54 protein-coding genes and 1 tRNA gene (1 of these 55 only partly in view) are annotated in these 55,665 nt (G+C 63.1%); 21 read left to right on the top strand and 34 right to left on the bottom strand.

The genetic code is table 11. The features are described 5' to 3' along the window. Positions 1-660 carry the 5' portion of a glycolate oxidase subunit GlcE gene (gene glcE, locus ATC00_RS04395; protein WP_064252096.1) on the bottom strand. The gene continues 552 nt to the left of window position 1, outside the view, so 660 of the gene's 1,212 nt are visible here — the first part of the coding sequence; it begins with the start codon at positions 658-660; the stop codon falls past the left edge of the window. Beyond that, a complete protein-coding gene (locus ATC00_RS04390) occupies positions 657-2,096 on the bottom strand; it encodes an FAD-binding oxidoreductase (RefSeq protein WP_064252095.1) in 1,440 nt (479 codons plus the stop codon). The genes glcE and ATC00_RS04390 overlap by 4 nt, the downstream gene beginning before the upstream one ends. A 234-nt stretch (positions 2,097-2,330) precedes the next feature. On the opposite strand from ATC00_RS04390, the gene ATC00_RS04385 reads away from it, so the two are divergent. Next, the gene (locus ATC00_RS04385) at positions 2,331-3,227 is read left to right on the top strand and encodes a LysR family transcriptional regulator (protein WP_064252094.1); all 897 of its coding nucleotides are present in this window, start codon (positions 2,331-2,333) and stop codon (positions 3,225-3,227) included. 16 nt (positions 3,228-3,243) lie between these two features. Here ATC00_RS04385 and ATC00_RS04380 read toward each other — a convergent pair whose 3' ends face one another. Continuing rightward, positions 3,244-4,518, bottom strand: coding sequence for a DUF3422 family protein (locus ATC00_RS04380; RefSeq protein WP_037379163.1), 1,275 nt, complete (start codon positions 4,516-4,518; stop codon positions 3,244-3,246). Between the two features lie 195 nt (positions 4,519-4,713). Between ATC00_RS04380 and ATC00_RS04375 the strand changes: the two genes are divergently transcribed. From ATC00_RS04375 to ATC00_RS04350, 6 genes are all read left to right on the top strand, one after another. After that, on the top strand, positions 4,714-5,505 hold the full coding sequence (locus tag ATC00_RS04375) for a FadR/GntR family transcriptional regulator (RefSeq protein ID WP_082912011.1): 792 nt from the start codon (positions 4,714-4,716) through the stop codon (positions 5,503-5,505). 267 nt (positions 5,506-5,772) lie between these two features. Then, complete coding sequence (locus tag ATC00_RS04370; RefSeq protein ID WP_037378995.1) at positions 5,773-6,279, top strand: NUDIX hydrolase; 507 nt, start codon at positions 5,773-5,775, stop codon at positions 6,277-6,279. A 208-nt stretch (positions 6,280-6,487) separates the two neighbouring features. After that, the gene (locus ATC00_RS04365) at positions 6,488-7,996 is read left to right on the top strand and encodes an inorganic phosphate transporter (RefSeq protein WP_064252092.1); all 1,509 of its coding nucleotides are present in this window, start codon (positions 6,488-6,490) and stop codon (positions 7,994-7,996) included. A 10-nt stretch (positions 7,997-8,006) separates the two neighbouring features. Next, positions 8,007-8,744 (top strand): 16S rRNA (uracil(1498)-N(3))-methyltransferase, encoded by a 738-nt coding sequence (locus ATC00_RS04360; protein WP_064252091.1) that lies wholly within the window; start codon positions 8,007-8,009, stop codon positions 8,742-8,744. 146 nt (positions 8,745-8,890) lie between these two features. After that, complete coding sequence (locus ATC00_RS04355) at positions 8,891-10,264, top strand: glutamate--cysteine ligase (protein ID WP_064252090.1); 1,374 nt, start codon at positions 8,891-8,893, stop codon at positions 10,262-10,264. A gap of 101 nt (positions 10,265-10,365) precedes the next feature. Next, complete coding sequence (locus ATC00_RS04350; RefSeq protein WP_064252089.1) at positions 10,366-11,184, top strand: DUF937 domain-containing protein; 819 nt, start codon at positions 10,366-10,368, stop codon at positions 11,182-11,184. Between the two features lie 272 nt (positions 11,185-11,456). On the opposite strand, the gene ATC00_RS04345 is transcribed toward ATC00_RS04350, so the two are convergent. Next, positions 11,457-11,753, bottom strand: a complete 297-nt coding sequence (locus tag ATC00_RS04345) for a DUF1127 domain-containing protein (protein WP_037378985.1) — start codon at positions 11,751-11,753, stop codon at positions 11,457-11,459. A gap of 208 nt (positions 11,754-11,961) precedes the next feature. Here ATC00_RS04345 and ATC00_RS04340 point away from each other — a divergent pair, with 208 nt between their 5' ends. After that, complete coding sequence (locus ATC00_RS04340) at positions 11,962-12,912, top strand: LysR substrate-binding domain-containing protein (RefSeq protein WP_037378983.1); 951 nt, start codon at positions 11,962-11,964, stop codon at positions 12,910-12,912. A 152-nt stretch (positions 12,913-13,064) separates the two neighbouring features. Beyond that, positions 13,065-13,976, top strand: coding sequence for a hydrogen peroxide-inducible genes activator OxyR (oxyR, locus tag ATC00_RS04335; RefSeq protein WP_037378980.1), 912 nt, complete (start codon positions 13,065-13,067; stop codon positions 13,974-13,976). A gap of 37 nt (positions 13,977-14,013) precedes the next feature. On the opposite strand, the gene ATC00_RS04330 is transcribed toward oxyR, so the two are convergent. From ATC00_RS04330 to ATC00_RS04310, 5 genes are all read right to left on the bottom strand, one after another. Then, positions 14,014-14,889: a dienelactone hydrolase family protein gene (locus tag ATC00_RS04330; RefSeq protein WP_064252125.1), complete on the bottom strand. Its 876-nt coding sequence runs from the start codon at positions 14,887-14,889 to the stop codon at positions 14,014-14,016. Positions 14,890-15,010: 121 nt separating this feature from the next. After that, positions 15,011-16,036, bottom strand: a complete 1,026-nt coding sequence (adhP, locus tag ATC00_RS04325) for an alcohol dehydrogenase AdhP (protein WP_064252088.1) — start codon at positions 16,034-16,036, stop codon at positions 15,011-15,013. A 197-nt stretch (positions 16,037-16,233) separates the two neighbouring features. Then, a complete protein-coding gene (locus tag ATC00_RS04320; RefSeq protein ID WP_037378977.1) occupies positions 16,234-16,650 on the bottom strand; it encodes an MAPEG family protein in 417 nt (138 codons plus the stop codon). A gap of 79 nt (positions 16,651-16,729) precedes the next feature. Then, entirely contained in the window at positions 16,730-18,232 is a 1,503-nt protein-coding gene (gene guaB / locus ATC00_RS04315) for an IMP dehydrogenase (protein WP_064252124.1), read from the bottom strand. A gap of 190 nt (positions 18,233-18,422) precedes the next feature. Next, on the bottom strand, positions 18,423-19,406 hold the full coding sequence (locus ATC00_RS04310) for an MBL fold metallo-hydrolase (protein ID WP_064252087.1): 984 nt from the start codon (positions 19,404-19,406) through the stop codon (positions 18,423-18,425). A gap of 170 nt (positions 19,407-19,576) precedes the next feature. Here ATC00_RS04310 and ATC00_RS04305 point away from each other — a divergent pair, with 170 nt between their 5' ends. Beyond that, complete coding sequence (locus ATC00_RS04305) at positions 19,577-20,986, top strand: DHA2 family efflux MFS transporter permease subunit (protein ID WP_064252086.1); 1,410 nt, start codon at positions 19,577-19,579, stop codon at positions 20,984-20,986. A gap of 103 nt (positions 20,987-21,089) precedes the next feature. Here the strand turns inward: ATC00_RS04305 and ATC00_RS04300 are convergent, their stop codons facing one another. From ATC00_RS04300 to ATC00_RS04290, 3 genes are read right to left on the bottom strand one after another with little or no spacing between them, the layout of a single operon-like run. Then, positions 21,090-21,473, bottom strand: a complete 384-nt coding sequence (locus tag ATC00_RS04300) for a VOC family protein (RefSeq protein WP_064252085.1) — start codon at positions 21,471-21,473, stop codon at positions 21,090-21,092. A gap of 4 nt (positions 21,474-21,477) precedes the next feature. Next, positions 21,478-22,215: an RlmE family RNA methyltransferase gene (locus ATC00_RS04295; RefSeq protein WP_064252084.1), complete on the bottom strand. Its 738-nt coding sequence runs from the start codon at positions 22,213-22,215 to the stop codon at positions 21,478-21,480. After that, positions 22,212-23,774, bottom strand: a complete 1,563-nt coding sequence (locus ATC00_RS04290) for a Ppx/GppA phosphatase family protein (RefSeq protein WP_064252083.1) — start codon at positions 23,772-23,774, stop codon at positions 22,212-22,214. Before ATC00_RS04290 ends, ATC00_RS04295 begins: the two co-directional genes overlap by 4 nt. 298 nt (positions 23,775-24,072) lie before the next feature. Between ATC00_RS04290 and ATC00_RS04285 the strand changes: the two genes are divergently transcribed. Next, positions 24,073-24,146: transfer RNA gene (locus tag ATC00_RS04285), tRNA-Gln, on the top strand. Between the two features lie 72 nt (positions 24,147-24,218). Here the strand turns inward: ATC00_RS04285 and greA are convergent. Further along, positions 24,219-24,701, bottom strand: a complete 483-nt coding sequence (gene greA, locus ATC00_RS04280) for a transcription elongation factor GreA (RefSeq protein ID WP_064252082.1) — start codon at positions 24,699-24,701, stop codon at positions 24,219-24,221. Between the two features lie 271 nt (positions 24,702-24,972). On the opposite strand from greA, the gene ATC00_RS04275 reads away from it, so the two are divergent. Beyond that, positions 24,973-26,736, top strand: coding sequence for an adenylate/guanylate cyclase domain-containing protein (locus ATC00_RS04275; RefSeq protein WP_037378965.1), 1,764 nt, complete (start codon positions 24,973-24,975; stop codon positions 26,734-26,736). Between the two features lie 43 nt (positions 26,737-26,779). Here the strand turns inward: ATC00_RS04275 and ATC00_RS04270 are convergent, their stop codons facing one another. Beyond that, positions 26,780-27,412 carry a Vgb family protein gene (locus ATC00_RS04270; RefSeq protein ID WP_037378962.1) on the bottom strand — a complete coding sequence of 211 codons (633 nt, stop codon included), beginning with the start codon at positions 27,410-27,412 and terminating at the stop codon, positions 26,780-26,782. A gap of 45 nt (positions 27,413-27,457) precedes the next feature. Then, the gene (locus ATC00_RS04265; protein ID WP_064252081.1) at positions 27,458-28,675 is read right to left on the bottom strand and encodes a hypothetical protein; all 1,218 of its coding nucleotides are present in this window, start codon (positions 28,673-28,675) and stop codon (positions 27,458-27,460) included. A 91-nt stretch (positions 28,676-28,766) separates the two neighbouring features. Between ATC00_RS04265 and ATC00_RS04260 the strand changes: the two genes are divergently transcribed. Both ATC00_RS04260 and ATC00_RS04255 read left to right on the top strand, forming a co-directional pair. Further along, positions 28,767-29,564 carry a DUF899 domain-containing protein gene (locus ATC00_RS04260; RefSeq protein WP_064252080.1) on the top strand — a complete coding sequence of 266 codons (798 nt, stop codon included), beginning with the start codon at positions 28,767-28,769 and terminating at the stop codon, positions 29,562-29,564. Between the two features lie 6 nt (positions 29,565-29,570). Next, the gene (locus tag ATC00_RS04255; RefSeq protein ID WP_064252079.1) at positions 29,571-29,876 is read left to right on the top strand and encodes a hypothetical protein; all 306 of its coding nucleotides are present in this window, start codon (positions 29,571-29,573) and stop codon (positions 29,874-29,876) included. 109 nt (positions 29,877-29,985) lie between these two features. Here ATC00_RS04255 and ATC00_RS04250 read toward each other — a convergent pair whose 3' ends face one another. The 3 genes from ATC00_RS04250 to ATC00_RS04240 all read right to left on the bottom strand — a co-directional run bounded on the left by ATC00_RS04250 (position 29,986) and on the right by ATC00_RS04240 (position 34,709). Then, a complete protein-coding gene (locus tag ATC00_RS04250) occupies positions 29,986-32,946 on the bottom strand; it encodes a calcium-binding protein (RefSeq protein ID WP_064252078.1) in 2,961 nt (986 codons plus the stop codon). Positions 32,947-33,111: 165 nt separating this feature from the next. After that, the gene (locus ATC00_RS04245) at positions 33,112-33,477 is read right to left on the bottom strand and encodes a hypothetical protein (RefSeq protein ID WP_064252077.1); all 366 of its coding nucleotides are present in this window, start codon (positions 33,475-33,477) and stop codon (positions 33,112-33,114) included. Between the two features lie 92 nt (positions 33,478-33,569). Further along, on the bottom strand, positions 33,570-34,709 hold the full coding sequence (locus ATC00_RS04240; protein ID WP_082912008.1) for a fumarylacetoacetate hydrolase family protein: 1,140 nt from the start codon (positions 34,707-34,709) through the stop codon (positions 33,570-33,572). 292 nt (positions 34,710-35,001) lie between these two features. On the opposite strand from ATC00_RS04240, the gene ATC00_RS04235 reads away from it, so the two are divergent. Both ATC00_RS04235 and ATC00_RS04230 read left to right on the top strand, forming a co-directional pair. Further along, positions 35,002-35,388 (top strand): hypothetical protein, encoded by a 387-nt coding sequence (locus tag ATC00_RS04235; protein WP_037378950.1) that lies wholly within the window; start codon positions 35,002-35,004, stop codon positions 35,386-35,388. Between the two features lie 118 nt (positions 35,389-35,506). Next, entirely contained in the window at positions 35,507-36,070 is a 564-nt protein-coding gene (locus ATC00_RS04230) for an MgtC/SapB family protein (RefSeq protein WP_037378948.1), read from the top strand. Between the two features lie 43 nt (positions 36,071-36,113). Here the strand turns inward: ATC00_RS04230 and ATC00_RS04225 are convergent, their stop codons facing one another. From ATC00_RS04225 to ATC00_RS30570, 3 genes are all read right to left on the bottom strand, one after another. After that, positions 36,114-36,359, bottom strand: coding sequence for a hypothetical protein (locus ATC00_RS04225; RefSeq protein WP_037378946.1), 246 nt, complete (start codon positions 36,357-36,359; stop codon positions 36,114-36,116). A gap of 152 nt (positions 36,360-36,511) precedes the next feature. Continuing rightward, on the bottom strand, positions 36,512-37,765 hold the full coding sequence (locus tag ATC00_RS04220; protein ID WP_064252076.1) for an NAD(P)/FAD-dependent oxidoreductase: 1,254 nt from the start codon (positions 37,763-37,765) through the stop codon (positions 36,512-36,514). A gap of 306 nt (positions 37,766-38,071) precedes the next feature. After that, complete coding sequence (locus ATC00_RS30570) at positions 38,072-38,236, bottom strand: DUF1328 domain-containing protein (protein WP_012706940.1); 165 nt, start codon at positions 38,234-38,236, stop codon at positions 38,072-38,074. Between the two features lie 753 nt (positions 38,237-38,989). Between ATC00_RS30570 and ATC00_RS04210 the strand changes: the two genes are divergently transcribed. Further along, positions 38,990-39,241, top strand: coding sequence for a YMGG-like glycine zipper-containing protein (locus tag ATC00_RS04210; RefSeq protein WP_037378934.1), 252 nt, complete (start codon positions 38,990-38,992; stop codon positions 39,239-39,241). 102 nt (positions 39,242-39,343) lie between these two features. Here the strand turns inward: ATC00_RS04210 and ATC00_RS30770 are convergent, their stop codons facing one another. Beyond that, positions 39,344-39,499 (bottom strand): NepR family anti-sigma factor, encoded by a 156-nt coding sequence (locus ATC00_RS30770; protein WP_268801595.1) that lies wholly within the window; start codon positions 39,497-39,499, stop codon positions 39,344-39,346. A 203-nt stretch (positions 39,500-39,702) separates the two neighbouring features. Between ATC00_RS30770 and ATC00_RS04205 the strand changes: the two genes are divergently transcribed. Next, the gene (locus ATC00_RS04205; RefSeq protein WP_064252075.1) at positions 39,703-40,500 is read left to right on the top strand and encodes a response regulator; all 798 of its coding nucleotides are present in this window, start codon (positions 39,703-39,705) and stop codon (positions 40,498-40,500) included. A gap of 3 nt (positions 40,501-40,503) precedes the next feature. Here ATC00_RS04205 and ATC00_RS04200 read toward each other — a convergent pair whose 3' ends face one another. The 9 genes from ATC00_RS04200 to rirA all read right to left on the bottom strand — a co-directional run bounded on the left by ATC00_RS04200 (position 40,504) and on the right by rirA (position 48,653). Next, positions 40,504-41,628, bottom strand: coding sequence for an AI-2E family transporter (locus tag ATC00_RS04200; protein WP_064252074.1), 1,125 nt, complete (start codon positions 41,626-41,628; stop codon positions 40,504-40,506). Between the two features lie 106 nt (positions 41,629-41,734). After that, a complete protein-coding gene (locus ATC00_RS32870) occupies positions 41,735-41,905 on the bottom strand; it encodes a hypothetical protein (RefSeq protein ID WP_082912007.1) in 171 nt (56 codons plus the stop codon). Positions 41,906-42,058: 153 nt separating this feature from the next. Beyond that, positions 42,059-42,403, bottom strand: coding sequence for a RidA family protein (locus ATC00_RS04195; protein WP_037378923.1), 345 nt, complete (start codon positions 42,401-42,403; stop codon positions 42,059-42,061). A gap of 170 nt (positions 42,404-42,573) precedes the next feature. Then, positions 42,574-43,401 carry an ABC transporter ATP-binding protein gene (locus ATC00_RS04190; protein WP_064252073.1) on the bottom strand — a complete coding sequence of 276 codons (828 nt, stop codon included), beginning with the start codon at positions 43,399-43,401 and terminating at the stop codon, positions 42,574-42,576. Continuing rightward, the gene (locus ATC00_RS04185) at positions 43,398-44,252 is read right to left on the bottom strand and encodes an ABC transporter ATP-binding protein (RefSeq protein WP_072642798.1); all 855 of its coding nucleotides are present in this window, start codon (positions 44,250-44,252) and stop codon (positions 43,398-43,400) included. Before ATC00_RS04185 ends, ATC00_RS04190 begins: the two co-directional genes overlap by 4 nt. Position 44,253: 1 nt before the next feature. Then, the gene (locus ATC00_RS04180) at positions 44,254-45,162 is read right to left on the bottom strand and encodes an ABC transporter permease subunit (protein ID WP_037378916.1); all 909 of its coding nucleotides are present in this window, start codon (positions 45,160-45,162) and stop codon (positions 44,254-44,256) included. A gap of 10 nt (positions 45,163-45,172) precedes the next feature. Beyond that, positions 45,173-46,177, bottom strand: coding sequence for an ABC transporter permease subunit (locus ATC00_RS04175; protein ID WP_037378907.1), 1,005 nt, complete (start codon positions 46,175-46,177; stop codon positions 45,173-45,175). A 109-nt stretch (positions 46,178-46,286) separates the two neighbouring features. Then, on the bottom strand, positions 46,287-47,882 hold the full coding sequence (locus ATC00_RS04170; RefSeq protein WP_064252072.1) for an ABC transporter substrate-binding protein: 1,596 nt from the start codon (positions 47,880-47,882) through the stop codon (positions 46,287-46,289). Positions 47,883-48,188: 306 nt separating this feature from the next. After that, positions 48,189-48,653: an iron-responsive transcriptional regulator RirA gene (gene rirA, locus ATC00_RS04165; RefSeq protein WP_037379151.1), complete on the bottom strand. Its 465-nt coding sequence runs from the start codon at positions 48,651-48,653 to the stop codon at positions 48,189-48,191. 184 nt (positions 48,654-48,837) lie between these two features. Between rirA and ATC00_RS04160 the strand changes: the two genes are divergently transcribed. Then, on the top strand, positions 48,838-49,881 hold the full coding sequence (locus ATC00_RS04160) for a Fe(3+) ABC transporter substrate-binding protein (RefSeq protein WP_064252071.1): 1,044 nt from the start codon (positions 48,838-48,840) through the stop codon (positions 49,879-49,881). Positions 49,882-50,101: 220 nt separating this feature from the next. Further along, the gene (locus ATC00_RS04155; RefSeq protein ID WP_052035358.1) at positions 50,102-50,572 is read left to right on the top strand and encodes an acyl-CoA thioesterase; all 471 of its coding nucleotides are present in this window, start codon (positions 50,102-50,104) and stop codon (positions 50,570-50,572) included. On the opposite strand, the gene ATC00_RS04150 is transcribed toward ATC00_RS04155, so the two are convergent. From ATC00_RS04150 to ATC00_RS04140, 3 genes are all read right to left on the bottom strand, one after another. Beyond that, complete coding sequence (locus tag ATC00_RS04150) at positions 50,569-51,624, bottom strand: M48 family metallopeptidase (protein WP_064252070.1); 1,056 nt, start codon at positions 51,622-51,624, stop codon at positions 50,569-50,571. The two genes, ATC00_RS04155 and ATC00_RS04150, sit on opposite strands and share 4 nt — an antisense overlap. Then, positions 51,614-52,732, bottom strand: a complete 1,119-nt coding sequence (locus ATC00_RS04145; RefSeq protein ID WP_064252122.1) for a YjgN family protein — start codon at positions 52,730-52,732, stop codon at positions 51,614-51,616. The genes ATC00_RS04150 and ATC00_RS04145 overlap by 11 nt, the downstream gene beginning before the upstream one ends. Positions 52,733-52,933: 201 nt before the next feature. Then, positions 52,934-54,430, bottom strand: coding sequence for a CoA-acylating methylmalonate-semialdehyde dehydrogenase (locus tag ATC00_RS04140; protein ID WP_037378890.1), 1,497 nt, complete (start codon positions 54,428-54,430; stop codon positions 52,934-52,936). Between the two features lie 127 nt (positions 54,431-54,557). Here ATC00_RS04140 and ATC00_RS04135 point away from each other — a divergent pair, with 127 nt between their 5' ends. Then, positions 54,558-55,439, top strand: a complete 882-nt coding sequence (locus ATC00_RS04135; RefSeq protein WP_064252069.1) for a LysR family transcriptional regulator — start codon at positions 54,558-54,560, stop codon at positions 55,437-55,439. Positions 55,440-55,665: the final 226 nt, after the last annotated feature.

Genomic DNA, 55,665 nt, shown 5'->3' with positions numbered 1-55,665 from the left:
GGGCAGATGCGCCGCGCCCGACACCTCCACCGGCTGTGCCATCGCCTCGGCCATGACGGCGGCTGCCTGCGCATCGTTGAGACCCTCGACGACGACGGTTGCGGCCGCCGGCGGCACCGGCAGTACCTTGAAGGTGACCTCCGTCAGAATTCCGAGCGTTCCGTAGGAGCCCGCCATCAGCTTGACCAGATCGAGCCCGGTGACGTTCTTCATCACGCGGCCGCCGGCCTTGATTAGTTCGCCGCGGCCGTTGACGAAACGCACGCCCAGCAGGCTGTCGCGGGCAGCCCCGGCGACATAGCGGCGGGGACCGGAGACGTTGGCGGCGAAGGTGCCGCCGATCGTCGGCTCGCCCGTCGTTCCGAGAATGCCGCGATGGTCCATTGGTTCGAAAGACAGCATCTGGCCCTTGGCTGCGAGCGCCGCCTCCACTTCGGCAAGCGGCGTCCCGGCGAGCGCGCTCATGGTCATCTCCGCCGGATTGTAAGTGACGATACCGGAGAGACGCCGCGTCGAAAGCGTCCGGTCGGCACGGACAGGATTGCCGAGCCCGGATCGCGTGCCGCCGCCGACAATGGCAAGCGTGACGCGCTCGGCCGCTGCGGAGCGCACCACGGAGGCGATCCCCTCTTCGCTTGCCGGTTCGAAATGGACGATCATGCCTGAGGCCGTCCTTCGAGCGGAAATACCTTCGAGGGATTGAGGAGCCATTGCGGATCGAAGGCGGCGCGCACCGCCATCTGCTGATCGAGATCGGCCTTGTTGTACTGATGGTGCATCAGGTCGCGCTTTTCGATCCCCACCCCATGCTCGCCCGTCAGGCAGCCACCCGCGTCGACGCAGAGCTTCAGGATGTCGTTGCCGGCCGCCTCGGCGCGGGCCGCATCCGCCGGATCGTTGATGTTGTAGAGGATCAGCGGATGCATGTTGCCGTCGCCGGCATGGAAGACATTGGCGACACGCAGCCCGTAGCTGGCGACGATCTCGCCGGTCCTGCGCAACACATGCGACAGCTGGCTCAGCGGAACCGTGCCGTCCATACAGATATAGTCGGCGACCCGGCCGGTGGCACCGAAGGCGGATTTTCGGCCCTTCCAGATCAGCGCCGCCTCGAGCGCCGATTGCGATTCCTTGATCGTCACGACACCGTGACGCCGGGCGATCTCGATGATGCCCTGGAGCATCGCCTCCATCTCCGCCTCCGACCCCTCGACCTCGACGATCAGCAGGGCCTCGACGTCGAGTGGATAGCCGGCATGGGCAAAGGCCTCGCAAATCTCGATTGCCGGCTTGTCCATGAACTCGATCGCGACCGGGATGATGCCCGAGCCGATGATGTCGGCGACGCAGGAGCCGGCCGCCTCGGACGCGGCGAAGCCGAAGAGCACGGGGCGCGCGCCCTCGGGTTTGGCGATCAGCCGCACCGTCGCCTCGGTGACGATGCCGAGCTGGCCCTCGGAGCCGCAGACAAGGCCGAGCAGATCATAGCCGGGTGCATCGAGCGCCTTGCCGCCGAGCTCGATCACCGTGCCGTCGAAGAGCACCATCTTCACGCCAAGCAGGTTGTTGGTGGTCACGCCATATTTCAGGCAATGGGCGCCGCCGGAATTCATGCCGATATTGCCGCCGATGGTGCAGGCGAGCTGCGAGCTCGGATCGGGCGCATAGAAGAAGCCGTCCGCACCCACCGCCTCGGAAATGTAGAGGTTGGTGACGCCCGCCTGCACCGTCGCCGTGCGGTTGAACAGGTCGACATCGAGAATCCGCGACATCTTCGAGAGACCGACGACAATGGCGTCCTCCTGCGGGATGGCGCCGCCGGAAAGCGAGGTGCCGGCGCCGCGCGGCACGACCGGAATGCCATAGCGGCTGCAATATTTGAGGACGGCGGCGACCTGCTCCGTCGTCTCCGGCAGGACGACGGCCAGCGGCAAGCGGCGATAGGCAAGAAACGCATCCGTCTCGAAGGGCTTCAGCCCGCGTTCGTCACTGATCAGGCAGCCTTCGGGCAACAGGTCGGCGAGGTCGGCGATGATCTCCCCACGGCGATCGAGGACGGCCTGCCTGGGCTTCAGGAACCCGATCGTTTCCGGCATGAACTCCTCCAGCCAACGCGCAACAAAGTGGTAAACTTTCCTTACCACCAGAGTGAAGACAGGGAAAGCACGGTCGCTTCTCGTCGCTCCCGTGTCCCAACATCTTAGAATCGATCACGTTTGTGCTCTGAATCTTAGAGCATCTTGTCCAGTTTGTGAAAGCGGAATGCACTATGACCGGCATTTGGCAACTGCTAAGCATTCTTTCGTTCTTGGAGAAAATGGCCGCAATTCATGACGAATCTTGGGGATCTCGAAGTCTTCGCCCGCGTGGTTTCGACCGGCAGCATGTCGGCGGCCGCCCGCGCGCTCGGCCTCTCCGCGGCGGTGATCTCAAAGCGCGTCAAGCGGCTCGAGGAGAGGCTCGGCACGCGTCTTCTGCAACGCACGACGCGGCAGGTCTCCTTGACCGAAGCCGGACAGGGCTTCTATGACCGCGTCCTCGGTGTCCTCGCAGGCATCGAGGAGGCGGAGGCCTATGCATCGGGGCGTTCGTCGCAGGCTCAGGGGACCTTGCGCATAACGGCACCCACCTCTTTTGGACGCATGCATATCGCGCCGCACCTGACCGGTTTCATGAAGGATCATCCCGACCTGAAGCTTCATATTGTGCTCAGCGACGAATTCAGCGACATCGTCGCCGACGGCTTCGATCTCGCGATCCGGATCGGCGAACTCACCGATTCGAGCCTCGTTGCCCGCAAGCTCGCGCCGGTCCGGCGGCTACTCTGCGCGGCACCAAGCTACATCGCCCGGCACGGCGCACCCAAGGAGATCGGCGATCTCACCGAGCACATCTGCCTGCCGGCCCATAACAACGAGAACTGGAAGCTGGAGGGCCCGGGCGGTTCCCTCGCCTACCGTCCGGAAGGGCCGCTTGTCACCAATTCGTCAGAGATCATCCGCGCCGCGGTCATCGCCGGAGCGGGAATCGCGCTCCGCTCCACCTGGGACGTCAGCGCGGAACTGCGCGACGGGCGCCTAGTGCCAGTGCTGCCGGAATGGGAAGGGTCACACGGCCTGACGCTCTCGGCCGTCTATCCGAGCCGCCAGTTTCTGCCGGCCAAGGTTCGGCTCTTCGTCGACTATCTCGCCGCCCTCTATGGCCCCGTTCCTTACTGGGAGCAGTAATCCGACAAGGGCGCCGTCACTTGTGCGCACTCTCCTCGTGATGGCGGCGGATCCGGCGGACGATCAACCAGACGCCGAGAACCGCGAAGGGCACCGCAAGGCCCGTCAGCACGCCCGGATCGATCGGGATCTCGTGGCTAACGGCCTTGGCGAGATAGCCGAACAGCCCGACGACGTAATAGGAGATCGCGGCGACGGAGAGGCCTTCGACGGTCTGCTGCAGGCGCAATTGAAGCTTTGCTCGCCGGTCCATCGAATTGAGCAGCGCGCTGTTCTGCCGTTCGAGTTCGACATCGATCCAGCTTCTGAGCAATGCCGTCGCACGGGCGAGCTTGCGCGACAGGTTCGCCTGACGCTCCTCGACCGACTGGCAGGTGCGCATCGCCGGCGCCAGCCGGCGCTCGAGGAAGGTGCCGATCGTCTCGTAGCCGGGCACCGGCATTTCGGAGAGCGTCCGGATACGTTCCTGGACAATGCCGTAATAGGCGCGGCTCGCTCCGAAGCGATAGAGGCTGAGCGCTGCCCCGGCTTCGAGATCGGCGGCAAGCCGGGTGATTTCAGCGAGCATCTCGTCGGCTTCCTCGCGGACATTCTCCTTCATCCGTTGGGTGACGGCGGTCAGGCCATCCTCGGTCCGGCGGATTTCCGGCGACAGCGATTGCGCCAGCGGCAGGCCAAGCATGGCCAGCGTGCGGTAGGTCTCGATGTCGAGCAGGCGCTGGATGAGGGCCCCCGTGCCCGCCTCCGTCAAGCCCCGGTCGAGGATGAGGATCTGCGTAAGACCGTCGCCGTTCTGCCGGAAGTCGGTCAGCAGCACCGCCTGGCCGTTCTTTGTCTCGCTGTAACAGAGACTTGTCGGGTCGAAGGCCTTGATCGCCTCTTGGGCTTCCGGCGTATCCGGGCGGATTTCCAGGCGGATACCGGAAATCAGCAGGCCCGGCGGGGAGAAACCGTCGCCGAAAGGATGGATCGGCACCTCGCCGCCGAAGCGCTCCGGCGCCGGCGCGTCCCAGAAATAGGTGGAGAACTCGGTATGACGCTCCCAACGCAATGTCCCCTGACCCCAGGGCATGGCGTGGTGGTTTGCATCGCGGCCGGGCGGCGCGATGCCGCGCGAGCGCGACAGTTCCGACAGCACGGCATGGTCGACGACGGAGCCGCCTTCAGTGATGAAGGCCAGCTGAAAGATGACGCGTGGCGTCGTTACCAGCGCATAGGGTCGAGAATGAACTTCGCCGAGCACCTGGGCGCGCAAGGCCGCCGCTGGAAATCCAAAACTTGCCTTCACCATGAAGCGCTTCATCCCCCTCACGCATTCATCACCTTTTACTTATCAACCGGGGGAGCAAAAAGAACAGGACGCATTGACGCAGTTTGACTTTTATCAGCCGCGGCCGAGCAAGTGGACAATCGATTTGACCACTTCATGGGTCCTGCTAGATTGCCGCGCCAGGCGGGAGAGCATTCCGTCCCCAGGAGAGTTGCGGTGACCGAAGACCAGAGCGACCTGTATGCGCGTATCAGCCACAGCCGAACGGCGGACGAGGTCGTCCAACAGCTCGAGCTTCTGATCCTGGAAGGCGTGCTGCGCGACGGCGACCGGCTGCCGGGCGAGCGGGAACTTGCGAAAAGGCTCGACGTGTCGCGGCCGATCCTGCGCGAGGCGCTCAAGGAACTGGAGGTCCGCGGATTGCTCGAGAGCCGCCACGGAGGCGGAACCTTCGTCGCCGATGTCGTCGGCCAGATCTTCTCAAAACCGCTGATCGAGCTCATCGGCCGTCACCACAAGGCGACGCAGGATTATCTCGAATACCGGCGCGAGCTCGAGGGTCTGACGGCGGAACTCGCCGCAATGCGGGCCACGGATTTCGACCGCGACCTTCTCACCCGCATCATCGAGCGGATGCGCGAGGCGCACGCGAGCGGCAATTTCGACGACGAGCTCGAAGCCGATGTCGAGTTGCACAACGCCATCGGCGAAAGCGCCCACAACATCATCCTGCTGCATACGCTCAGAGCCTGCTACCGGCTCCTGACCCAGGGCATCTTCTTCCATCGCAGCTCGGTCTTCAGCGCGCCGGGCGCGCGCGACCGGCTGCTCGCCCAACACGAGGCGATCTATGCCGCCATCATGGCGCGTGATCCCGCGGCCGCCAAGGCGGCCGCGCAAAGCCACATCGACTTCGTCGCCGCCGCCGCCCGCGATGCGGAGCGCAGCGGCGAGTGGGCCCGCATCGCCCGACTGCGCCTCAAGCAGCGCGACCGCACCGGTTCCTAAAGCGGGAACGTCACCGGGCAGGTATTGCTTATCGCTAGGCACGCGTCGCGAAGTTCCTGAACCGATTTTAAATTGAATGCGACCGAGACTGTCGCCTTCTGGCAGGCGACGCACCCAATGACTATATGTATCCACAACGCTGCCCCGCTCACGGAACCGCAACGCTTCTTATCAGTTATTGATCCGCTGACGTCATTTACACGCAATGCTGGGGCGCCATAATTTGAATGGCTATTTGAACGTGATTCGACAGGAGTATTGAGCCCCTTGACCCTCTTGCACCGGCTGGCATCTGATGTGCACTTGATGCTGCGTCGACCGGCGCGCATGCAATATGCCGCGCTGTGCTACCGCATTCGCAAAAAAACGAAGTCCCCGGAAATTCTCCTGCTCACCAGCCGCGACACGGGCCGTTGGGTCATTCCCAAGGGATGGCCGATGCAGGGAAAGTGGGCGCACGAAGTCGCCGAACGCGAGGCCTATGAAGAGGCTGGCGTGAAAGGGAAGGTGCAGAAGGCCGCCATCGGCTCCTATGTCTACAAGAAGCGCATGGATCATGGCTTGAAGATTCCTTGCAAGGTCCAGGTCCACGCCCTCGAAGTCGACAGTCTCTGCAAGAATTTTCCCGAGAAGGGCGAGCGGAAGCTCGAATGGGTCGATTGCGAGGAGGCGGCCAGGCGCGTCGCCGAACCTTCGCTGAAGGAACTGATCCTTGGCTTCGGCAAGCGGATGGCCGCCGCCCACCCCCCGGAGCCTGCGGCATCCGAGGTCTAAAGCGCGTCTTCAAACGTGTTCGAGCGACGCACTTTAGGTCGCTGATCTTTGCAGTCGTCATCCAAGATCCGGACTCTTTTGGGCAACATGTATTTGGCGGCAGCCCCGGCGCCGCGTGGCGCGCCCTTCTCGTCGCTGCCCTTCCAAACATCGCTTGAATATGCCACCGCGCACCGCTACTGGCGAATGTGACAAGGGAGAAACATTTGTGGCCAAGCCGCGCCTGCACCTCGAGAAGCTGACGATCGACAAGGATCTCGACAAGGTCAGCCGTGCCGAGGAGGCATCGCAACATGTGATGCGCAGGCTTGCCGCCCCCGGCCTCGGCCTGCTCTTCCTGATCCTCAGCATGGTGTTCGCAGCCAGCTATTTCACCGGTGCGTCGGGTCTGGCCATCGTCGTGGCGGGAGCCGCGATCGCCGCCTACATGGCCATGAACATCGGCGCCAACGACGTCACCAACAATGTCGGAGCCGCGGTCGGCGCGAAGGCGATGACGATGGCGACGGCACTCGGCATCGCAGCCGTCTTCGAAATCGCCGGAGCCGTGATCGCCGGGCGGAAGGTGACGCTTACCATCGAGGCCGGCATAGTCGACGGTGCGCGATTGCTCGGCCCCGAGGTCCTGGTCTGGGTGATGATGGCGGCGCTCTTGTCTTCGGCCGTCTGGATAAACATCGCCACTTACGCGCGCGCGCCGGTCTCGACCACCCATTCCATCGTCGGCGGCATCATCGGTGCCGGTCTGGCGGCCGAGGGCTTTGCCAGCGTCAAATGGTGGGCGATCGCCGGGATCACCGCGAGTTGGTCCGTCTCCCCACTGCTTGGCGGCGCCATCGCCGCCCTCTTCCTCGCGTTCCTAAAGGAATTCATCATCTACCGCGACAACAAGATCGAGGCGGCGCGGTACTGGATGCCAATCGTGCTCGGCGTCACGGCAGGTTCTTTCGCCGCCTATGTGGCGGTCTTCGGGCTCGTCCATCTGCAGGTGATTTCGCTCTGGACCGGTCTCCTCTTCGGCACGCTCGCCGGCATTGCCTGCTACGGGCTGTGCAGGCCGTGGATCCATCTCCAGTCCGTGGGGCTCGAGAACCGCAACCAGTCGCTTCGCAAGCTGTTCCGCCTGCCGCTCATCTTCTCCGCCGCACTGCTCTCCTTCGCCCACGGCGCCAATGACGTGTCGAACGCCATCGGGCCGCTCTCGGCGATCGTTTCGGCGGTCAACGGCACGATATCGGCCGCGCGCTCGGAGGCGCCCTTCTGGGTGCTGCTGATCGGCGCCTTCGGCATCTCCCTAGGCCTGCTTCTCTACGGCCCGATCCTGATCCGAGTCGTCGGCGAGGAGATCACCCGCCTCAATCCAATGCGGGCCTTCTGCGTGGCGCTGGCGACGGCGGTCACCGTCCTCCTGGCATCGGCGCTGGGTCTGCCGATCAGTTCCACGCATACGGCGGTCGGCGCCGTGTTCGGCGTCGGCTTCTTCCGCGAATGGTACATACGCCATTCGCGGCGCCGGCTGGAATATATCCGACGGCGGACCGGACAATCCGACTTCATGGGCGAGGCGATCGAAACGAATTTCGCCGAGGTGCGCCGCCGCCGGCTGGTGCGTCGCTCCTACTTTCTGACGATCGTCGCCGCCTGGGTGATCACCCTTCCCGCTTCAGCGCTGCTCTCGGCGCTCGTCTATCGCCTCCTCGCCGGCCTGTTTTTGTGAGGGCAACCGAATGCGCGCCAATTTTCGCATGCAGCGACTGTTCGTCGAAAGCCCGCTTCACAGCGGGGCGAAACACGAGGCCACGAAGGAACAGTTCAACTATCTCGTCAACGTGCTGCGCTTTAGCGAAGGGTCGTCGGTCCTGGTGTTCAACGGACGGGACGGCGAATGGCGTGCGGAATTGTCCCTGCCGTCCCGCAAGCACCTGGTTCTGACGGCAAGCGAGCAGGCACGTGCGCAGCCTGCGCCCGCAGACCTCGTCTATCTGTTTGCTCCGCTCAAAGTGGGGCGGCTCGACTATCTGGTCCAGAAGGCCGTCGAGATGGGCGCCGGCGTGCTGCAGCCGGTGATGACCCAGCATGTGCAAGGCAAGCTCGGCAATCTCGACCGCCTGCGCGCCAATGTGATCGAAGCCGCGGAACAGTGCGGCGTTCTCGGCATCCCCACGGTGGAGCCGCCGCGAAAGCTCGAAGATCTCCTGGCGGACTGGCCGAGCGAGCGGCGCATCATCTTCTGCGACGAGGGCAATGAGAGCCAGAACCCGCTGCCGATCCTCAATAAGATCAGCGAGCGCCGCCTCGCCCTGCTGATCGGTCCGGAAGGCGGCTTCTCGGAAGCCGAGCGGGTGCTGTTGCGCAGCCTCGACTACGTCACCGCCATCCCGCTTGGCCCGCGCATCCTGCGCGCCGATACGGCCGCCGTGGCCGCGCTTGCGGTCATTCAGGCAACGCTTGGCGACTGGCGATGATGCCCTTGACCGGCAGCGGCACGGGCACGGAGTTTTTTTGACTGCATCTTGAAAGAAATTGACTTGCACCGCACTTGATTACGGTTCAAGCACCCTCCATCCAGTCCCGCTGCCGGCGGGATCCCGCACATACGAAGAAGACGAATATGGCCCGAGACACCACCGACCAGACGCCGGTCACTTCCGTCGCCGACCTGACCGACTATCTCGCGTCCGGATCGAAGCCGAAGGAGAGATTTCGGATCGGCACGGAGCACGAGAAATTCGCCTTCTTCAAGGCAGACAACAGCCCAGTGCCCTATTTCGGCGAGGCGAGCATCGAGGCGCTTCTGAAGGGCATGGCTCAAAGGAACGGCTGGGAGCCGATCCTCGACGAGGGCAACATCATCGGTCTTGCCGACCGCGGCGGCAACGGCGCGATCTCGCTGGAGCCCGGCGGTCAGTTCGAGCTTTCCGGTGCGCCGCTCGAGAACCTGCATCAGACCTGCAAGGAATCGAACCAGCACCTCGCCGTGCTTCGCGAACTCGCCGAGCCGCTCGGCATCCGCTTTCTCGGCATCGGCGGCAGCCCGAAATGGAGCTTCGAAGAGACGCCCCGCATGCCGAAGTCGCGCTACGCGATCATGACGCGCTACATGCCGAAGGTCGGCACCAAGGGCCTCGACATGATGTACCGCACCTGCACGATCCAGGTGAATCTCGACTTCTCCTCCGAGGAGGACATGCGGCGCAAGATGCAGGTTTCGATGAAACTGCAAGCGCTCGCCACCGCCCTCTTCGCCAGCTCGCCTTTTACCGACGGCAAGCCGAATGGGCTGCTTTCGTGGCGCGGCGACATTTGGCGCGACACCGACAACCGCCGTGCCGGCCTGTTGCCGGCCAGCTTCCGGCCGGACTTCGGTTTCATCGATTACGTCGAATGGGCGCTCGACGTGCCTATGTATTTCGTCGTGCGCGACGGCCACTATCATGACTGTACGCATGTCACCTTCCGCCAGTTCATGAACGGGGCGCTGAAGGGAGAGATCGCCGAGTGGCAGCCCAATATGGGCGACTGGACCAATCATCTTTCGACCCTCTTCCCCGACGTCCGGCTGAAGCGGTTCCTTGAGATGCGCGGCGCCGACGGCGGACCTTGGCGGCGGATTTGCGCGCTTCCCGCCTTCTGGGTGGGCCTGCTCTATGACGATCAGGCCTTGGCGGACGCCGAGGCCCTTACCCGCGACTGGAGCTACGACGAGGTTCAGGTTCTCAGGGACGCGGTTCCCGCCGAGGGTCTGGCCGCTAGGTTCAGAACGGCGTCGCTCTTCGACATCGCCCGCGAGGTGCTGACGATTTCGCGAGCCGGGCTGAAGCGGCGCAACCGTCTGAACGGCGACGGCATCGACGAGAGCCACTTCCTGGAGCCACTCGATGAGGTGCTGGCGAAGAAGGCGACGCTCGCCGAGGACCTGCTGGCCCTCTACAACGGCCGCTGGAATCGTTCCGTCGATCCGGTATTCACCGAATATCAGTATTGAGGAGCGAAGCGCCTCGCATCCTCGAACAAAAAGCGTTTCCAGCCCCTCGATTCCCGTTATAGTGCAACAACATGCGTCACTCGCCCCGGGAAGGAATCGCCATGGCACCGCTTTTTGACATGTTCGCACAAGCGCAGAACGGCCAGGCGATCGAGCTGATGGCGAAGCAGTTCGGGCTGGCCCAGGAGCAGATGGCGAAGGCGACGGCGGCACTGTTGCCGGCCTTCTCCACGGGCTTCAAGCGCAACACCGCCAATGCCTATGATTTCGGGGCGCTGCTGACGGCCCTTTCGACCGGCAATTATGTCAAGTATTTCGAGGATATGCGGCAGGCCTTCACGCCGGAGGGGGTGTCTGACGGCAACGACGTCCTCGGCCAGCTGTTCGGCTCGAAGGAGATGTCAAGGGCGATCGCGGCGCAGGCGGCGCAAATCACCGGCATCGGCCAGGAAGTCTACAAGCAGATGCTGCCGGTGATGGCGAGCACGCTGATGGGCGGCCTCTTCAAGGAGACCACCAATCAGGTGAACGAAGCGCTCGCCAACAATCCGATGATGACGCTGATGCGGCAATGGATGGAGGCGACCGGCCTCGCCAGGAAGCCCGAGCCTCAGCCAAATCCGTTCGACAACCCCTTCACCCAGGCGATGCAAGGTTTTTTTGGCGTCGGCAAGACGCAAGAGAAGCCCAAAACGCCTGACTTTTTCGTCGGCAACCCCTTCTTCAAGGCCTATCAGGACATGTTGCGCAGCAGCAGCGCCGCAGCCGAAAAGCCACCTCAGGAAAACCCCGCCTTTGCTCAGTTTTCGCAGATGATGAACAGCATATTCGACAGCGGGCTTGAGATGCAGAAGGAATATCAGAAGAACATCGACGCGCTGTTCGAGAGCTATAAGAAGGGCTCCGAAAGTAAGGCATGACTTGTAAGGGGCAAAGGCCCTTTCCGAACTTGCGCCTACAGATAAAAAAGCCCGGTACATGTCTTGGCATGTACCGGGCAAGCGGCAGGGTCTATTGGCTCATACCCTGCGGGGAACGCATCCGGCGATCAGCATCACCGTAACTGGAAATTTGCGGCATGATCCGCGCAATGGCGGCAAGCTTTCGCCGGATCATGCCGCAAATGACGCATCCTGCAGCGCCGCGCCTCTGTTCAGACGCGCAACGCGGGGCGGATGCGCCACGGGGAACGTCAATCGTGGCGGACACCCCGGTAGAAGAGGTTCGCCCGATTTCTCGACGCGCGGGTCAGGAAACAACCCGGATTGTCGAAAAAGGACGAGGTCATGGCCTCGTGCAGATCTTCGCGTTTCAGCCCCATGTCGAGCAGTTGCCGGTCGTCGAGATCATGCAGACGCGCAATCTGGCGGCGGTCTTGGTACAGGCGCCAGACACCCGTCAGCACGCCGATGACCGTTGCCGAACGGGACGCAAGCGATGGCTTGCCAGCAGCGAGGTCGAGATCGAGGGCGTGTTGGGTCGTGCGCATGACAAAAACTCCTTTTTCGGGCACGAAGAAGCCTATGCCCCTGCGCGGAGGTCACGCGCAGGGGCAGGCGGGAACGATGTGGTTGATCGGCGGTGAAGTCGCCGGGAGGATCGACGTGATTTGCACGCTATAAATCGCAAATCCTTATTGATCAGTCCAACGAATGTTTCTAATGATATTCATCAAACAATTTTATGGGTAACCGGCCATGTCCGCACCGCTCGACATCGATCAGTTGCAAACTTTCGTCGCCATCGCCGATACGGGCAGCTTCACCAAGGCCGCCGATCGTGTCTTCAAGACTCAGTCGGCGGTGTCGATGCAGATGCGCCGGCTGGAAGAACGCATCGGCAAACCGCTATTCATCAAGGACGGGCGCGGTAACCGGCTGACGGTCGAGGGCGACAGGCTTTTGAATTTTGCCCGGCGGATGCTGCGCCTCAACAACGAGGCGATCGCTTCCTTCGACGACAACAGGCTCGAAGGCACGCTGAGGATCGGCACGCCCGACGACTATGCTGACCGCTACATGCCCGAGATCATTGGTCGCTTTGCGAAGACGCACCCGAATGTCGAACTCTACATCGTCTGCGAGCCCTCGGCCGATCTCGCCGAGAAGATGGCAAAGGGCGACCTCGATATCGCGCTCGTCACCCACAATCCGCGGGTGCGGCCGTCCGACGTGGTCAGGACCGAGCCGCTCTGCTGGGTGAGCTCGATCAACCATCCGCTTCCGGAAAACGCACCCATCCCGCTTGCCGTCGGACGGCGCGACTGTATTTGGCGGCAGGCGGCCTGCGCCGCGCTCGATGCGACCGGCCGCGAGTATCAGATCCTGTTCACAAGCTGGTCCTCGACGGTCGTCGCTGCCGCGGTGCTCGCCGGGATGGCCGTCTCGGTGCTGCCGGAATCGGCGCTCCGCCCCGGCATGAAGGTCTTGACGCTCGCGGACGGCTTCCCGGCCCTCGCACCGGTACAGATCGGCATCATGAAGCGGCCCGGACTTTCGCCGTCGCTGTCGAACGCCATCACCAATCACATCACCGCCTGCCTCGACAATATCACGCCTATTGCAGTCAACGATGATCTCGACAACGACATCAAGGGCTATCCGCGCTATCCGCGCCTTAGGCAAAGCCATATGCTGCCCGGCTGGTAAGCCGCCTCGCGAACACAAAGACACGCCTCTTGCGAGGCGTGCCCTTCGCAGAGGCCGGCCCGCGGATCATTTCAGGCCCGCGCCGTATCGGCCAGCTAATCCGATAATCTGCGATTGTCCTTCGGCCGACTTTTCAATAAGCATATCCTATCATGCTGACGCTTCGACAGATGCGCTATTTCGATGCGCTCGCCACTGCCCGCCATTTCGGCCGAGCGGCCGAGCTCGCCCATGTCAGCCAGCCGGCCCTTTCGGCGCAGATCATGGAAATGGAAGAGCATCTCGGTGTCAAACTCGTCGAAAGAAGCCGCGGCGGCGTGTTTCTGACCGGAAAGGGCGAGGACGTGCTGGTGCGGGTCCGGGCAATCCTGGCCGATGTCGACCGGCTGGAGGAGAGCGCCCGGGCAAATTCGGGAACGCTCGAAGGGCGCACCCGCCTTGGCGTCATCCCGACGCTGGCGCCCTATCTGGTGCCGCGGCTCATTCCCTATCTGCGGGCGCGATATGCAGATATCGAAATCGAGCTCAAGGAGTCGCTGACCGACAGGCTGATCGCCGACCTTGGCGACGGCCGCCTCGACGCTGTCGTCGCCGCGCTGCCGATCGATGCCGACGGCATCGCCACGCGCCCGCTGTTTTCGGACCGGTTCTTCATGGCGGTGGCGGGCAACGACCGGAACGTGCTGATGTCGCCGATGACGGAGGAGCAGGTCGACATCTCGCAGCTGCTGCTGCTCGAGGAGGGCCATTGCCTGCGCGACCAGGCATTGGCCGTCTGCAACACCGCCGGCAAGCGGCAGTTGACGAGCTTCGGCGCCACATCCATGGCGACGCTCTTACAGATGGTGGCGAACGGCATGGGCATGACGCTCATTCCGGAAATCGCCATCCCGAGCGAGGCGGCCCGCAATGCCATCCGCATCGTACCCTTTGCCGACCCCGGGCCGGCGCGCGAGATCGGCCTCATCTGGCGCCGCAGCAATCCGCGCCGGCGCGACATGGACGCGCTGGCAGAAGCGATCGTCGACTGTGCCCGCTCGATATCCAAGGAAGCCCGGGGCTAGGAGAGCACCCGTCGCCCTGCCCCGAAGTCGGTACAGGTCAGGCGAGCTTCGTCTTCAGAAACTCGATCGTTCGCCCCCAGGCGAGATCGGCCGCAGCCTTGTCGTAGCGGGCGGCCGAGGTATCGTTGTTGAAGGCATGGTTGACGCCGTCGTAGATATGGATCGTGGCGTCCTTGCCGTTTTCCTTTAGCGCGTTGCGGTAAGCCTCGATGCCGGCATTGATGCGCTCGTCGAGGCCCGCATAATGGAGAAGCATCGCGGCCTTGATCTTCGGCACATCCTCGGCTTTCGGCTGGGAGCCGTAATAGGCGACCCCGGCCTTCAGGTCAGGAGAATTGACAGCCAGGCGATTGACCATGCCGCCCCCCCAGCAGAAGCCGATCGCTCCGACATTGCCGGTGCTTTCCGCATGTCCCTTGAGGAAGGTGACTGTCGCCACCGCATTGGCGTTGGTCTCACCCGCGTCAAGCGCGCCGATCATTTCGCGTGCCTTGTCCTCGTCGCTCGGGGTTCCGCCATCGGGTGACAGGAAATCCGGAGCGAGCGCGACAAATCCGTCGAGGGCGACGCGACGCGCGACGTCCTTGATGTGCGGATTGAGACCGCGATTCTCATGGATGACGATGACCGCCGGAAGCTTTTCGGGTGAATTGGCCGGTCTGACGAGATAGCCCTTCATCTCGCCATCGGCACCGGGATAGGTGATGTTCTCACCCTTCAAGCGCTCATCCGTCGCGGCTACCATTTCGGCCTTGGCGCTGTTGGCGGCGAGCATCGGCGCGATTGTCGCGGCGGCCGCCGCCGAACCGGCAAGCGCCGTCAGCCTCTCCATGAAGCGGCGACGATCCAGGGTCAGATGGGTGTATTCATCATAGGCATCGATCATTGCCTGGGTGATCACAGGCTTGTTCATGACGCTCTCCTCCGGCGTTTTTCCGAAGGCCGCGCAACGATAGCCGCGCCGCCCGCCGACAGGATAGGTCAGCGGGCGGCAGACACGCGTCAAAACTGCGTTACTTGCCGTGATCGATGCCTCAACTCAGGTCGAGAACGATGCGGCCGTCGATCTTGCCTTCTTCCATGCGCTCGAAAATGGCGTTGATGTTCTCGATCTTGTCCCAGGAGAAGTGGGCTCCGACCTTGCCCTCACCGGCAAACTCCAGGGCCTCCTCGAGATCCTGGCGCGTACCGACGATCGAACCGCGCACCGTGATGCGCTTCAGCACCGTATCGAAGACCGGCAGGCAGATCTGGCTTGGCGGCAAACCGACAAGGGCCATGGTGCCCTTCGAGCGCAGCATGCGGTAGCTCTGCTCCATCGCCTTTGGCGAGACCGCCGTGACCAGCGCCCCGTGGACACCGCCCGTCCGCTTCTGCACCTCCTCGATGGCGTCACCCGCCCTTGCATCGACGACGAGGTCGGCGCCCAGCCTCTCGGCAAGCGCGATCTTGTCCGGGTAGATGTCGGCGGCAGCGACATGCATGCCCATGGCCTTGGCATATTGCACGGCCATGTGGCCGAGGCCGCCGATGCCGGAGACGAGAACCCATTCGCCGGGCTTCACCTCGGTCTCCTTCAGGCCCTTGTAGACCGTGACGCCGGCGCAAAGCACCGGCGCGGCCGGTCCGAACTCCAGCTTGGCGGGCAGCTTGCCGACGAAATCCGGATCCGCCAGGCCGTACTGGGCGAAAGTGCCGTCGACCGAGTAGCCGGTGTTCTGCTGGCTGCCGCACAGCGTTTCCCAGCCGGTGCGGCACGGCGTGCAGCAACCGCAGGCGGTGTGCAGCCATGGGACGCCGACCCGGTCGCCCTCCTTCAGCCGCGACACGCCAGCGCCGAGCTTTGCGACGTATCCGACGCCCTCGTGGCCGGGGATAAAGGGCGGATTGGGCCGCACCGGCCAATCGCCCTTGGCGGCGTGCAGGTCGGTATGGCACACGCCCGTGGCCTCGTATTTGATCAGAACCTGCCCCGGTCCCGGCTGCGCTATGGGCAATTCTTCGATCACAAGCGGCTTGCCGAATTCGCGCACCACGGCGGCTTTCATCATTCCGGCCATATCGATCTCCTCCGATGTTCAATGTTGGCATTGGAACTTGCGCCAGCGCCGCATCACCCTCCGCCAAAGCAGCGCGTTGACGGACGCAAGCTTAGCGGCAGGGCCGGCCGTGGTCCCTTGACGCTCATCAAGCGCCGAGGGTTTCGAGGAGGAAATTGTCTCAGAGCTGAGACAGTCGGGCCGACCGACGACGATCGTCAGTTCATCATCATCCAGAAGGCAAGCCAGGCCCACATTGCTGCAAGCGTGACAAAGCCCGCCAGGAAGAGAGGGCCGCGGTGGCGGAGCCGATTGCTGGTCACATGGACGAAGGCGTGCGCGTAGCGGGAGCCGACGAAAACCCAGGCAAGGCCCACCGCCGGAACGCTGTCGGCTTCGGTGATATAGAGAAGCACGCAGCAGGCATGGAAGAGCACCGGCAGTTCGAACTGGTTGGCGATGCTGTTGCGCACGACCAGGCTCTCGCTCGGCTCGCCGCGGTTTTCGCGAAATTGCGACGGCTCAGCCTTGCCCGCACGGACGACCGCAGAGCGGCGCATCGAGAGAAGCGCGTAGAGCATGAAGACCAGCGCGACATGGGCGACGACGGGCCAGAATATCTCGAACCCCGTCATCGGTGCTCCGCTTTAAATTCCCAGATGGGAAGCTTGGGGGGGAAGAAAGTGGGACGCCGGACGGCGTCCCACGGAAAAATCAGGCGGCGCCCGGATAGTTCGGGCTCTCGCGGGTGATCGTCACGTCATGGGCGTGGCTTTCGCGAAGACCGGCACCGGAGATGCGCACGAAGGTGGCGCGTTCCTGGTATTCCCTGATCGTCGCGCCGCCGACATAGCCCATCGACGCCTTGAGGCCGCCGGCGAGCTGGTGCAGCACGCCGCCGACTGCCCCCTTATAGGGAACCTGGCCCTCGATGCCTTCCGGCACGAGCTTCAGCGTGTCACGGACTTCCGCCTGGAAATAGCGGTCGGCCGAGCCGCGCGCCATGGCGCCGACCGAACCCATGCCGCGATAGGCCTTGAAGGACCGGCCCTGATAGAGGAAGACCTCGCCGGGGCTTTCCTCGGTGCCGGCAAGCAGCGATCCGACCATGACGGCGGAGGCCCCGGCAGCGATCGCCTTGGCGAGGTCGCCGGAATATTTGATGCCGCCGTCAGCGATGACCGGGATGCCGGAGGCCTGCGCCGCCTCGACCGCCGCCATGATCGCGGCCAACTGCGGCACGCCGACACCGGCGACGATACGGGTCGTGCAGATGGAGCCCGGACCAATGCCGACCTTGACGGCATCGGCGCCGGCGTCGATCAGGGCCTTGGTGCCGTCAGCGGTCGCGACATTCCCGGCCATGATGCGGACCGAGTTCGACAATTTCTTCACCCGGCTGACCGCATCGAGCACGCGCTGCGAATGGCCGTGAGCGGTGTCGACGACGATCAGGTCGATACCGGCATCGATCAGCCGCTCGGCGCGTTCGAAGCCGTCGTCGCCGACGCTGACCGCCGCGGCGGCGCGAAGCCGTCCCTGGGAGTCCTTGGAGGCGTTCGGGTTCAACTGCGACTTCTCGATGTCCTTGACCGTGATCAGGCCGACGCAGCGTCCTTCCGGATCGACGACCAGCAGCTTCTCGATCCGGTGCTTGTGCAGCAGGCGCTTGGCTTCCTGCTGATCGACGCTTTCCTTGACGGTGACGAGGTTTTCCCGCGTCATCAGTTCATAGATCTTCTGCGCCGGATCGGACGCGAAGCGGACATCGCGGTTGGTGAGGATGCCGACGAGGCGGCCCTGCTTCTGCCCGCCGCTGCCGCCGTTTTCCACGACCGGAATGCCGGAAATGCCGTGCGCCTTCATCAGCCCCAGCGCATCGGCAAGCGTCGCGTCCGGCCCGATCGTCACCGGATTGACGACCATGCCGCTTTCGAACTTCTTGACCTGGCGGACCTCTTCGGCCTGTTCGGCCGGCGTCAGGTTGCGGTGGATGACGCCGATGCCGCCGGCCTGGGCCATGGCGATCGCGAGCCGCGCCTCGGTGACCGTGTCCATGGCGGCCGACAGGATCGGCAGGTTGAGGTCAATATCCTGCGCAATGCGGGTGGCGATGTTCGTCTGGCCCGGCATCACCTCGGAATGTCCCGGCTGAAGCAGGACGTCGTCGAAGGTCAAAGCCTCCAGACCGGTTGCCGTTTCGATGATACGCGCCATGGCCAGTTCCTCTTCGAATATACGAAAATCCCCGGGGACCATCAGCGACTTGTCCACCGGGTGACTTCAAAGCTTGTCTTGGAAGTTGGCGAGGGCTCGTAACACGGATATGTCAGAATGGAAATAGTCGGGGCCCGGAAATCTCCCGGGCCCCGCATATTTGTTGTTGCAGAGCAACAAAGCGCCGGATTCAGATGTCGAACTGGTAGGTTACCGGCACGAAGCGGTAGCCCTGGTCCTGCCGCTCGACGAAGCCGACCGCGGGGAACGGCATGTGATAGCCGATGAAGGGCAGCCGATCGGTTGCGATCATGTCGAAGACCTTGCGCCGTGTCGCGCCGGCGGCGGCCTTGTCCATGTCGAAGCGAACCTCCCAATCGGGCCGCTGCAGCGACAGGACGTAATGGTTGGCAGTGTCCGCGGTTAGAATCAGCGCCTTGCCCTCCGATTCGAGCCTGTAGATCATGTGCCCGGGGGAGTGGCCGAAGGCGGCGAGGGCGCTGATCCCCGGTACGACCTCGGCGCCGTCGGCGATGAAGGTGGTCTTTTCCGCCAGCGGCACGACCTTGGCAAGCACCGCCTTGTGGCCGTTTTCGGCGGGCGTGCCGATACGGGCCTGATCCTTCCAGAAGTCGAACTCCACCTGTCCGGTCACATAACGGGCGTTCGCAAAGGCCGGCTTGCCGCCCTCCGTGAGGCCGCCGATGTGATCGCCGTGCATATGGGTGATGACGACCACCGAGACCTGTTCCGGCGTATAGCCTGCGGCCCGGATGCCGTCGGCAAGTTTTCCGGTCCCTGCCTCCCGGCCGCCTTCGCCGAGCCCTGTATCGAACAAAACGATCTCCGATCCGGTATCGACCAGGACCGGCGAGAAGCCGTTGATGAAGCCGGCGCTCGGCAGGAAATTTTGTTCGAGCAGCGCGGAGACCGCCTCTGCCGACTGATTGGTGCCATAGGTCTCGTGCGGATTTTCCGAGGCGCGCGTGCCGTCGCTGATCACCGTCACCTTGAAGGTGCCGAGCTTGAAGGTCTTGAAAGCCGCATCATCCGTCATGGCGTCCTTTTCTGCACTTTCCTGAGCATTGGCAACTCCAGTCAAGAGGCCCGGCGCCGCCAAGGCAGCCGCCCCTACCCCGAACAGGGTTCGGCGCTTCAAACTATGCGTGATCATGATCGCTCCTGTAGATTGGCGCTGCCTTCGCATGCCAGCAGGCAAGAAGTAGCGGCCTTGACAGAAAAGGTCAGCCGGATCACAGGCATTTGATCCGCAATCGCTGGTTTTGCCCCGACAAAGCCATCGGGACCGTCTACCGGACGCGGACCCCGCATCCAAGGCCTCTCATGAACCGCATCGTCCCGATGATCCTCGCCGTCGCTCTCTTCATGGAGCAGATGGATTCCACCGTCATTTCGACGTCGCTGCCGGCGATCGCGCATGACATCGGCGTAGGGCCGATCACGCTCAAGCTGGCGCTCACCTCCTATATGGTGGCGCTCGCCATCTTCATTCCCTTGAGCGGCTGGATGGCGGACCGATTCGGTGCCAAGCGCATCTTTCGCGCGGCAATGCTCGTGTTCATCGCCGGATCGGTGTTCTGTGCCGTCGCAGACAGCCTTGTCGCTTTTGTCTTGTCGCGCTTCCTGCAGGGCATGGGTGGCGCCATGATGACGCCGGTGGCGCGCCTCGTGCTGGTGCGCGGCACCCCGCGCAGCGAGCTTGTCTCGGCCATGGCGCTGCTCACGATCCCCGCTCTCGTCGGGCCCTTGGCGGGCCCGCCGCTCGGCGGCTTCATCACCACCTATTTCTCCTGGCACTGGATCTTCCTGATCAATGTGCCGGTCGGCATTGCCGGCTATGTGCTCTCGGGCATCTACTTGCCGGAGATGGAGCGGCAAAACCCGCCGCCGGTCGACATTCTCGGATTTCTGCTCGGCGGCATCGCCGCCTCGGGCATCGTCTTTGGCCTTTCGGTCATCAGCCTGCCGGCCCTGCCGCCGGCGATCGGCATCGCTTCCGTCGCGGCGGGCATTGCCGCGACCTTCCTTTACATCTTCCACGCACGCCGCCATCCGGCACCGGTGCTCGACCTCAAGCTGTTTCGCGACAGCGCCTTCCGCGCCGCCTCGATCGGCGGCACGGTCTTCCGCATTTCCGTCGGCGCCGTTCCGTTCCTGATGCCGTTAATGCTGCAGATCGGCTTCGGCCTCAATCCGTTCCAGTCGGGGCTGATCACCTTCATCGGCGCCGTTGGCGCGATCACCACAAAATTCTTCGCCCGCCGCGTTCTCGCCTTTGCCGGCTTCCGCACGACGCTGATCATTGCCGCCGTCATCGCCGCCGGCATGACCTTCATCAACGGCTTCTTCACGCCGGCGACGCCTTACCTCGTCATGCTCACGATCCTGCTCATTGCCGGCTTCGCCCGCTCGTTCTTCTTCACCGGCGTCAACGCCCTTTCCTTCGCCGATATCGAGGACGCGGACGCCAGCAAGGCGACGTCGATGAGCGCGGTGCTGCAGCAGATCAGCCTTGCGCTCGGCGTGGCGGTGGCGGGCGCGATCCTGGAAATCCAAACCGCGATCGGCGGCGGACCGCTGGCACTCGACGACTTCCACATCGCCTTCATGATCATCGCCGTCGCCAACCTGCTGGCGGCGATCCCCTTCCTGACCATGGCGAAGAATGCCGGCGCTTCCGTCTCCGGCCATCGAAAGGCGCTGCGGGAAGCCGAGGCGACAGCGGGTAAGTAGAGCGTCCTACAGGAACATCGCCGGCCGTAGCCCCTCTGCCCTGCCGGGCAGGGGGTGGGTTCCACCTCGATTGTCTTCTCAGGCAGGCCGTACGTATCCTGCCCTATTCCGGCCGTTCGCAGACGGCGGCAATCTTGTTGCCATCGAGATCGCGGACCCAGGCGCCATAAAAATGCGCGTGGAACGGCCGCAACCCCGGCGCGCCCTCGTCCGTGCCGCCACTAGCAAGCGCCACCGCGTGGAAGGCATCGACGGCGCTCCGCGTCTCGGCCACGAGCGCGATGCTCACGCCGTTGCCACAGGTGGCAGGCTCGCGGTTGAACGGGGTGACCACCCAGAAGCGGACGCGCACATCGCCGTCGGCGCCGTAGCCGATCTCGGTTTCGTCCCACCGCTGCCGCCGAAAACCCAGGGTCGCGACAACCGGATCATAGAAGGCGCCGGCGCGTTCGAGATCGTTGGTGCCGACCGTGACGTAAAGCAACATCGTCCTATTCCGCCGCGGCGTCTTCCGCCGTTTCCTCGCTGTCGGCCGCCTGCCGGCCCTTGAAATCCTTGGCGAGCAGGAACATCTCGACCGATTCAGCGCGCGACGAGGCCGGCTTTACATGGATGACCTGGCGGAAATTCTGCTTCAGCATGTTGAGAAGGTCGCGCTCCGTACCGCCCTGGAAGGTTTTTGCCAGGAAGTGCCCGCCCTTGGCGAGCACGTCGACGGCAAAGTGCGCCGCCACCTCGCAGAGATGCATTGTGCGCAGATGGTCGGTCTGGCGGTGGCCGGTGGTCGGCGCCGCCATGTCGGAGATGACGAGGTCGGGCGTGCCGCCGATCGCCTGCTTGAGCATCTCCGGCGCTTCGGGATCGAGGAAATCCATCTGCAGGAAGCGGACCCCCGGGATCGGATCCATCTCGAGAAAGTCGATCGCAGCGACGCGCGGATCCGCATCGGTCGAATTCGTCACCTTGGCGGCGATCTGCGACCAGCTGCCGGGTGCGGCACCGAGATCGATGATGCGCCGGGCGCCGGCCAGAATCTTGTGCTTCTCGTCGATCTCCAAGAGCTTGAAGGCCGCCCGGGCGCGATAGCCCTCGAGCTGGGCGCGCTGCACGTAGGGATCATTGATGTGCCGTTCGATCCAGCGGCGCGAGGAGGCCTTGAGCTTGCCCTTCTTCACCTTCTGACCGAGCTTGCGGCCGCTGCGGTTGCCGCCGATCGGGGATTTCGTCATGCCTTGTTCCCTTCTTGGGACCTTTGCCGCTCTTCGCCGGCCAGGGCCGGGCCGCGCTGCTGATAGCGACGCGGACGCCCGCGCCGCCAGGCCCCGTCATCGGCCATCATGTCGGTCAGCAGACCCTCTCTGAGCCCCCGGTCGGCGACACGCATGCGGTTCGACGGCCAGCGGCGGCGGATCGCCTCGAGGATGGCGCAGCCGGCGAGCACCAGATCGGCCCGGTCCGGACCGATGCAGGGATTGGCGGCACGCGCGGCGAAATCCCAGGAGAGCAGCCGCGCCTGCATCGCCGAGACCTCCTCGTCGGAGAGCCAGAGACCGTCGACGCGGCGCCGGTCGTAGCGCGGCAGATCGAGATGGACGCCGGCCAGCGTCGTCACCGTGCCCGACGTGCCGATCAGGTGGAAGCCGCTGCCGGAGGCGCTTTCCAGCGCTTCGACCGAGGGGCCGTCGAAGCGGTCGAGCATGCCTTCGACCTCGCGCACCATCGTCTCGAAACTATCAGGCGTGACATGCTCGCCGCCGTGGCGTTCGGACAGGGTGACGACGCCGACGGGCAGCGAGGTCCAATGGGTGATGTGGTTGGCAAGCCGGCTCGAGCGGTTGTCGCCGATGCGGATCACCGCGATTTCCGACGAGCCGCCGCCGATGTCGAAGAGCACGACCGACTTGGTCTCGCGATCGACGAGCGAGGAGCAGCCGGAAACGGCAAGCCGCGCCTCGGTTTCGCGATCGATGATTTCGAGGTCGAGGCCGGTTTCCTCGGCGACGCGCTTCATGAAGGCCGCGCCATTTTCGGCGGCGCGCGCCGCCTCGGTGGCGATCAGACGGCGACGGCGGATCGACCGGGCGTTGAGCTTGCCGGCGCAGATTTTCAACGCCTCGACGGAGCGCTCCATCGCATCGTCGGAGAGCCTGCCGCTGGCGCCAAGGCCCTCGCCGAGCCGGACGATGCGGGAAAAGGCGTCAACGACGCGGAACTGCCCCGGCCGGGTCGGCTGGGCGACCAGCAGGCGGCAATTGTTGGTGCCGAGATCGAGCGCCGCATAGAGCGGCGCCGGCGGCTCGCTCGGAGCCAGATAAGGAGCGCGCACCTCATCCTTGCGCGGCTGCTGGGCGAGCGGGACATCGCGCGAACGTTGGGTATCCGCGAGCCGCTCGGAGTCCAGCGGCTTGCCGCTGGAAGCGAGCGGCCGCCCCTGCAGACCACGTCTTTGACGCGCCTTCTTGCCGCGCTTCTGACCCTTCTTGTCGGTGATCGCCGGCTCGTGGGCGGCGCCGGAGACGGCGGCGGGAGCCTGGCCCTGCTGCCTTGCGGCCTTCGAACGGCGGCGCCGCTTGCGCTTGCGCGCCGGCTCCGCTTCGTCCAGTGCTGCGGGACGCCCTGCCTCTCCGGAAAGCCCGGATCGGCTGGCAATTGCAGACGGCGAACCGGACGGCTTGCGCCGCCTCCGTTTCCCCTTGCCGCCGCGCGGCACAAGCTTATGCGCCTCGCCACGACCTGCTGCCGACGCCCCGGTTTCAGACGGCTTTGCGCCGTGTTCGGGGTCTTTCACTTGTCTCAACCATCGCGCCGCGCGAAGCCTTCCGGCCGCTCAAGGCGCTCTCTCGATTTTGCGTTGGCGCGACTGTACCAGCGCCGCCCTTTTTCGCCAAACTTTTTTTAAGCCCCCGGATTCGGCCCAATTCTCTACCCCTTGGGGGCGAAGGCCACGCTCTGCATCGTCCTTACAAACGGATCGCACCTTCACCACAGGCCGGCCGCATTTTTTTGCCAAAAGGTATTTGCATCGGCGGTTCTTTTGTTTATAAGCCCGCCACACCGACGCGGGCGACCACACCGCCTGCAGGCCTTGGGGAATAGGTTAACGGTAGACCAGCGGACTCTGACTCCGTTAGTCCTGGTTCGAATCCAGGTTCCCCAGCCACTTTTTTCTTTGTCATTGAATTCCCCTCTCGCCAGCGCGCGGAATCACACCACATGCGCCGAAGGGAGTACGCTAAGAAATAGCGACAATCTCGAGCTCGTGATCGCCTACGCTGACGACGTCCCCAATCGTTTTGCCCATGAGAACCCTCGCGACCGGAGAAACATACGAAATCGACCCGAGCTTCGGGTCTGCTTCGTCCTCGCCGACGATCCGATAGGTCTGTACCCGCCCATCATCGCGGCTGAAGGTTACCGTGCTGCCGAAGGCCACGGTTTCATCTGAAGTTGGATCCGGCATCAGCTGAGCCGTGCGAACCCTTTCCGCGAAGTAGCGCAGATCACGCATGGGTCCCGCAGCTTGCCGCCGGCGCTCGTTCACGTCTTCTATAGTGCTTGCAGCAGAATAGCCCTCGCGAGCCTGTTGGAGCTGCGCTTCCAGAGCCTTCAATCCCGCTTCCGTCACAAGGTTCGGATGTGACGAAATCGGGCGGTCAGGCAGCAGAGTTTCCGAAGCTGTTTCGGCACTCTCTTCCTTCGTGAAGGCAACGCTCAATTTCGGGACTCCGTTTAGACGGTGTGCACTCTCGAGCATACGACAACAACCGTTCGACCGCCAATATAGAGCGGTCGGTAGTCCGCGGCGATTACACCCTACGATTCCGGTAATGAACTGACATTGTCGGCTTTCGAATTCTGGGCTCGATGCCGCCATACGGTAGATAACCGTGGTCTGGCGCTAGCAGCCGACCAAGGCCTTTGCCGAATAGACAGCGAAGCAAGACGCCAGTAAAATCGACAAAGGTGCTAGGAAGGCGCCATTGCTCATGGCCAATGAAACCATCAGACGCCGGCTTGCCGCCATCTTGGCGGCCGACGTAGTCGGTTATAGCCGGCTCATGGAGAGGGATGAGAAGAGCACGCACACCCTGCTGATGGCGCGTTGGAAAGAGGTGCTGGAGCCGCTGGTCGAAACGCATCAAGGCCGCGTCTTCAAGAGGACCGGCGACGGCATGCTTGTGGAGTTCGGCAGCGCGGTAAACGCTGTTGAATGCGCGGCCGCACTTCAGCAGGCCATGGCGGCTGCGAACAGAGCCACGCCGGACGAGCGGGCGATCCTCCTCCGGGTCGGCGTTAACCTCGGCGATATCATGGTCGAGGACAGCGATCTCTACGGCGATGGCGTGAATGTGGCGGCCCGGATCGAGGCACTTGCGGATCCTGGCGGCGTGGCGATTTCGGATGGTATCCATGAATATGTGCACGGGCGCATCGGACTTGGGTTCGTCGACGGCGGTTATCACGCCGTCAAGAACATCGAGCGCCAGGTCCACATCTGGACCTGGTCACCGGACGACCGTACGAGCGCTCCCGTCGAGATTGCTGGCAAGGCCCCGCCGCAACTTCCAAAGAAGCCCTCCATCGCCGTTCTACCCTTCGACAACATGTCCGGCGACCCGGAGCAGGGCTATTTCGCGGATGGCATAACCGAGGACATCATCACGGATCTCTCGAAGGTCTCCGGCCTATTCGTCATCGCGCGCAATTCCTCTTTCGCCTACAAGGGCACGACGCCGGACATCCGCAAGGTGAGCCGGGACCTCGGCGTCCGCTACGTCCTGGAAGGGAGCGTGCGCAGAGCTGCCGACCGCATCCGCATCAACGCCCAGATGATCGACGGCACCACGGGCGGTCATCTGTGGGCGGAGCGCTACGATCGCGGGCTTGAAGATATCTTCGCGGTTCAGGATGAAGTGACCCGCACAATCGTCAATGCGCTCAGAGTGAAGCTGACAGCCGGGGAAGAGGAGCGCCGCGAGGTCCGCGGCAAGGTGGATCCGGAAGCCTATGACCTGCTCGTTCGTGCCCGTCAGGCCATCGTGCAGTTCAACGCCCAATCCTCCCTGGAAGCACGCGGCATGCTGCAGCGCGCCATTGCGATCGATCCCGCATTGGCAGCTGCTTATGCTTCGCTTGCGATCATCGCCTTGACCGATTTTATCAATCGGTGGAACGACGCGACACCTGAATATCTCACACAGGCGCTCGAGCTGGCCCGGAAGGCAATCGATACGGACGACACCGAGCCGTTAGGCCCTCACGCACTCTCACTTGCTCTTTCCTGGATGCGGCGTCTCGACGAGGCGGAGGACGCCGCACAGCGGGCGATCGAGCTCGATCCCAATTTGGCCAGCGCCCAGACCGCACTCGGCACCATAAGGGATTTCCAGGGTCGGCACGAGGAAGCCCTGGAGCTATACGCACGAGCCCACCGGCTTGATCCGCAATTCGACCTGTCTCTGCATTTCCAGGGTCGGGCTCTCTTAAGCCTCGGGCGTTTTGACGAGGCGGAGATCGCGTTCAAGCGTCGGCTGACGCTTTCGCCACGATCGGACATGACGCGTTTTTATCTCGCCTGCCTTTATGGTCGCATCGGGCGCCACGAGGAAGCGCGGCGCTATTGGCGCGAGGTATTGGAGGTCAACCCCAGCTTTTCCTTCGATCACCTGCGGCGGGCTTTACCCTACCGCGATCCCAATCTGCTCGATCGGCTGGTGGACGGTCTCCGCGAGGCCGGAATCTCCCTCTAGATTAAATAACGGGATCAGCGGAGCCACGATCAGCGACAAAGCCTCACTTCGGCCGCCGCACCGTCCTTACCTTCCCGCTCTTTCCGCCGCCGCAGAAGAACCGATCGCCGCCATCGGATTCGAGACCCGATACGCCCATTCCCGCGGGCATGTCGAGGGTCTCCAACACCTTGCCGGACTCAGGATCGACCCGCCTCACCTCGCTCTCGTCACCCTCCCAGGTGCCGTGCCAAAGCTCGCCATCTATCCAGGTCACACCGGTAACGACGCGGTTGGACTCGATGGTACGAAGAACCGCGCCGGTTTCGGGGTCGATCTGATGTATCTTCCGGCCGCGATGCTGCCCGACCCAGAGCGTTCCCTCGGCCCAGGCGAGCCCCGAGTCTCCGCCGTTGCCTGGCGCCGGGATCGTCGAAATCACGCGGCCGGTCTTGGGGTCGATCTTCTGGATGCGGTCCTCGGCGATTTGAAAGAGGTGCCGGCCGTCGAAGGCGGTGCCGGCGTGGGCAGCGACATCGATCGAGCGCACCGTCTCACCGCTTGCCGGATCGAAGGCATTAAGCTTGTCACCGGAAGCGAACCAGACATGCTCGCCGTCGAAAGTGACGCCATGCACGTTGTCGGCGCCCTCAAAGGGTCCATATTCGCGGAGGATTTCGGCCTGAGCGTGTTTCATGTGTTCATCCCATTCGATCGGTTGCGATATTCTGATGCGCTGATGCTAGTCGCCCGGCAGCGCGCCGGGGAGTAACAAGATTGTCGGGAATGCCGGCACCGGCGGAGTGATCCAGCGGCGCGCCCGGCCGCGGCCGAAGGACTGCACCTTGCCGGCGGCCACAAGCGCTTCCAGGGCCCGCTGCACCGTGCGCGGGCTGCTGCCAAGGGCAATCGCCAGCGCCGAGCTCGACCACGCCTCCCCGTCGGAAAGAAGGGCGAGCACCGCCGCATGCTGCCCTTCAAGGGGCGGCGCCAGCACCACGACCTCGCCTGTGCGCGGCACCAGGGCAAACCCGCGCTTCGTCGCCCTCACCTCCGCCACGGTCCCGAGCTCCGCCCGGAGCCTGCCGATCTCGACGCGTAGGCGTGCGCGATGCGATTCATCGGCATGCTTGGCCCGGAAGGCGCGTGCGACGAGCGCGCCTCTCGGCACGTCACCGGGCCAGGCTTCGCCGAGCGCGCGCGCCAGCGCGAAGAGAACCGGCCGCGTCGCAAGCGACACCGCCGCGCTTCCGCCCCGCACGACATGGCGACAGGCGTCCACCACAAGCGCCTTCGACGCCAGCAATGTTTCGACTTCCTCGAGCAGCAAGGGGCGCGACCCGCCCCGGGCGATCAGCCGTGCCGCCGGGGAGTCAAGGACGAGGGATGCGCTTGCGACCTCCGCCGCCAGTGCGGGAATATCGGCTTCGTGCGCGGCTTGCTCGGCGCGCGCAAGCGCTGCCCGGGCTGCCTTGGTCCTGAGGCGCCGGATTGCGATCCCGGCCACGACCAGCTCGTAGGCGGCCCGCGCGGCGGGCGGAAGCGGGTCGGGGTCGATCTCGGCGAGCGCACGCTCGGCCTCGTCCAGCCGGCCGACCAGGAGCAGGCGCCTCACCTTGAGATTGCGTGCATGCGCGGCATTTACCCAGTCGCGATGCTTTTCGAGCGTCGCCCGTGCCGTGTCGAGCGCCTTCTCGGGCCAGGAGAGATCGCGCGAGACAAGGGCGATTTCGGCCTCGGCGACGACGCATCTCGCGCGGGCCATCGCCTCCCTCGGACCGAAGGCGCGTCCGGCATTCCTGAGGAGGGTCTTTGCCCGCGCAAAGTCGCCGAGCTGGGCCATGGCGATACCCCTCAGCGCCAGCGCGGGCGGATCGTCGCGCAGCGCAACCCGCTTCAAGGCGCCGAGCGGGTCTCCCGTCGCGAGCGCGCGCGCCGCAGCGGTGATCAGCGAGTCCATCGAAATCCCGTCACACTTGTAACTCCCACCGCCTCCACGTCCGGCGCTAACTCTATGCCGTGACCCATCGAGCCGAAAGAGGAGACAGGCGATGACGGAAAACAGGACCGGGACACGCGAAGAATGGCTGGCCGCCCGGCTGGAACTGCTGAAGGCCGAGAAGGAGCTGACCCGCCGGAGCGACGAGCTGGCGCGGCAGCGCCAGGCCTTGCCCTGGGTCAGGATCGACAAGGATTACCGCTTCGAGACCGACGCAGGCAGTGCCTCGCTCAGGGACCTTTTCCGGGGCCGCTCGCAACTGCTCGTCTACCATTTCATGTTCGGGCCGGATTACACCGCCGGATGCCCCTCCTGCTCCGCGATCGCCGACGGATTCAACGGCATCGTCGTCCATCTCGAGAACCACGACGTCGCCTTTTCGGCGATATCCCGCGCGCCGCTCGCAAAGCTGCAGGCCTACAAGCGGCGGATGGGCTGGAGCTTTCCCTGGGCGTCCTCGAACGATGGCGATTTCAATCGCGATTTCAGCGTCTGGTTCACCGCGGATGAACAGCGAGAGGGCCGCATCGAATACAACTTCCGCCGCGAGCCGCCCGCACCCGAGCCGCTTGCAGGAAAGACCGTGCAGGAATGGCAGTTGCGCGGCAGCGAGGGACCGGTCGCCCAGATCGCAGCCATGACCGGAACCGACGTCGCCACCTATACGCGCGACAGGCCGGGGCTCAGCGCCTTCGTGCTCGAGGACGGCGTCGTCTACCATAGCTATTCCAGCTATGCGCGCGGACTGGACGGCATATGGGGCATGTATCAGTGGCTCGACCGTGCGCCGCTGGGGCGCAACGAGACCGGCGTCTGGTGGCGCCGGCACGACGAGTATGGCCAGGGCTGACTGCCAATGTTGCGCCACTCCAATTGCTCGGGGACGACGGCCGCCGGTAGCGGGTCTGCCGATGCCTCCAGCTGCAACGCCAACGCCCTAAGGACAGCTGATTGGCTGTCCTTCGCGGCAGCGCCGACCTTCGCCGTCATGGCAGTGCTGACCGGCCTGCTTGACGGCCCGCAGGACATGCTCTGCGCGGCGGCCGGCGATGCGTCCGGCCTGACCGGCATGGTACCGATGTACGCGCTGATGAGCGCCTTCCATTCGGCGCCCTGGCTAAGGCTGATTTCCAGCTGGCGAAGATCCGCGCACCGGGCTTGATGCGCCGACCTTCTCGACAGCGGCTGCCAGCGGCTCTCGAAGACAGGTGTGAATCGCTGCAGGGGCCGCCATGCATTTTGGCTGCCCCTGCAGCGATTCACGGGATCGGCTATGCCACCAGGAGGAAATCGGTGGCGGCGAGCGACGTGACCTTGTTCAACGTCGCCATCAGCACGGCGTCGGCCTCGTTGCCGGTGCCGTCGGCGTCGTACCAGAGGCGGCCATTGTCCGTCTCGAAGAAGAACTGGGCGGCCGTGCCCGTCGCCTTCTGGTCCGTGCCGGAATAGAGCACCAGGTTGGAGAAGTGGAACGCGCTCTTGTCGATGACGAGCTTGTCCTCGCCGCGCTTGAAGTCGGTGATCTGGTCACCGGAGCCGATCGAGTCACCCGAGGCATAGATGAACTGGTCCGCGCCGGTGCCGCCGGTCAGCAGGTCGCCGTGGGCACCCCCTTCGAGCTTGTCGTTGCCAGCGCGCCCATCGAGCCTGTCGTCCCCCAACCCACCGCTGAGGCTGTTGCCGGCGCTGTTGCCTAGGATTGTATCGTCGTTGTTGTGGCCGACAACGTTTTCTATGCTGACAAGCGTCAGCCCGGTCGCCACCCCGCCGTTCCTGGCACTGTTCTCCAGGTCGACGATCACCGACCGGTCGGACACGATGTCGAATTCGAGCGTGTCGACACCGGAGCCGCCGTCGAAATAGTCGGTGCCCGTCTCATCGTTGTAGCGGTCGAACGTGTCGTTGCCCGCATCGCCATAGAGTTTGTCGTTACCCTTTCCGTCGACCAGATAGTCATTGCCGGCGCCGCCCCTGAGCGTATCGTTTCCGAGGCCGCCGTCGAGATAATCGATTTGCGCGCTACCGGTCACCGTGTCCCTGCCCGAGCCACCCACATATTCGAGCGCCTCCATGCCGGTAAACGACGTGTTGGCGTTCACCTTGACGAGGCCGTTTCCGAAGGCGAAGGACACGTCGAAGGTTTCGTCGCCGAACTCGATAACAAGACTGTCGAAGCCGTCGCCGCCGGAAGCGTAGTCGCCGGCATTGATGTTGAGAACGTCGTTGCCCTTCTCGCCGTAGAGCCAGTCAGCACTGGTGTCCTTGATGCCGCCGCAGGCCCAAAGCACGTCGTTGCCATCGCCACCGTAGAGCCTGTCTGCGCCCGTCCAGCCGGTCAGCTCGTCGTTGCCGGCAAGACCCTTCAGCGTATCGTTGCCGCCCATCCCGTTGAGGTCGTCGTCAAGATTGCCAGCCGTCAGGCTGTCGTGCCCCGCGCCTGAGGTGAAGTTCACCACCTCGACATTTCTCACAGTGATGTCACCGTTGACCACCGTCGCGTTGGCGGAAAGCACAAAGGACAGATTCTTCGTGCTGTCGTTCCGGCTGATCCAGACCGTGTCGGTTCCCGATCCGCCGTCGACGGCGTATCGGCCTGCCGTCGAGCCACCCGCGTAGTTGACGCTCAGGGAGTCGTCGCCTGCGCCACCGAGCATGGTGGTCAGTGCCGTTCCCGTCTCCGTCGCAGCGGAAATGGTGTCGTTGCCGTTGCCGCCATCGAGCCTGTTGGTGCCGCCGCCATAGTCGGCGATGCGGTCGTCACCGTCTCCGCCCAAGACCGTGTCGCTGCCGCTGGTGCTGTAGAAGCTGTCGCCGCCTTTGCCGCCGGTCAGCCTGTTGTTGCCGGCGCCGGCATCGACGTTGATATACGCCGCAGTGCCGGCGGATATGACGTCGCTGCCGTTGCCGGTGTCAATGGTGAAGCTCTCGCCATCGGTGACGACGGTTCCATCGGAAAGCTTGGCGGTCGTGCCGGAAACGGTGAAGGTCATGGCACTGTTGATATCGGAACGATCGATCCAGACCGAATCAGTGCCGCTGCCGGCCCTGATCGTATCCTTGCCGCCGCTGCCGACGATCAACAGGTCGTTGCCGTCGCCGCCGTCGAGGACGTCGCTGCCGAGGCCGCCGTCGAGATGATCGTTGCCGCCAAGGCCGACGAGCGTGTCGTTGCCCGATTTTCCGGAAAGCGTATCGGCGCCGGTCCACCCGGTGAACCGGTCGGTCGCGTCCGAGCCGTAGATGTCGTAGGCTTCAAAATTGACGACGGTGGTGCCGTTGGAAAGTGTCTGCTTGATCGAGGAGGCCTTGGCGGTGAAGGTTCCAGAGAGACCGATCAGTTCGACCTCGTCGTAGCCGACGCCGCCGTCGAGCACGTCCTTGCCGTCGCCTGCCCAGCTTTCCATGTTGTGGCGGATCGTATCGTTGCCCGCCCCGCCGAGGACCGTGTCGTCATCGCCGTCGCCGGCGAGATAATCGTCCTCCGAGCCGCCATCGATGATGTCGCGGCCAGAGCCGCCGGAGATGGTATCGGTGCCGCTCTCACCCTTGATGTTGTCGTTCCCGTAGCTGCCGTAGAGGTAGTCGCCGCCGGCGCCGCCGAGCAGGGTGTCGTTGCCGTCGTCCGCGGAAAGCCAGTCGATTCCGTAACCGCCGGAGAGATAGTCGTCGCCGATGCCCCCCAGCACGGAATCACCCCCGTTGCCGCCATAAATCCTGTCGTTGCCGGCGTCTCCCTCGAGCCAGTCCTCACCAATGCCGCCGCTCAGAACGTCATTCCCGGCGCCGCCTTCGAACCAATCGTCCCAGCGGCCGCCGGTGAAGGTATCGGCGTAGTTGCTGCCCACCAGTTCGAAGCTTTCGACATTGACGATCGTGGCGCCGAAGACGGATTTCGAGACGATCGGGTCAAACGCGGCAAAAGAAACCCCCTTGCCGGATGCGCTGAAATCGACGCGGAGTTCATCGAAGCCGAGAGCGCCGTCGATCCTGTCGCCGGCGAGATCCGCGACGCCGAGGTTGCTGATTTCGTCATCGCCCGTGCCGGCATTGATCGTATCCGCTCCGAGACCGCCGGTTATCGTATCCTCGCCGGAACCGGCGGCGATTGAGTTGCTGCCGCCGTCGCCGTTCACCGTCTGGTTGCCGACACCGGGAATGGTGTAGCCGGCGGCCAACGGGTCAAGCGCGAGCGCCGCCGGAAGCGGCGCCTTGGACTTCACATTTTTGCTCATGGCTTCCTCGAGAGTTGGGGTTGCTGCGCCGATCTGGCGTGAGCAAATTGCTAATCTGCGGAAGAGCCAGGAGTTGTTCCTACGGGAACAGGGATGCAATCATGAGGTTGTAGCGGCAGACAGGCCGGGCATCGGCTGAATGCGCGCCGATCCAAGTGATGGCCCTCAGTCCGCCGAATAGAACTGCAACGTAAACACATTGCCCGCGATTTCGTCGGCGAGTTCCGGGGCAAACTCCAGCGGCATGCAGTTCTCGAGCGCTGTCATCGCAGCCGCGACGAAGGCCTTGCGCTGGTCTGCGTCTCCGGTAACCCGGATCGCCGTCGGCTGGGGCGGGCCCATCAGCGTGCCGTTGCCGCGGAAGCCGAATTTGAGCGTGACGAAGGAATCCTTGATGCCGGCGGGAGGCGTCCAGCACTTGCCGAGCGCATTGCTGACCTCCTCAATGCTGCGCAACGGTTCGGCCCGCAGCGGATACGCCGCGACTGCGACGAACAGGCTGGCCGCGGCCAACCCGAAGGCGACTTTCATTTCGACCCCCCAACCCCTGAAAGAACGATCAATCCAGCCGTCAGAGATTGCGTCGAACGGCGCCCCGATGCAATCGGTCCAATCTCCTCGCTCTAAAGCAAGCCCCGGTCAGCGAGATTGCGCATCAGCGATGCGGCTCCGAACGTCCAGGGCGGGCAGTCGGTGGAAAGGCGAACCGTGTTGACGAGGCTGCCGAGGGCCGGGCTCGAGATCGTCACCACGTCGCCGATCTTGTGCGTGAAACCCTGGCCCGGCTCGCCGCGATCCTCGACCGGAGCGAAGAGCGTTCCCATGAACAGCAAAAGGCCGTCCGGATACTGGTGGTGCGGCCCAATCGTCTGGGCGACGAGATCGAGAGGGTCGCGGCTGATTTCGCGCATCGTGCTGGCGCCCTTAAGGCGAAAGCCGTCCGGGCCTTCGATCAGCAGATCGAGATCGGCGTTGCGCACGTCGTCGATCGCATAGGTCTCGTCGAAGAGGCGGATGAAGGGGCCGACCGAGCAGGAGGCGTTGTTGTCCTTGGCCTTGCCGAGAAGCAGCGCCGAGCGCCCCTCGACGTCGCGAAGATTGACATCGTTGCCGAGCGTCGCGCCCTTGGCACGCCCGTCGTCGGAAACCGCAAGGACGATCTCCGGCTCCGGGTTGTTCCAGCGCGAAATCGGATGCAGGCCGACCGCCGCACCTGAGCCGACCGCCGAGAGCGGCTGGGCCTTGGTGAAGACCTCGGCGTCGGGGCCGATGCCGACTTCGAGATATTGCGACCAGACGCCCTCCTCGATCAGCGCGGACTTGACATCGGCTGCCTCAGGCGATCCGGCCTTCAGGTTTCTCAAGCTGTTGCCGATGATTGCCGTCATCCGCGTGCGGATCGTCTCGGCCCGCGCGGCGTCGCCGGCAGCGCGCTCCTCGATGACGCGCTCGATCATCGAGCGGGCAAAGGTGACGCCGCAGGCCTTGACCGCCTGAAGGTCGCAAGGGGCAAGAAGATGAACCGCGTCCCGGCCGGGCTCCGCCTTTGCAAGGACGGCGTCGACGGAGGCAATGGCCTCTCCGGAGGCCGAACGCACATGGGCGACGGGATCGGGAAGCTCGAGGAGGTCGCGCATCGTCGGCACCGCCTTCGAAGTGATGTCGATCAATTCTCCCGCTCGGACGGTCACGAGGCTCGGCCCGTCGACGTCCGGGCGCCACGCACGTCCGACGAAGGTTCCAATTTCATAGGCCATGGTCATTCGCGTGCCTCCCCTGCTTGCTCGTCCGGCTCAAACCCGTTCAGTTCTTGCAGTCGAACGGTCACTCTGTAAAGGACCTTCTACCAACGCAGGTGTGTTTCAGAAGGACCGCAACGGAACCTTGCAATATTTCGCGCGTTTAATATTGCAGCACCTCTCCATCCACGATGGTGAGGCTCTACGTTATACTTGCGATGGTCGAACGCCCCTCCTTAAGTCCCCGCTGATTTAGGGAATCATGGCCGCCAGATGCTGGCGCCGAAGGACGATGGCCAGAAAGGATGATACTGCCATGGACCCAAACGACCAGTTGAAGGACAGACCTCCGGTCGATCCGGTTACAGGCCAGCCGGCGCCGCGTCCCGAAGTGCATGAGGAGCGCGCCGCCCGCAGCACTTGGCCGTTGCTCGTCATACTGCTTGCCGGTCTGGTGCTTGCGCTCATTGCTTGGCTCCCGGCCGAACTGACCAGAGATGCGGAGGATACTCCCACTTCCTCGACGACGACCACGACGGAGCCCGCGACCGACCAACCCGCCACAAGCGGAGAGGCGACAGCGCCGGCCGCAACGCCAGGGGGCACGACACCGGCTGAAACGCAACCTCAGCCGACGACCCCGGCACCGGCGCCGGCACCTGAAGGAACGGCACCGCAGCCGCAGACGCCTCCGGCCCAGTAACCGGAAAGCGACGATTTCGGGTGGAGAGGAGGCTCTCCGCCCCCTTGATCTGAGCTCCACCGCTCCGGCGTAGTGTCGCCTTGGCTTTGCAATCCACTTCTACGCGATCCGCACATTCATGGACCAGATCCTTGCCGACATCTTCGTTGGGACACGCACGCCCTATCCGGTCATCTTCGCACGGTTGGGGGGAGCAATCCTGCTCGGCGCTCTGATTGGCATAGAACGCGAAAAGCGCCAGCAACCCGCCGGTCTGAGGACGCATATCCTCGTCAGTCTTGCTTCGGCGATCTTCGCCGTGGTCGCGATCGAGAGCGTGCACATGACGAGCCTGTCGGGGCCGGAGGTCCGCATCGACCCGATCCGCGTCGTCGAAGCGGTGACCGCAGGGGTCGCCTTCCTGGCTGCCGGCATGATCGTGTTCTCGAAAGGGGAGGTCAAAGGCCTGACGACAGGCGCCGGCATGTGGCTCGCCGGCGCCGTCGGTCTGTCGATCGGCTTCGGCTTCTGGCTGATTGCCGCCTTCGCTGCGGTGGCCAGCCTCATCGTCCTCTTCATCCTCGGGCGGATGGAGGTGGCGCTGCAATGGAAGGCACCCGAGGGTGAAGAGGACGGCGCCGGCGAACCTCGCCGGAAAGACACTGCCGGGGCAGCTTCCGGATCGGGCGAGCGGAGGGGGTGAGAGAATGGCCTTACGCGCCGAGCGAGGTAAGCGCTTCGACGTATCAAACCGGGCAGGCGCTGACCATCGCTTCGCTGTGACCGGCAGGCGCAGGCCCTGCCCCGACCGGTTCCCTCTGGCGCAAGACATGCAGCGAGGCGACCGCCCGAAGCGCCTCCTCGGAGGTCGCAAAGATCCGGCCATCGAGAGACCACACGCTGTATTTGACCGCCACGAAACGCAATTGCCCATTGTCGGGGATCAGCGCGCCCACGGCCTCGCCGGCGAATTCGATCGTCTGCTTTTTCATTGAAGCGGCCCTCCCTCGCCGCCGGATTGGGGGCGGCTGGCTGCAAGGCAAAGGACGGACGCACTGAACCTTTACTCCAGCCGCGGGAGAAACACGCCTCCGCTGCTTTGGTTCCACATCGAACAAAAAATTGCTCCGGAAGATCGAGCAATTTACGCGAGGAAGCGGTCCGGCCTGTAGGGCGCAAGGTCGATCACCGTCTTCTCGCCCGTGATCGCTTCCGCAAGTGCTCGCCCCGTAACGGGGCCGAGGGTCATACCGTGATGGGCATGCCCGAAAGCGAACCACAGACCTTCGTGTCTGGGAGCCTTGCCGATGATCGGCATCATGTCGGGCGTGCAGGGGCGCGCACCGATCCACGGCTCCTCGTCGCGCCGCTCGGCGAGCGGGAAGAACTCGCGGGCGACGCGCTCCGCGCGGGTCAACTGTACGGGCGTTTTCGGCGCATCGCGAAGCGCGAATTCGGCCCCTGTGGTCAGGCGGATGCCGCGCAGCATTGGCGCCAGGAAATAGCCCATTTCCTCGTCCAGCACCCAATTGTTCAATTGTGCACCGTCCTTGGTGCCGTAGTGCATGTGATAGCCGCGCTTGACCGCAAGCGGGAAATGGTAGCCCAGCTTGCGCGTCACCGTGTCGGCCCAGGGGCCGAGGGCAACCACCACCTGACGGGCTTCGAGCGGGCCTTCCGGCGTTGCGACGCGCCAGCCGGGGCCCTCGAGAATATGTTCGAGCGTTGCGGCATCGCCCGAGACAAGCCGGCCACCGAGCGATTGGAAATAGCCGAGATAGGCCTTGTTCAGGCTGTGCGGGTCGCGGATCGACCAGGGATCGGACCAGCGCAGCCCGCCGGCCAGCTCAACCTGGATCGAGGGCTCAATGGTCTTCAGCTCGCTGGTCGAGAGTTTCTGGTGATTGACTCCGAAACCGGCCGAGAGCTTTTCAGCATCCTTGTAGGCTGCGTCGCGCTCCTTTTCAGTGCGGAACACCTTCATCCAGCCGTCCTTGCGGATGAGGTCGCCGGCGCCGGATGCGTCGATCAGATCGCTGTGCTCGGCGATCGAATTCTCGATCAGCGGTGCGTAGAGATGGGCGATCCGCTGATGCTGGGTGAAGCCCGAGTGCCACCAGTACCGCGCCAGGAAAGGCACTAGGCTCGGCAGCGCGCGGAAGTGATAGCTGGCATCGATCGTGTTGTTCAGCGCGTAGCGGAAGAGCGCGCCGAAATCGTGCGGAAATCCATAGGGAAAAACCCCTTCCCGCTGGATGAGGCCGGCATTGCCGTAGGAGGTCTCCTCTCCCGCGCCGCGACGATCGAGAAGCACCACCGACTTGCCGCGACGCGCCAGGTGAATGGCGGTCGAAATGCCGACGATCCCGGCGCCCAATACCACTACGTCAGTTTTCATAGACGATGCCCCGTTCTTTCGCCCGTTGGATCGATGCGTCACGCCTTCCGCCTTCCCGCCTCGAGAAATTCGGGAACAGAACCCAAACACAGGGCGTTCAGGCGCTCGTCGACAAAGTTCAAGTGATTTTGCCGCCACCCCCGAAGATACACGCATGAATAGCCAAGCGAACCAGGCTGGGCAAGGGACTGCAAAAGCCGCCACGAAAAGGGCGAGGCTTTAAGCCTCGCCCCTGCAAAGGAAGATATGTCTCGGGAATTGCCGCGGAGCAGAGTAATCCTCTCCGCAAGTCGGGGATCGTTCTCGTCAGGTTCGTCGGAAGAGCCCCATGACAAGCGAGACCACCAGGAAGATCAGGAACAGGAAGAACAGGATCTGGGCGATTCCCGCCGAGGTGCCGGCTATGCCGCCGAAGCCGAGAACGCCGGCTATGATGGCGACCACAAGAAAGATGAGGGCATAGTAGAGCATTTGCTATCTCCTTGCCGTGGAACTGAAATCCAAACGCTCTGCCGATCGCCTTTGTTCCGGTTTCGCGCCAGCGCTCGTTAACCAGACGGAAACCATATGTTTAGCCAGTGACAAGAAAAACAATCCTTAATTGCGAGGCGGGCCATTACCGCCGGAACCTTCGCCACGACTTGGCGTTCTCCGGAAAACAGAGTTCCTCAGGCAAGAAATGAAGATACCTTCGCGACATATACTCAAGACGGTGACAGAGATCACCCGGCCCGAGGCGGATATGAGTGTTCATAATCTGCACATCGGCAGGACGCTGCGCGATCTTGAAATGCACACGGAAGAAAAGGGCAACGAGCGTCTTCAAGCGCTGCTTGAAAACCTGGAACAGTGCGAGGGCAGACGCCGGAATTAGGCGCGACCATTCTCCCCGAGAAGCGATGCGACGCAGCTGAGATCACGGCGCCCGTTGGCACGGCGGCAACAACCGGGCGTGGTGTACCGGCCCCGCGCGGAACAAAAGGCGTCAGACGGCGTTCTGACAACGATAACGCGCGCCGCAGCGGCGGCAGTACAAGGGAGTCGCGAATTGCAAGCCTTCGCTGCGCCTGTTCTGACGGTTGCAGAAGCCGACTCCCCCGCCTTAGGGTGGCTGCCGACCATCTCAAATTTATTCCTTGAGATATTCATTCCGGCCCGTTTCGACCCGGCTATTCGCCGTTCTGTGCCCATTTTCGGCCAACCAACCTCGGATAGGAAAGCACCATGAAGAAGATCCTTCTCGTCGCCAGCGTAATTCTTCCCCTTGCTGCTTCGTGCACGCAAACGGAAAGGGGTGCAGCGATTGGCGCCGCTTCCGGCGGCATCATAGGCGGAGCAATCTCGAACGATGTCCGAGGCGCCGCGGTCGGCGCAGCGGTCGGCGGCGTGGCCGGCGCGCTCATCGGGCGCGCCAGCGAGCCTGGCTATTGCGTCTACCGCGACCGCTACGGCCGCCGCTATACCGCGCGTTGCTGATTCCACCGTCGCGAAAGCGGATCGATGTCGCGTCGATAGCTTCGCTAATATTGCCTCCAACGCACAGGCCTTCTCCAAAGGAGGGCCTGTGCGTATCCTTCGTCAATCGTCTGACTGCGCTCTCTCGGCCTCGTCGAGGCGGCGAAGAAGATCGATAAATTGCTGCGGCACAGGCTCGGACTCGACAGCCTCATAGAGTGCTCTCAGGCGGGAAGCGACGATGCCGTTGGCATCGTTGTTCGCAGCGTCGGCCGCCATTTTGCCCCTCGGACGCCCGTTGGATCGATCGTTCATTTTTCAATTCCGAATACCGAAGGCTCAAATCCCCGGCTGTTTTCCATTCGTATCTTGTCGTCTGCAATCTGTTTCCTGAATTCGCAAGACGCGCGCACAACATTGACGTATCCTGCGTCACGCCACCCCGTAAGTGCGACTATGCACAATAGTTTAGGAAGGCCTAAATGTCACTTTCCACCAGGATTGCGCCACATCTTCCTTATCTGAGGCGCTACGCCCGCGCCGCGACCGGTTCGCAAGCGGCAGGCGATGCCTATGTCGCCGCTACCTTGGAGGCATTGATCGAAGACATCAGTCTGTTCCCTTCGGCATCCAACGACCGAATCAGCCTCTATAAGCTTTTCTGCTCGCTGTTCGACAAGCTGGAGGTCGACCGGGCCAATTTGACGTCTCCCTTTGCCTGGGAACAGAGGGCCGCCGCCAATCTGTCGCTGATCGCGCCCGCACCGCGACAGGCATTCCTCCTCGTCTCCGTCGAGGGCTTTTCGAGCGGCGAAGCGGCTGAAATCATGTCCGTCGACCCGGGTGCCTTTGCCAAGCTGCTCGCCAGTGCTTCCGAAGAGATTTCCCGCCAGGTGGCCACGGATATCATGATCATCGAGGACGAGCCGCTCATCGCCATGGACATCGAGGACATGGTGACGAGCCTTGGGCACCGGGTGACGGGCATCGCCCGGACGCATCGGGAGGCGATCGACATCTATCGGCAGACGTCGCCCAAGATGGTTCTCGCGGATATCCAACTCGCCGACGGGAGCTCCGGCATTGACGCGGTCAACGACATCCTGACGCAGGCGGCCGTTCCGGTGATCTTCATTACTGCGTTCCCCGAAAGGCTGCTGACGGGCAACAAGCCGGAGCCCGCCTTTCTCGTGACAAAGCCCTTCAATCCGGAAATGGTCAAGGCGCTGATCAGCCAAGCGCTATTCTTTGACGACCAGGCGCACGCCCGCGGGCGCTGACTTTCACCCCGGCAATTGCGGTTCGGGCGGAACCTCGCGCAACTGCTCGAAAATGGTCATGGCGATCAGCGATAGTGGCATGGCGAGGATCGCCCCGACCGCGCCCCACATCCAGGTCCAAAACAGGATCGCGACGAAGATCAGGAATGGATTGATTTCGAAGCGTCGCCCAAGGATCGCCGGGACGACCAGGTTCTCCATGGCGAGATGGATGAGGAAGAAGGCGGTTGACGGCGCAAGCGCGGCAACCAGGGCATCATGGGTCATCAGGCCGCCCACGAGCAGCGACAGCGTCATGAACGTGACCCCGAGATAGGGTATGAAGCTGGACACGAAGGCGAAGAGCCCCCAGAGCGGCGGCATCGGCAGACCGCCGACCAGCGCGATCACCATCGTGAAGCCGCCCAGCGCCAGGTAGATCAGGCTCGCCGTTGAAAAATACTGCGCCAGCCCGTCTTCGATGGCATTCATGATACGGATCGCGCTCAGGCGTCCCTCGCGGCTCGGAAACGCGAGGATGATCGTGCTGCGCAAGTGGACGCGACCGAGCAGGAACAGCACGAGGGCGGCGAGGAAGATCAGCGTCTGGATCAGTGCCGGCGTGACGCTCGCCGCGGCCGCGCCAAGGATCGGGCCAGCATTCTTGACGATGACGTCGGCGAAGGCGGCGCCGCCGATGCTTCGCTCGAGCGCAATCCGTCCCCACTCGAAGCGCTCGATGAAAGGCAGAATACGTTCCACCAAGCCCTCGGCCAGTCTCGGCGCCTCGCGCGCGACCTCGGTGATCGGCCCCAGGAGCGCGTTGACGAGCGACGAGAGGCCGAGCATGAAGAACAGCGCCAGCAAAAGGCCGCCCATTATCGGGGGAAGACCGAAACGCGCCAGCTCGTCGGCTGCCCTGCCGAGCACGATCCCAACGACGATGGCAAAGGCAATCGGCATCAGGATCGCCGCCATCGTATAAACGGCTGCAGAACAAGCGAGCACGAACAACCCGACGACGCTTCCGGCGACGACGAGGTCCATGCCGTCGCGTTTTCGGGCAGGCTTCGTCGCCTCCGCCAGGGCTATTTCCTTGTCGGAGTTGCGCTTGCGGCTACGGACAGCCGCTACACTTTTGGCGTCCATCGACACGCCTCTTCAAACTGCTCTGCCCCTGTCTCGCTATTTTCCTGATTGCGACAAGAGGAAATCATGGGCAGGTCGCCGCCTCCTGATCTCGACGGCCCCGCGGTCAATGTTTTTCGGGAGGAAAGATGTGGAGCGTCACGGAAAGCAGCCCCAGACCCACAATGATTATCAGCAGCGTGTAGGCGACCTCCTCCGACGTCCGCGGGAAAAGGCCAAAACCCAGAATCACCCCGGCGATCAGCAGCAAACAAAGCCGCGGCAGCCAGTAGACCATGGGCGATTCCTCCACATGCGGTTTGATCCACAAAAACGCTTTGAGGACGAGAATCGTTCCGGCGGTGCCGCATCGGCAGCGCACAGCAAAACGCCGCCGGGCAGTTCAGCCGGCGGCGTTCAAATGCAGACATGAAGTGCTTGACGCAACGCCTCAGAGGGCTGCGGTCACGATGACTTCGACGAGGTATTCCGGCGTTGCGAGCTTGGCTTCCCCGGTGGCGCGGGCGGGCGTGTGGCCCTGCGGTGCCCAGGCATCCCAGACGGAGTTCATCTTGGCGAAATCCGCCATGTCGGCGAGCCAGACGGTGGCCGAGAGGATGCGCGTCTTGTCGCTGCCGGCGAGCGCCAGCAGGCGATCCACTTCGGCGAGCGCCTGCTTGGTCTGGGTGACGACATCGTCTCCAGCGTTGCCAACCTGGCCGGCCAGATAGACCGTGTTGTTGTAGACCACGGCCTGACTCATCCGCGGACCGGTTTCAAAGCGCTTGATTTCCATATTCGTCATCCTGGTGTTGGGCCGAACAAGGGATTGCCGGCCAATTCGGCTGCCCGCCGCCAGGGCCGAAGTTCAAGGAGCGGCGCAGAAGCTCTACACGATCGCAATGAGAACGCCAACAAGCCGCGCTCGGTGTGGAAGACGCGGCTTGCCGGTTTCTACAGTTACGCTCAGGCCGCGTTCTTGCGGGCGAGCCGCGCCTTGATGCTTGCAACATCCGCGCGCGGCGTGGCCGCAAACAGCGTCTTGGTATAGCTGTGCTGCGGATTGGAAAACACCTCGTCCCGGCTGCCGTATTCGACGGCCTCGCCGTAATACATCACCATCACGTCGTCGGCGATGTAGCGCACCACCGAGAGGTCGTGGCTGATGAAGACATAGGTGAGCTTGAACTCGTCCTGCAGATCGGCGAGCAGGTTCAGGACCTGTGCCTGGACGGAAAGGTCGAGCGCCGAAACAGGCTCGTCCAGCACCAAAAGCTTGGGATTGAGCATCAGGGCGCGGGCAATGGCGATGCGCTGCCGCTGACCGCCGGAGAACATGTGCGGATAGCGGTTGTAGTGCTTCTCCTCGAGGCCGACCTTCTTCAGCATCGTCATCGCCCGCTCGCGCCGTTCCGCTGCGGGAACTTTGGTGTTGATCACCAGCGGTTCCGCAAGGATATCGCCGATCTTCTGGCGCGGATTGAGGGATCCGTAGGGATTCTGAAAGACGATCTGTACCTTGCGGCGCATTTCCGTGGTCAGGCCATCCCTGGCGATGTCCACCTTCTTGCCGTCGATCAGCAATTCTCCGGCCGTGGCCGGGTCGATCAGCGTGATGATGCGGCCGAGGGTCGACTTGCCGCAACCGCTTTCGCCGACGATCGCGAGGGTCTTGCCCTCGTCGACGGAAAAGCTGACGCCCTTCAGCGCATGGACGGTGCGCGCCTTGCGGAACAGGCTGCCGGGGATGTGATAGTCGCGCACCAGGTTGCGGGCTTCGAGAACGTGGGTCATCGAGCGGCTCCCTCGAGCGTCTGCTGCTCATTGAAAAGTTCGGAGATCGTCGGCAATCGGTCCCCCGTCGCGTTTTCCGGAAGGGCGGCGAGAAGCGCCCGCGTGTAGTTGCTCTTCGGCGACTCGAACAGCGACAGCACATCCGCCTCCTCGATCTTGCGGCCCTTATACTGGACGACGACGCGATCGGCCGTTTCGGCGACGACACCCATGTTGTGGGTGATCATGATCAGGCCCATGCGGTATTCCTGCTGCAGTTTCATCAGCAGGTCGAGGATCTGCTTCTGGATCGTTACGTCCAATGCCGTTGTCGGCTCGTCAGCGATCAAGAGCTTCGGATTGCAGGCAAGCGCAATCGCGATCATCACGCGCTGGCATTGCCCGCCCGACATCTGATGCGGAAAATGCCCAAGGCGCTCGCCCGGATCGGGAATGCCGACAGCCTCGAAGAGCTCGATGGCGCGCTTGCGCCGCGCCGCCCGATCAAGACCCATATGGATGCGCAACACTTCCTCGATCTGGAAGCCGACCGTGAAGCACGGGTTGAGGCTTGCGATCGGCTCCTGGAAGATCATCGCGATGTCCTTGCCGACGATCTTGCGGCGCTCCGCCGAAGGCATTTTCAAGAGATCCCGTCCGTTGAAGGCGAGCTTGTCGGCCGTCACCCTGGCGGTCCAGGGCAGAAGCCCCATCGCCGCAAGCATCGACACGGACTTGCCCGAACCGGACTCCCCGACGATCGCCAGGACCTCACTCTCATGCACCTTGAGCGATACGCCATCCACGGCTCGGAACGGCCCGGTAGCCGTCTGGAATTCGACGACGAGATTTTCGATTTCGAGAAGCGCCATCTCAGGACCTCTTCAGCTTGGGGTCGAGAGCATCACGCAGTCCATCGCCCATCAGATTGATCGCCAGAACCGTTACGAGAATCGCCAGGCCGGGGAGCGTCACCACCCACCAGGCACGCAGAATGAACTCGCGGGCTTCCGCGAGCATTGTTCCCCATTCCGGCGTCGGCGGCTGCGCGCCCATGCCGAGGAAGCCGAGCGCCGCGGCGTCGAGAATGGCGCTCGAAAAGGAAAGCGTCGCCTGGACGATGAGCGGTGCCATGCAATTCGGCAGGATGGTCCTGAACATCAGCCTCAGATGTCCCGCTCCGGCGACCTTTGCCGCAACGACGTAATCCCGCGTCTTCTCGGTCATCACGGCGGCTCGCGTCAGGCGAACAAAGTGAGGCTGGAAAACAAGGGCGATCGCGATCATCGCATTGGTGAGGCCAGGCCCGAGCACGGCCACCAGGACGAGTGCCAAGAGGAGCGACGGAAAGGCCAGGATGATGTCCATGATCCGCATGATGAAGGTGTCGACCCATCCGCGGAAATAGCCGGCGATGACGCCAACGAGAATGCCGCCGCTCAGCGACAATGTGGTCACGATGACGCCGACGAACAGCGAGAAGCGCGTGCCGTAGATGAGGCGGGAGAGCATGTCGCGACCGACGGCGTCGGTCCCGAGCAGGAATTCGAGGCGACCGCCCTCCTGCCAGAACGGCGGCAGCAACACTGCCTCGCGGAACTGGACGGTCGGATCATGCGGTGCGACGAGCGGCGCGCAGATCGCCAGCAACACCAAAAAAAGGAAGAAGAAGAGGCCGATGACGGCGCCGCGATTCTCGGAAAAATAGTACCAGAATTCGGCAAGCCGCGCCCGGCGGGTCGGATCGGTCGAGATGGGGCTCGTTGCGGTAACTTCGGTCATATCGCCCTCCTCAATGCCGGATGCGCGGGTTGATCAACCCGTAGAGCAGGTCAACGGCAAGGTTCACCAGCATGATGACGGCGGCGATGATCAGCAGTCCGCCCTGGATGACGGCGTAGTCGCGCCGGAACACCGAATCGACCATCCACTTGCCGATGCCCGGCCAGGAGAAGATCGTTTCCGTCAGGATAGCCCCCGCCAGCATCACGCCGATCTGCAGGCCGATGGTGGTCACCACCGGGATCATCGCGTTGCGGAGCGCATGGATGCCCACCACCCGGAAGGTGGGAAGCCCCTTGGCGCGCGCGGTGCGGACATAATCTTCCGAGAGCACTTCGAGCATTGCCGAACGGGTCTGGCGCGCGATGACGGCGAGCGGAATGGTGCCGAGCACGATCGTCGGCAGGATCAGATGACTGAAGGCCGACTGGAACGCCCCCTCCTGCCCCGACAAGAGCGAGTCGATAAGCATGAAGCCCGTGACCGACGGAAAGAAGAACATCAGCGAGATGCGCCCGGACACCGGCGTCCATTGCAACATGCCGGAGACGACGATGATCAGCAGCAGGCCCCACCAGAAGATCGGCATTGAAAAGCCGACCAGCGCCGTTCCCATGATCATTTGATCCAGGATCGAACCGCGCTTGATCGCCGCAATCACACCGGCCGGAATACCGACGACGACGGCAAAGATGATGGCGCAGAGCGACAGCTCGACGGTCGCCGGGAAGAGCTCCAGGAACTGATCGATCACCGGCTTCTTCGTGACGATCGAGGTGCCGAAATCGCCTTGAAGCACGCCCCAGAGATAATCGAGATATTGCACGACGATGGGACGATCAAAGCCCAATTGGTGAGAGATTTCGGCGTGCCGCTCCGGCGACATCACCCTTTCGCCGGAAAGCAGCGCCACGGGATCGCCCGGAAGCAGGCGGATGAAGGAGAAGGCAATGATCGAGACCCCGACAAAGGTCGGGATCAGCACTGCCAAACGCCCCAGCAGGAATCGAAACATAGTCAAACCTCATGCCATCATAGCCGCGGCCTCGTTGCTGCGGCACTGGCAAAAAGGAAGAGGGGCGCTCGCCCAACGGCAAACGCCCCCTTCGGGTCAGTCGGTAAGATTACTCTACAATATCAACGCCGTCGAAAGCAAAGTCGCCGAGCGGGCTCTGTACGAACCCTTCGACATTCTTGCGCATCGGGACGATCGAGAGCGAGTGGTCAAGCGTTGCCCAGGGCGCTTCCTTCTTGAACACGGCCTGCGCCTGCTGGTAGAGCTTGGTGCGCTCCGCGACGTCGGACGCTTCCTTCGCCTTCGTCACCAGATCGTCGAACTCCTTGTTGCACCACTGCGCGCGGTTGTTGCCGCCGACGGCATCGCAGCCGAGCAGCGTGTCAAGGAAGTTATCCGGGTCACCATTGTCACCCGTCCAGCCGAGGATCACCGCACCGTCGCGGTCCTTGGCCTTCGACTTCTCGAGATATTCGGCCCATTCGTAGGAGACGATCTCGACCTTGACGCCGACCTTGGCGAAGTCGGCCTGCATCAGTTCGGCGGCACGACGGGCGTTGAGCATGTAGGGCCGTGCGACAGGCATCGCCCAGACCTTCATCGACAGGTCCTTGACGCCGGCGTCCTCGAGCATCTTCTTCGCCACTTCAGGCTCGTAGGTGTCGTCTGCGACCGTGTCGTCGTAGGACCACATCGTCGGCGGGATCGGGTTCGTCGCCGGCGTCGCCTGCCCCTGGAAGACCGCATCGACGATAGCCTGTTTATTGATCGCCTTGTTCAGCGCCTTGCGGACTTCGACCTTGTCGAAAGGAGCCTGCGTGGTGTTGTAGGCGAGATAGGCGACGTTGAGGCCGGCCTGTTCCATAACCTTGAGGTTCGGATCGGCCTTCATCGCCTCGACGTCAGCCGCGTTCGGATAGGGCATCAGGTGGCACTCGCCGGCCTGTAGCTTCTGGAAGCGGACGGCCGCATCGGTGGTGATCGAAAAGACCAGATCGTCGATCTTCTGCTTTCCGCCCCAGTAGTCCGGATGGGCCTTGTAACGGATGACAGCATCCTGCTGATAGGCGACGAAGGCGAAGGGGCCAGTGCCGAGCGGCATCTGGTTCAGCTGGTTCATCTTGCCTTCGGCCTGCAGCTTGTCGGCATATTCCTTGGACATGATCGACGCGAAGGGCATGGCGAGGTTCGCCAGGAACGGCGCTTCTTTGCGCTTCAGCTTGATCTTGACCGTCATGTCGTCGACCTTCTCGATCGACTCGAGCAGCTCCGGCAGCCCCATGCCGGCAAAATATTCCCAGGATCCACCGGTCACATAGCCATGCCACGCGTTGTCGGACTTCCACTGGCGCTCAAGCGAGAAGATCACGTCGTCGGCGTTCAGCTCGCGGGTCGGCGTGAAGAACTCGGTCGTCTGGAACTTGACGCCAGGACGGAGCTTGAAGGTGTATTCGAGACCGTCGTCGGAAATCGTCCAGCTTTCGGCGAGCCCGGGTTCGGTTTCGGTGGTGCCCTTCTTGAATTCGAGCAGACGGCTGTAGACGGTGTGGGCGGCAGCGTCGAACGTTGTACCGGCCGTATAGAGGCCCGGGTCAAAACCCTCCGGCGAGCCTTCCGAGCAATAAACGAACGTTTTCGACCAGGCAGAACCGGCCACCAGCGTGGCGAGCGCCGTCGCTGCGAAGAGAGTCGTGAGCTTTTTCATGAGCTTGCTTCCCAGATTTGTTTTTTGTTCTCGTATTTTTTCGACCGCGAGATATTTTCCATCCGGTCAAGGATGGATGGAACGACATTTGGCGTCGCAATGCAATAACTCGCTTCAGAAATTTGTCTATGCGAAAAATTCTTCCACAGGTAGAGGCTCGAACTCCACAGCGATTCGGTCTGTGAGCCAGTCCTGTCATAAGCCGACAAGCCCTCCTCCCAGGGATGGGGCCATGGCGAAGGAAGGAGACGATACAAAAAAGCGCGGAGAACGGGCTCCGCGCTACAGCCGTCAAATTGGGAATTTTCAGGCGGCCGAAGGCTGCGGCCGCGGGCCGGTGTCCAACCCCAGAAGGAAGTTGATCTGTGGACGCGCCTTGACGAGATCGTCGATCGTATAGCCCTCGAGCACCTCGAAGAATGCATTCAACGCCTTGCGCAAGGCGGCATTGAGGCCGCAACTGTCGACCAGGGGACAGTCGATCTCACCCGCCTCGAAGCATTCGGCCATGGCGAAGCTGTCCTCGGTCACCTTGACCACGTCGAAGAGGCTGATCTCCGAGGCCGGCTTCGGCAGCCGAACGCCGCCATTGCGGCCGCGCACGGTTTCGACCAGACCCGCCTTGGTCAAGGGTTGCAGGATCTTGAACAGAAACAGCTCGGACACACCGTAGGCTTTGGCGATCTCAGGAATGCGGCTGAGCTTCTCGCCATTCGCAGCACAGTACATCAGCATGCGAACTGCGTAGTTTGTTTGCTTCGTCAGACGCATCATCCACTCCGGATCGAGAAATTCACTGCCCATTCATATAGGACGGAACGTAGTTTGGAACAATTCCAAAACTGGAAAAATTCACGAAGGCTTTACTTCGCCGTTTCGCCGTTGACTGTCGCGCGCGCGCGGTAGAAATATGACCCGCTTGGTTAACTTATAAGCACCACACGGAGAGAACCCCATGCTTGCCTCAAAAACGCTGATCGGCACGCTGTCGGTCGCGGCGGCGTTCCTTGCACTGACGGCGCCTGCCCGCGCCGATGGCGAGGTCAACATCTATTCCTACCGCCAGCCCGATCTCATCAAGCCGCTGCTCGACGCCTTCACCAAGGAGACCGGCATCACCGCCAATGTGCTCTTCCTCGACAAGGGCCTCGTCGAGCGCATCCAGGCGGAGGGCGCGAATTCTCCGGCCGACGTCATCCTGACCGTGGACATCAGCCGCCTGACCGAGGCGAAGGACGCGGGCGTGACCCAGCCGCTCGTCAACGAGACGATCAACAAGGACATCCCGGCGCATTTCCGCGACCCGGACGGCAACTGGTTCGGGCTGACGACCCGCGGCCGCGTCGTCTATGCATCGAAGGAGCGCGTGCCGCAGAACGACATCACCTATGAGGAGCTCGCCGACCCGAAATGGAAGGGCAAGTTCTGCACCCGCGATGGCCAGCATTCCTACAATATCGGCCTGTTCGCCTCGATGATCGCCCACCACGGCGAGGCCGAGACGGAGAAGTGGCTGACGGGGCTCAGGGACAATCTCTCGAAAAAACCCGATGGCGGGGACCGTGACCAGGCCAAGGCGATCTTTGCCGGCGAATGCGATATCGCGCTCGGCAACAGCTACTATGTCGGTCTGATGCTGACGAACGAGAAGGAGCCGCAGCAGAAGGAATGGGCCTCGGCCATCAAGGTCCTCTTCCCGAACGCTAAGGATCGCGGCACGCATGTCAACATCTCCGGCATGGCGCTGGCGAAGAACGCCCCCAACAAGGACAATGCGATCAAGCTGATGGAATTCCTTTCGGCCGGCGAAGCGCAGAAGATCTATGCCGAGCAGGTCTTCGAATATCCGGTGCTTCCGGGCGCCGAGCCGTCGGACGTCGTCAAGTCCTTCGGGACGATCAAGCCGGACAGCTTGCCGCTTGCCGAGATCGCGGCTAACCGGAAGAAGGCGTCGGAACTGGTCGACAAGGTCGGCTATAACGACGGGCCGCAAGACTAAGGCTATCATGCCGGTCAAGAGAACAGCGGGCGTCACGCCCGCTGTTTTCGTTTGAGCTGCTCGACCGATACTTTCCCGCCGCGGCCGCCGCCACAGTGGTAGGCGCCTTGACGGGCCTCTCCAACCGTAGGATTCTTGGGCTCGTGAACCGCGCGCTCGGTTGAAGCGGTCTTAGCCGGAGGGGAAATTGGAAGAGACGAATGACAAGAGCCAGCTCGAGATGGTCGTGCTGATGACCCCCGACATGGCGAACTTCAGCGGCAAGGTGCATGGCGGAGCGCTCCTCAACCTCCTCGACCGAGTCGCCTTCTCCTGTGCCTCGCGCTACTCGAAGCAATATGCGGTGACGCTCTCCGTCGACCAGGTGGTTTTCCGCCAGCCGATCCATGTGGGCGAACTGGTGCACTTTCGCGCTTCCATCAACTATGCTGGCCGGACCTCGATGGAGGTCGGCATCCGGGTCGAGGCGGAGAACATCCGCAGCGGCGAACGGAGGCACACCAACTCCTGCTATTTCACCATGGTGGCCGTCGACGCGGAAGGTCGGCCGACAAGCGTGCCGCCCTACCGCCCCGAGGCCGGTATAAGGGAACGCCGCTACCGCGCCGCCGAGGTCCGGCGGGAACTGCGCCGGGAGTTTGAGGAACGTTTCCGGGCGGCCGGCACCACAGCCACTTCCGGCGACGTTTAGCCCTTCCGCAATTCGGCAATCAGCTCGAGGATCGCCTTGCGGCGCTCCGGCGTCCCGGGATGGGTCGAGAAGATGCTCGTGTCGGAATGATCGTCTAGCTTCGTCTCGAGAAGCTCGAAAAAGCGGGCGATCGCCGTCGGATCTCGGCCGGCCTTCATCATCAGCTCGACTGAGTGCCTGTCCGCCTCCGCTTCCGCGGCGCGCGAATGGGAGAGCGCGAGCAGGCCGCCCCCCTCCACCAGGACGTCTTCGGCTCCCGAACCGATATCGCCGGCGATCAGCATGATGAGTGCGGCAACCCCGGCGGCGCGATAGATCTGCCTGAGGCTGTGCTCGTGCTCGACATGGCCGATTTCGTGCGCCAGCACGCCGACGATCATCTCCGTATCATTGCCGACAAGTTCGACGAGCTCGTCCGTCACGATGAGAGTGCCGTCGGGCAGCGCGAAGGCGTTGGGACCGATCGGACCGCCTTCGCGGAAGTTCAGCGTATAGGCCGCCTCGCCCGCAGCCGAAAGCGCCGCGATGCGCCGGAAGCCGTCGACGATCTTGCCGCGCCGCGCATCGTCCAGCTTCGTTTCGCCAAGCAGCGTCCGGTCCATGGTCTCGAGCGTGCTCGCCGACATGATGCGGGGCACGATCGGCGGCGTAACGGCCACGGCGACTTCGACAAGGGCCGGCAGCGCGTAGCGGTAGATCAACGCACCGAGCAGGATGGTCGCCGCGACGAAGGCGACCAGCCGCGGGTGGAAGCGCTCCAGCCAGTGGACAAGCCCTGCCCCGCTCCGACCCTTGCGCCACAGGAAGCGGTCGATTGCGTCGTTGTCGTTGGTCTCGAAAAGCGAACCGTCGGGGAAGGTGACCCGGCGCGAGATGCGGCCGACCCGCGGGGAGATCTCGATGGCCGTGAGGCTGCCCCCGGCGAGTTCCGCACCGGTTTCGTCACTGGCGACCAGCCGCTCTCCGGCCTCAACGAGGCCGGAGGCCACCGAGCGGCTCGACCCCGGGGGATGCCACTCGCCATGCGCAAAGGCCGAATTGTCAGAAGCCAAAATCGAAGCCTTCGATATCCATGAATTCGGCACCCACCGCTGAACCTTCCTGGGCGATCGCCGAGAAGATCTCGCCGACATTGCCCTCGAAGCGGACGCCGGTGTGTTCGTTGACGTATCGCGCCATCCGGACGGCGGCCCAGGGCCGCATCAGGCCGAGCGTTAGAAGCGTCACGACGACGTTCGAGATGGCGATCCAAGTGTAGCGCAGGCGCGAGAGGTCGCTCAAGAGCCGGTGCTTGCCGTCGAAGGTGGTGGCGGACCAGGCGACATTGCGGACCCCGGCACGGTAGACCAGCGCCGCCACACCGAAGATCGCAAAAAACAGGATGTAGCCGAGCACCATCAGCGTGACGAGCGACATCTGCATCTCGGCAGGAAGCAAGTCGGGGCTCTCGATCGCCGTCGCAAAAAGCGCAATGTTGAGGAACGCGATAAAGCCGATGATCAACAGCCCGAGCACGATGATCGCCGCCGAAATCGCCCAGGACTTGTAGATCGCTCCGACCGATGGGTCGGTCGAAAAGGCCCTTTGCCCGTAACGCAGGTTGCTGCCGATGTAGCGGTAGGTCCACCGGCTGGCGAGCGGCGCAAGGATGCCGAGCGTCACCGCGGCGAGGATTGGCCCGACGATAAAGGCAAGCAAGGCGCCACCGGCGCGACCGACAAAATCGAAGCGGACATTGCGGTAGCTCGTCACCCGCGCGCTGAAGCGCAAGCCGCGGGCGACCAGCCACGGGACGAAGCAGAGAAACAATAGAACGAGCGCGATGCCGGCGATTGGCACGAACGTCAGCAGCACGTTGTAGAGCACCAGATAGGCGAAGACGATGATCCGGCCGATCAGGATCTGCTCACCTCTGGCGTGATACTCAAAGCCGCGGCCGAGGAGCACGGTATTGCCGTAGAAATAGCGATTGCGGCGAACCTTGGCCCAGGCGGAATAGATGCCGAGCGTGATGATCGTCAGCAGTATGTTGACGATCCAGATGCCGAAATACTCGCTGCCGCTGCCGGTAAATGACAGGCTCTGAAAATCGCCCTGACCTGCGCGCCCGAAACTGCCCTGCCCGACACTCTGTGCCGCCAACGGCTCAGCCAAAACCATGATCCATCCCCTCGTGAAAAACCCAACGCCGCTTGCGCCGACCACGTCATCCCGATCGCAGCCGACAGCACCGAACTCAACGTATGCGCGAATCACCCGTCGACTGCATCGTCAACCCAGACGTTAGTTGTAGCGCTGCACGGAATGCAACAAAAAAGAGCCTCCCGGAGGAGGCTCTTAGTGGGAAGGATCTTCTCTTTTTTAGCGCATCGTCGGGATCGAGAACTCGGCGCCATCCTTGATGCCCGACGGCCAGCGCTCGGTGATGGTCTTGGTGCGGGTCCAGAACTTGATCGAGTCCGGGCCGTGCTGGTTGAGATCGCCGAAGGACGAGGACTTCCAGCCGCCGAAGGAGTGGTAGGCGAGCGGAACCGGGATCGGCACATTGACGCCAACCATGCCGATATTGATGCGGGAGGCGAAGTCGCGCGCCGCGTCGCCGTCGCGGGTGTAGATCGCGACGCCGTTGCCGTATTCGTGCTTCATCGGCAGCGACAGGGCTTCCTCGTAGTTCTTGGCACGCACGACCGAGAGAACCGGTCCGAAGATCTCCGTCTTGTAGATGTCCATGTCCGGCGTGACGTGGTCGAATAGGCAGCCGCCGATGAAATGGCCGTTTTCATAGCCCTGCAGCTTGAAATCGCGGCCGTCGACGACGAGCTTCGCGCCCTGTTCGATGCCGCTGTCGATGAGGCTGCGGATGCGCTGCTCGGCCTCCTTGGTGACGACCGGGCCCATGTCGGCCTTTTCGTCCGTATAGGGGCCGATGCGCAGGCTCTCGACCATCGGCGTCAGCTTGTCGATCAGGCGGTTGGCGGTTTCCTCGCCGACCGGAACGGCCACCGAAATCGCCATGCAGCGCTCGCCGGCGGAGCCGTAGCCGGCGCCGATCAGCGCGTTGGCGGCCTGGTCGAGATCGGCATCGGGCATGATGATCATGTGGTTCTTGGCGCCGCCGAAGCACTGGGCGCGCTTGCCGTTCATCGCCGCGGTGCCGTAGACATAGCGGGCGATCGGGGTCGAGCCGACGAAGGAGACGGCGGCGATGTCCGGATGGGTCAGGATCGCGTCGACTGCGCCCTTGTCGCCGTTGACGACGTTCAAGATACCCGCCGGCAGGCCGGCTTCGATCATCAGTTCGGCGAGCCGGATCGGCACGGACGGATCGCGCTCGGAGGGCTTCAGGATGAAGGCGTTGCCGCAGGCGATCGCCGGCGCAAACATCCACATCGGGATCATTGCCGGGAAGTTGAACGGCGTGATGCCGGCGCCGACGCCGACCGGCTGGCGGATCGAGTACATGTCGATGCCAGGACCGGCACCTTCGGTGAACTCGCTCTTCTGCAGGTGCGGGATGCCGATGACGAATTCGCAGACTTCGAGACCGCGGACGACATCGCCCTTGGCATCATCAATGGTCTTGCCGTGCTCCCGGGAAAGCAGTTCGGCCAGTTCATTCATGTGCTCGTTGAGGAGCTGGACGAACTTGATGAAGACGCGGGCGCGGCGCTGCGGGTTGGTGGCGGCCCACTTGACCTGCGCGGCCTTGGCGCTCTCGACGGCGGCTGCGAGTTCCGCGTCGCTTGCGAGCGCCACGGTGCCCTGAACTTCGCCCGTTGCCGGGTTGAAGATGTTGCTGACGCGGCCGCTCTTGCCGGCGACGCGCTTGCCGTCAATGAAATGTCCTACTTCATACATCGGTGTTCCTCCTGTCTTGATCCTGATTGGTCTTGCTCTTGGGCGTATGATCGCACTACGATTTCAACAAATCAATTTCCGAAATTCAGAAACCGTTGTGCAAAAATTAAAGCCCACTGGAGCAGCTATGGACTGGGACGACGTCAGGGTGTTTCTCGCGGTGGCGCGCACAGGGCAGATCCTTGCCGCCTCGAAGAGGCTCGGCATCAATCACGCAACCCTCAGCCGACGGGTTACCGCACTCGAGGAGACGCTGAAGACGCGGCTGCTCGTCCGCCGCCCGAACGGCTGTGAACTGACCGCCGAGGGCGAAATCTTTCTTTCCGCCGCCGAGCGCATGGAAACCGAAATGCTTGCGGCGCAGTCGCAGATCGGACGGATCGACACGGCCATCGCCGGGACGGTGCGCATCGGCGCCCCGGACGGCTTCGGCGTCTCCTTCCTTGCACCGCGGCTCGGACGGCTGACGGCCCGCCATCCAGAACTCAAGCTGCAGCTCGTGCCGGTGCCGCGCTCCTTTTCGCTGTCGCAGCGCGAGGCCGACATCGCCATCACCATCGAGAGGCCCGAACAGGGGCGGCTCGTTTCCTCCAAGCTCACCGATTATACACTCGGCCTCTATGCATCGGCAGATTATCTTGCCCGCTACGGCACGCCGTCAACGGTCGACGACCTCAAGAACCACCGGCGGATCGGTTATGTGGAGGACCTGATCTTCACGCCGTCGCTCGATTTCTCCGCAGAGATCATGCGAAGCTGGGACGCTTCCTTCGAAATTTCCAGCGCCACCGGCCAGACCGAGGCGGTTCGCTCCAGCGCCGGCATCGGCATCCTGCATAACTATATCGCCCGGCAATATCCGGAACTCACGCGCGTCCTTCCCGAGACGACGATCAGGCGGGCCTACTGGACGACCTATCACGAAAGCGCGCGCGAATTGGTGCGCGTGCGCACGGTCGTCTCATTCCTGCAGGAACTGGTCACCGCGGAGCATCAGATTTTTGTGTGAGAACGGGGAAAAGAAAATGCTGTCGGTGGTTGGTCTCCAACCGTCGTACTGCCCCGGCGAGCTACTCGGCGACAATGGTCGAATTCATTGCCGCCGACAATCGTCTTGACGACTTCAGTAGACAACGACGCTTCTGATGCTCTCGCCCGAATGCATCAGCTCGAAGCCCCTGTTGATCTCGTCGAGCGGCAGGGTGTGGGTGATCATCGGGTCGATCTCGATCTTG

Source organism: Sinorhizobium americanum, from assembly GCF_001651855.1.
GTDB classification, from domain to species: domain Bacteria; phylum Pseudomonadota; class Alphaproteobacteria; order Rhizobiales; family Rhizobiaceae; genus Sinorhizobium; species Sinorhizobium americanum.
Note: the sequence above shows the minus strand (reverse complement) of the source record. Positions and strands in the feature narration are given on the sequence as shown.

Excerpts from the sequence above, each read along its gene's own strand:
- ATC00_RS04180 (WP_037378916.1), bottom strand. The coding sequence starts at position 45,162 with ATGACCGAAGTTACCGCAACGAGCCCCATCTCGACCGATCCGACCCGC.
- ATC00_RS04240 (WP_082912008.1), bottom strand. The coding sequence starts at position 34,709 with ATGACCATGGCCTATGAAATTGGAACCTTCGTCGGACGTGCGTGGCGC.
- ATC00_RS04275 (WP_037378965.1), top strand. The coding sequence starts at position 24,973 with ATGGCCAATGAAACCATCAGACGCCGGCTTGCCGCCATCTTGGCGGCC.
- ATC00_RS04220 (WP_064252076.1), bottom strand. The coding sequence starts at position 37,765 with ATGAAAACTGACGTAGTGGTATTGGGCGCCGGGATCGTCGGCATTTCG.
- ATC00_RS04265 (WP_064252081.1), bottom strand. The coding sequence starts at position 28,675 with ATGGACTCGCTGATCACCGCTGCGGCGCGCGCGCTCGCGACGGGAGAC.
- ATC00_RS04195 (WP_037378923.1), bottom strand. The coding sequence starts at position 42,403 with ATGGAAATCAAGCGCTTTGAAACCGGTCCGCGGATGAGTCAGGCCGTG.
- ATC00_RS04385 (WP_064252094.1), top strand. The coding sequence starts at position 2,331 with ATGACGAATCTTGGGGATCTCGAAGTCTTCGCCCGCGTGGTTTCGACC.
- ATC00_RS04390 (WP_064252095.1), bottom strand. The coding sequence starts at position 2,096 with ATGCCGGAAACGATCGGGTTCCTGAAGCCCAGGCAGGCCGTCCTCGAT.
- ATC00_RS04175 (WP_037378907.1), bottom strand. The coding sequence starts at position 46,177 with ATGTTTCGATTCCTGCTGGGGCGTTTGGCAGTGCTGATCCCGACCTTT.
- ATC00_RS32870 (WP_082912007.1), bottom strand. The coding sequence starts at position 41,905 with ATGGTCTACTGGCTGCCGCGGCTTTGTTTGCTGCTGATCGCCGGGGTG.
- ATC00_RS04160 (WP_064252071.1), top strand. The coding sequence starts at position 48,838 with ATGCTTGCCTCAAAAACGCTGATCGGCACGCTGTCGGTCGCGGCGGCG.
- ATC00_RS04170 (WP_064252072.1), bottom strand. The coding sequence starts at position 47,882 with ATGAAAAAGCTCACGACTCTCTTCGCAGCGACGGCGCTCGCCACGCTG.
- ATC00_RS04305 (WP_064252086.1), top strand. The coding sequence starts at position 19,577 with ATGAACCGCATCGTCCCGATGATCCTCGCCGTCGCTCTCTTCATGGAG.
- ATC00_RS04155 (WP_052035358.1), top strand. The coding sequence starts at position 50,102 with ATGGTCGTGCTGATGACCCCCGACATGGCGAACTTCAGCGGCAAGGTG.
- ATC00_RS04350 (WP_064252089.1), top strand. The coding sequence starts at position 10,366 with ATGGCACCGCTTTTTGACATGTTCGCACAAGCGCAGAACGGCCAGGCG.
- ATC00_RS04235 (WP_037378950.1), top strand. The coding sequence starts at position 35,002 with ATGGACCCAAACGACCAGTTGAAGGACAGACCTCCGGTCGATCCGGTT.
- ATC00_RS04210 (WP_037378934.1), top strand. The coding sequence starts at position 38,990 with ATGAAGAAGATCCTTCTCGTCGCCAGCGTAATTCTTCCCCTTGCTGCT.
- rirA (WP_037379151.1), bottom strand. The coding sequence starts at position 48,653 with ATGCGTCTGACGAAGCAAACAAACTACGCAGTTCGCATGCTGATGTAC.
- ATC00_RS04135 (WP_064252069.1), top strand. The coding sequence starts at position 54,558 with ATGGACTGGGACGACGTCAGGGTGTTTCTCGCGGTGGCGCGCACAGGG.
- ATC00_RS04250 (WP_064252078.1), bottom strand. The coding sequence starts at position 32,946 with ATGAGCAAAAATGTGAAGTCCAAGGCGCCGCTTCCGGCGGCGCTCGCG.
- ATC00_RS04225 (WP_037378946.1), bottom strand. The coding sequence starts at position 36,359 with ATGAAAAAGCAGACGATCGAATTCGCCGGCGAGGCCGTGGGCGCGCTG.
- ATC00_RS04320 (WP_037378977.1), bottom strand. The coding sequence starts at position 16,650 with ATGACGGGGTTCGAGATATTCTGGCCCGTCGTCGCCCATGTCGCGCTG.
- adhP (WP_064252088.1), bottom strand. The coding sequence starts at position 16,036 with ATGGCCGGAATGATGAAAGCCGCCGTGGTGCGCGAATTCGGCAAGCCG.
- ATC00_RS04190 (WP_064252073.1), bottom strand. The coding sequence starts at position 43,401 with ATGACCCACGTTCTCGAAGCCCGCAACCTGGTGCGCGACTATCACATC.
- ATC00_RS04295 (WP_064252084.1), bottom strand. The coding sequence starts at position 22,215 with ATGACGAAATCCCCGATCGGCGGCAACCGCAGCGGCCGCAAGCTCGGT.
- guaB (WP_064252124.1), bottom strand. The coding sequence starts at position 18,232 with ATGGCGCGTATCATCGAAACGGCAACCGGTCTGGAGGCTTTGACCTTC.
- ATC00_RS04310 (WP_064252087.1), bottom strand. The coding sequence starts at position 19,406 with ATGATCACGCATAGTTTGAAGCGCCGAACCCTGTTCGGGGTAGGGGCG.
- ATC00_RS04345 (WP_037378985.1), bottom strand. The coding sequence starts at position 11,753 with ATGCGCACGACCCAACACGCCCTCGATCTCGACCTCGCTGCTGGCAAG.
- oxyR (WP_037378980.1), top strand. The coding sequence starts at position 13,065 with ATGCTGACGCTTCGACAGATGCGCTATTTCGATGCGCTCGCCACTGCC.
- ATC00_RS04360 (WP_064252091.1), top strand. The coding sequence starts at position 8,007 with ATGCGCGCCAATTTTCGCATGCAGCGACTGTTCGTCGAAAGCCCGCTT.
- ATC00_RS04340 (WP_037378983.1), top strand. The coding sequence starts at position 11,962 with ATGTCCGCACCGCTCGACATCGATCAGTTGCAAACTTTCGTCGCCATC.
- ATC00_RS04380 (WP_037379163.1), bottom strand. The coding sequence starts at position 4,518 with ATGGTGAAGGCAAGTTTTGGATTTCCAGCGGCGGCCTTGCGCGCCCAG.
- ATC00_RS30770 (WP_268801595.1), bottom strand. The coding sequence starts at position 39,499 with ATGGCGGCCGACGCTGCGAACAACGATGCCAACGGCATCGTCGCTTCC.
- ATC00_RS30570 (WP_012706940.1), bottom strand. The coding sequence starts at position 38,236 with ATGCTCTACTATGCCCTCATCTTTCTTGTGGTCGCCATCATAGCCGGC.
- ATC00_RS04205 (WP_064252075.1), top strand. The coding sequence starts at position 39,703 with ATGTCACTTTCCACCAGGATTGCGCCACATCTTCCTTATCTGAGGCGC.
- ATC00_RS04230 (WP_037378948.1), top strand. The coding sequence starts at position 35,507 with ATGGACCAGATCCTTGCCGACATCTTCGTTGGGACACGCACGCCCTAT.
- ATC00_RS04145 (WP_064252122.1), bottom strand. The coding sequence starts at position 52,732 with ATGGTTTTGGCTGAGCCGTTGGCGGCACAGAGTGTCGGGCAGGGCAGT.
- ATC00_RS04355 (WP_064252090.1), top strand. The coding sequence starts at position 8,891 with ATGGCCCGAGACACCACCGACCAGACGCCGGTCACTTCCGTCGCCGAC.
- ATC00_RS04255 (WP_064252079.1), top strand. The coding sequence starts at position 29,571 with ATGTTGCGCCACTCCAATTGCTCGGGGACGACGGCCGCCGGTAGCGGG.
- ATC00_RS04185 (WP_072642798.1), bottom strand. The coding sequence starts at position 44,252 with ATGGCGCTTCTCGAAATCGAAAATCTCGTCGTCGAATTCCAGACGGCT.
- ATC00_RS04260 (WP_064252080.1), top strand. The coding sequence starts at position 28,767 with ATGACGGAAAACAGGACCGGGACACGCGAAGAATGGCTGGCCGCCCGG.
- ATC00_RS04245 (WP_064252077.1), bottom strand. The coding sequence starts at position 33,477 with ATGAAAGTCGCCTTCGGGTTGGCCGCGGCCAGCCTGTTCGTCGCAGTC.
- ATC00_RS04300 (WP_064252085.1), bottom strand. The coding sequence starts at position 21,473 with ATGTTGCTTTACGTCACGGTCGGCACCAACGATCTCGAACGCGCCGGC.
- ATC00_RS04330 (WP_064252125.1), bottom strand. The coding sequence starts at position 14,889 with ATGAACAAGCCTGTGATCACCCAGGCAATGATCGATGCCTATGATGAA.
- ATC00_RS04270 (WP_037378962.1), bottom strand. The coding sequence starts at position 27,412 with ATGAAACACGCTCAGGCCGAAATCCTCCGCGAATATGGACCCTTTGAG.
- ATC00_RS04140 (WP_037378890.1), bottom strand. The coding sequence starts at position 54,430 with ATGTATGAAGTAGGACATTTCATTGACGGCAAGCGCGTCGCCGGCAAG.
- ATC00_RS04200 (WP_064252074.1), bottom strand. The coding sequence starts at position 41,628 with ATGGACGCCAAAAGTGTAGCGGCTGTCCGTAGCCGCAAGCGCAACTCC.